This is a genomic window from Telluria sp. ZB4P37 (assembly GCF_059685855.1).
Genome location: NZ_JCASID010000020.1, coordinates 1 through 57671 on the forward strand (window position 1 = coordinate 1; position 57671 = coordinate 57671).

Annotated in this window: 48 protein-coding genes and 1 tRNA gene (1 of these 49 running past the window's edge); 22 read left to right on the forward strand and 27 right to left on the reverse strand. The window is 64.2% G+C overall.

Annotation, left to right across the window (positions count from 1 at the left end; all coding sequences use genetic code 11):
• From AC56K1_RS21335 to tkt, 4 genes are all read right to left on the reverse strand, one after another.
• On the reverse strand, positions 1–502 hold a 502-nt coding region (locus AC56K1_RS21335), incomplete at its 3' end, for a transposase domain-containing protein (RefSeq protein WP_497159790.1).
• Positions 503–602: 100 nt separating this feature from the next.
• The gene (locus AC56K1_RS21340) at positions 603–3500 is read right to left on the reverse strand and encodes a TonB-dependent receptor domain-containing protein (RefSeq protein WP_497159791.1); all 2898 of its coding nucleotides are present in this window, start codon (positions 3498–3500) and stop codon (positions 603–605) included.
• A 300-nt stretch (positions 3501–3800) separates the two neighbouring features.
• On the reverse strand, positions 3801–4811 hold the full coding sequence (gene gap / locus AC56K1_RS21345) for a type I glyceraldehyde-3-phosphate dehydrogenase (protein ID WP_497159792.1): 1011 nt from the start codon (positions 4809–4811) through the stop codon (positions 3801–3803).
• 82 nt (positions 4812–4893) lie between these two features.
• Entirely contained in the window at positions 4894–6891 is a 1998-nt protein-coding gene (tkt, locus tag AC56K1_RS21350) for a transketolase (RefSeq protein ID WP_497159793.1), read from the reverse strand.
• Positions 6892–7017: 126 nt separating this feature from the next.
• Here tkt and AC56K1_RS21355 point away from each other — a divergent pair, with 126 nt between their 5' ends.
• Positions 7018–7749 carry a 16S rRNA (uracil(1498)-N(3))-methyltransferase gene (locus tag AC56K1_RS21355; protein WP_497159794.1) on the forward strand — a complete coding sequence of 244 codons (732 nt, stop codon included), beginning with the start codon at positions 7018–7020 and terminating at the stop codon, positions 7747–7749.
• 215 nt (positions 7750–7964) lie between these two features.
• On the opposite strand, the gene AC56K1_RS21360 is transcribed toward AC56K1_RS21355, so the two are convergent.
• Positions 7965–10850, reverse strand: a complete 2886-nt coding sequence (locus tag AC56K1_RS21360) for a TonB-dependent receptor (protein ID WP_497159795.1) — start codon at positions 10848–10850, stop codon at positions 7965–7967.
• Between the two features lie 752 nt (positions 10851–11602).
• Between AC56K1_RS21360 and AC56K1_RS21365 the strand changes: the two genes are divergently transcribed.
• Positions 11603–13219 (forward strand): NAD(P)/FAD-dependent oxidoreductase, encoded by a 1617-nt coding sequence (locus tag AC56K1_RS21365; protein ID WP_497159796.1) that lies wholly within the window; start codon positions 11603–11605, stop codon positions 13217–13219.
• On the forward strand, positions 13216–14097 hold the full coding sequence (locus AC56K1_RS21370) for an EamA family transporter (protein WP_497159797.1): 882 nt from the start codon (positions 13216–13218) through the stop codon (positions 14095–14097). The genes AC56K1_RS21365 and AC56K1_RS21370 overlap by 4 nt, the downstream gene beginning before the upstream one ends.
• Positions 14098–14138: 41 nt before the next feature.
• Here the strand turns inward: AC56K1_RS21370 and corA are convergent, their stop codons facing one another.
• The 5 genes from corA to glnA form a co-directional block, all read right to left on the reverse strand.
• Entirely contained in the window at positions 14139–15107 is a 969-nt protein-coding gene (gene corA / locus AC56K1_RS21375; protein ID WP_497159798.1) for a magnesium/cobalt transporter CorA, read from the reverse strand.
• A gap of 58 nt (positions 15108–15165) precedes the next feature.
• On the reverse strand, positions 15166–16638 hold the full coding sequence (ntrC, locus tag AC56K1_RS21380) for a nitrogen regulation protein NR(I) (RefSeq protein ID WP_497159799.1): 1473 nt from the start codon (positions 16636–16638) through the stop codon (positions 15166–15168).
• A 70-nt stretch (positions 16639–16708) separates the two neighbouring features.
• Positions 16709–17803 (reverse strand): nitrogen regulation protein NR(II), encoded by a 1095-nt coding sequence (gene glnL / locus AC56K1_RS21385; RefSeq protein WP_497159800.1) that lies wholly within the window; start codon positions 17801–17803, stop codon positions 16709–16711.
• Positions 17800–18294 carry a DUF4124 domain-containing protein gene (locus AC56K1_RS21390; RefSeq protein WP_497159801.1) on the reverse strand — a complete coding sequence of 165 codons (495 nt, stop codon included), beginning with the start codon at positions 18292–18294 and terminating at the stop codon, positions 17800–17802. The genes glnL and AC56K1_RS21390 overlap by 4 nt, the downstream gene beginning before the upstream one ends.
• A gap of 201 nt (positions 18295–18495) precedes the next feature.
• Positions 18496–19911 (reverse strand): type I glutamate--ammonia ligase, encoded by a 1416-nt coding sequence (gene glnA, locus AC56K1_RS21395; RefSeq protein ID WP_497128098.1) that lies wholly within the window; start codon positions 19909–19911, stop codon positions 18496–18498.
• A gap of 291 nt (positions 19912–20202) precedes the next feature.
• On the opposite strand from glnA, the gene AC56K1_RS21400 reads away from it, so the two are divergent.
• Both AC56K1_RS21400 and AC56K1_RS21405 read left to right on the forward strand, forming a co-directional pair.
• Positions 20203–20661: a rhodanese-like domain-containing protein gene (locus AC56K1_RS21400; protein ID WP_497159802.1), complete on the forward strand. Its 459-nt coding sequence runs from the start codon at positions 20203–20205 to the stop codon at positions 20659–20661.
• The gene (locus tag AC56K1_RS21405; protein WP_497159803.1) at positions 20658–21350 is read left to right on the forward strand and encodes a hypothetical protein; all 693 of its coding nucleotides are present in this window, start codon (positions 20658–20660) and stop codon (positions 21348–21350) included. Before AC56K1_RS21400 ends, AC56K1_RS21405 begins: the two co-directional genes overlap by 4 nt.
• A 117-nt stretch (positions 21351–21467) precedes the next feature.
• Here the strand turns inward: AC56K1_RS21405 and AC56K1_RS21410 are convergent, their stop codons facing one another.
• The 5 genes from AC56K1_RS21410 to AC56K1_RS21430 all read right to left on the reverse strand — a co-directional run bounded on the left by AC56K1_RS21410 (position 21468) and on the right by AC56K1_RS21430 (position 29366).
• On the reverse strand, positions 21468–22964 hold the full coding sequence (locus AC56K1_RS21410; protein ID WP_497159804.1) for a CocE/NonD family hydrolase: 1497 nt from the start codon (positions 22962–22964) through the stop codon (positions 21468–21470).
• A complete protein-coding gene (locus AC56K1_RS21415) occupies positions 22918–23427 on the reverse strand; it encodes a CocE/NonD family hydrolase (RefSeq protein WP_497159805.1) in 510 nt (169 codons plus the stop codon). The genes AC56K1_RS21410 and AC56K1_RS21415 overlap by 47 nt, the downstream gene beginning before the upstream one ends.
• Positions 23428–23487: 60 nt before the next feature.
• Positions 23488–24894, reverse strand: a complete 1407-nt coding sequence (locus AC56K1_RS21420; RefSeq protein ID WP_497159806.1) for a TAXI family TRAP transporter solute-binding subunit — start codon at positions 24892–24894, stop codon at positions 23488–23490.
• On the reverse strand, positions 24882–28079 hold the full coding sequence (locus AC56K1_RS21425) for a transglycosylase domain-containing protein (protein ID WP_497159807.1): 3198 nt from the start codon (positions 28077–28079) through the stop codon (positions 24882–24884). Before AC56K1_RS21425 ends, AC56K1_RS21420 begins: the two co-directional genes overlap by 13 nt.
• 402 nt (positions 28080–28481) lie before the next feature.
• Positions 28482–29366: an EI24 domain-containing protein gene (locus AC56K1_RS21430; protein WP_497159808.1), complete on the reverse strand. Its 885-nt coding sequence runs from the start codon at positions 29364–29366 to the stop codon at positions 28482–28484.
• A 110-nt stretch (positions 29367–29476) separates the two neighbouring features.
• Between AC56K1_RS21430 and AC56K1_RS21435 the strand changes: the two genes are divergently transcribed.
• Positions 29477–29833, forward strand: a complete 357-nt coding sequence (locus AC56K1_RS21435; protein ID WP_497159809.1) for an FKBP-type peptidyl-prolyl cis-trans isomerase — start codon at positions 29477–29479, stop codon at positions 29831–29833.
• Positions 29834–30002: 169 nt separating this feature from the next.
• Entirely contained in the window at positions 30003–30257 is a 255-nt protein-coding gene (locus AC56K1_RS21440; RefSeq protein WP_497159810.1) for an acyl-CoA-binding protein, read from the forward strand.
• 42 nt (positions 30258–30299) lie between these two features.
• On the opposite strand, the gene AC56K1_RS21445 is transcribed toward AC56K1_RS21440, so the two are convergent.
• A complete protein-coding gene (locus AC56K1_RS21445) occupies positions 30300–30581 on the reverse strand; it encodes a polyhydroxyalkanoic acid system family protein (protein WP_497159811.1) in 282 nt (93 codons plus the stop codon).
• 176 nt (positions 30582–30757) lie between these two features.
• Here AC56K1_RS21445 and AC56K1_RS21450 point away from each other — a divergent pair, with 176 nt between their 5' ends.
• The 5 genes from AC56K1_RS21450 (at position 30758) to AC56K1_RS21470 (ending at position 35921) form a co-directional block, all read left to right on the forward strand.
• Positions 30758–32269 (forward strand): hypothetical protein, encoded by a 1512-nt coding sequence (locus AC56K1_RS21450; RefSeq protein ID WP_497159812.1) that lies wholly within the window; start codon positions 30758–30760, stop codon positions 32267–32269.
• Positions 32266–32541 (forward strand): protealysin inhibitor emfourin, encoded by a 276-nt coding sequence (locus tag AC56K1_RS21455; RefSeq protein WP_497159813.1) that lies wholly within the window; start codon positions 32266–32268, stop codon positions 32539–32541. The genes AC56K1_RS21450 and AC56K1_RS21455 overlap by 4 nt, the downstream gene beginning before the upstream one ends.
• 301 nt (positions 32542–32842) lie before the next feature.
• Complete coding sequence (gene fdxA / locus AC56K1_RS21460; RefSeq protein ID WP_091871505.1) at positions 32843–33166, forward strand: ferredoxin FdxA; 324 nt, start codon at positions 32843–32845, stop codon at positions 33164–33166.
• Positions 33167–33277: 111 nt separating this feature from the next.
• Positions 33278–34375, forward strand: a complete 1098-nt coding sequence (locus tag AC56K1_RS21465; RefSeq protein WP_497159814.1) for an NAD(P)/FAD-dependent oxidoreductase — start codon at positions 33278–33280, stop codon at positions 34373–34375.
• A gap of 310 nt (positions 34376–34685) precedes the next feature.
• On the forward strand, positions 34686–35921 hold the full coding sequence (locus AC56K1_RS21470; RefSeq protein WP_497159815.1) for a polyhydroxyalkanoate depolymerase: 1236 nt from the start codon (positions 34686–34688) through the stop codon (positions 35919–35921).
• Between the two features lie 220 nt (positions 35922–36141).
• On the opposite strand, the gene AC56K1_RS21475 is transcribed toward AC56K1_RS21470, so the two are convergent.
• Positions 36142–36477: an RcnB family protein gene (locus AC56K1_RS21475; protein WP_497159816.1), complete on the reverse strand. Its 336-nt coding sequence runs from the start codon at positions 36475–36477 to the stop codon at positions 36142–36144.
• Positions 36478–36628: 151 nt separating this feature from the next.
• Between AC56K1_RS21475 and rsxB the strand changes: the two genes are divergently transcribed.
• Positions 36629–37306 (forward strand): electron transport complex subunit RsxB, encoded by a 678-nt coding sequence (gene rsxB, locus AC56K1_RS21480; RefSeq protein ID WP_497159817.1) that lies wholly within the window; start codon positions 36629–36631, stop codon positions 37304–37306.
• 13 nt (positions 37307–37319) lie between these two features.
• Positions 37320–38024 (forward strand): endonuclease III, encoded by a 705-nt coding sequence (gene nth, locus AC56K1_RS21485; RefSeq protein ID WP_497159818.1) that lies wholly within the window; start codon positions 37320–37322, stop codon positions 38022–38024.
• On the opposite strand, the gene AC56K1_RS21490 is transcribed toward nth, so the two are convergent.
• The 7 genes from AC56K1_RS21490 to rplU all read right to left on the reverse strand — a co-directional run bounded on the left by AC56K1_RS21490 (position 38021) and on the right by rplU (position 43639).
• Positions 38021–38383, reverse strand: a complete 363-nt coding sequence (locus AC56K1_RS21490; RefSeq protein WP_497159819.1) for a nuclear transport factor 2 family protein — start codon at positions 38381–38383, stop codon at positions 38021–38023. The two genes, nth and AC56K1_RS21490, sit on opposite strands and share 4 nt — an antisense overlap.
• A gap of 91 nt (positions 38384–38474) precedes the next feature.
• A complete protein-coding gene (locus tag AC56K1_RS21495) occupies positions 38475–40067 on the reverse strand; it encodes a methyl-accepting chemotaxis protein (RefSeq protein ID WP_497159820.1) in 1593 nt (530 codons plus the stop codon).
• Positions 40068–40240: 173 nt separating this feature from the next.
• Complete coding sequence (proB, locus tag AC56K1_RS21500; protein ID WP_497159821.1) at positions 40241–41359, reverse strand: glutamate 5-kinase; 1119 nt, start codon at positions 41357–41359, stop codon at positions 40241–40243.
• The gene (locus tag AC56K1_RS21505) at positions 41356–41802 is read right to left on the reverse strand and encodes a hypothetical protein (RefSeq protein WP_497159822.1); all 447 of its coding nucleotides are present in this window, start codon (positions 41800–41802) and stop codon (positions 41356–41358) included. The genes proB and AC56K1_RS21505 overlap by 4 nt, the downstream gene beginning before the upstream one ends.
• The gene (cgtA, locus tag AC56K1_RS21510) at positions 41792–42904 is read right to left on the reverse strand and encodes an Obg family GTPase CgtA (protein WP_497159823.1); all 1113 of its coding nucleotides are present in this window, start codon (positions 42902–42904) and stop codon (positions 41792–41794) included. Before cgtA ends, AC56K1_RS21505 begins: the two co-directional genes overlap by 11 nt.
• Positions 42905–43012: 108 nt before the next feature.
• Positions 43013–43285, reverse strand: a complete 273-nt coding sequence (rpmA, locus tag AC56K1_RS21515) for a 50S ribosomal protein L27 (RefSeq protein ID WP_497128051.1) — start codon at positions 43283–43285, stop codon at positions 43013–43015.
• Positions 43286–43327: 42 nt separating this feature from the next.
• Positions 43328–43639 (reverse strand): 50S ribosomal protein L21, encoded by a 312-nt coding sequence (gene rplU / locus AC56K1_RS21520; protein WP_171087799.1) that lies wholly within the window; start codon positions 43637–43639, stop codon positions 43328–43330.
• 286 nt (positions 43640–43925) lie between these two features.
• Here rplU and ispB point away from each other — a divergent pair, with 286 nt between their 5' ends.
• Together ispB and AC56K1_RS21530 are read left to right on the forward strand one after the other, a co-directional pair.
• Positions 43926–44912, forward strand: coding sequence for an octaprenyl diphosphate synthase (gene ispB / locus AC56K1_RS21525; RefSeq protein ID WP_497159824.1), 987 nt, complete (start codon positions 43926–43928; stop codon positions 44910–44912).
• A gap of 55 nt (positions 44913–44967) precedes the next feature.
• Positions 44968–45044: transfer RNA gene (locus tag AC56K1_RS21530), tRNA-Pro, on the forward strand.
• A 71-nt stretch (positions 45045–45115) separates the two neighbouring features.
• Here AC56K1_RS21530 and AC56K1_RS21535 read toward each other — a convergent pair.
• The gene (locus tag AC56K1_RS21535; RefSeq protein WP_497159839.1) at positions 45116–45862 is read right to left on the reverse strand and encodes a LytR/AlgR family response regulator transcription factor; all 747 of its coding nucleotides are present in this window, start codon (positions 45860–45862) and stop codon (positions 45116–45118) included.
• Positions 45863–46061: 199 nt separating this feature from the next.
• Here AC56K1_RS21535 and AC56K1_RS21540 point away from each other — a divergent pair, with 199 nt between their 5' ends.
• The 6 genes from AC56K1_RS21540 (at position 46062) to AC56K1_RS21565 (ending at position 54455) form a co-directional block, all read left to right on the forward strand.
• The gene (locus tag AC56K1_RS21540; RefSeq protein ID WP_497159825.1) at positions 46062–47102 is read left to right on the forward strand and encodes a formylglycine-generating enzyme family protein; all 1041 of its coding nucleotides are present in this window, start codon (positions 46062–46064) and stop codon (positions 47100–47102) included.
• On the forward strand, positions 47068–48258 hold the full coding sequence (locus AC56K1_RS21545; protein WP_497159826.1) for a sensor histidine kinase: 1191 nt from the start codon (positions 47068–47070) through the stop codon (positions 48256–48258). The genes AC56K1_RS21540 and AC56K1_RS21545 overlap by 35 nt, the downstream gene beginning before the upstream one ends.
• A gap of 1064 nt (positions 48259–49322) precedes the next feature.
• Complete coding sequence (locus AC56K1_RS21550) at positions 49323–49919, forward strand: DUF4360 domain-containing protein (protein WP_497159827.1); 597 nt, start codon at positions 49323–49325, stop codon at positions 49917–49919.
• Between the two features lie 56 nt (positions 49920–49975).
• Complete coding sequence (locus AC56K1_RS21555; protein ID WP_497159828.1) at positions 49976–50551, forward strand: DUF4360 domain-containing protein; 576 nt, start codon at positions 49976–49978, stop codon at positions 50549–50551.
• A 272-nt stretch (positions 50552–50823) separates the two neighbouring features.
• Entirely contained in the window at positions 50824–53667 is a 2844-nt protein-coding gene (locus tag AC56K1_RS21560) for a M16 family metallopeptidase (protein ID WP_497159829.1), read from the forward strand.
• A gap of 95 nt (positions 53668–53762) precedes the next feature.
• Entirely contained in the window at positions 53763–54455 is a 693-nt protein-coding gene (locus AC56K1_RS21565; RefSeq protein WP_497159830.1) for a dienelactone hydrolase family protein, read from the forward strand.
• Between the two features lie 8 nt (positions 54456–54463).
• Here AC56K1_RS21565 and AC56K1_RS21570 read toward each other — a convergent pair whose 3' ends face one another.
• Positions 54464–57160: a molybdopterin-dependent oxidoreductase gene (locus AC56K1_RS21570; protein WP_497159831.1), complete on the reverse strand. Its 2697-nt coding sequence runs from the start codon at positions 57158–57160 to the stop codon at positions 54464–54466.
• Positions 57160–57671, reverse strand: the end of a protein-coding gene (locus AC56K1_RS21575) for an NAD(P)/FAD-dependent oxidoreductase (RefSeq protein WP_497159832.1). 712 nt of this gene lie beyond the right edge of the window; 512 of the gene's 1224 nt are visible here — the last part of the coding sequence; the start codon falls outside the window, past its right edge; its stop codon occupies positions 57160–57162. Before AC56K1_RS21575 ends, AC56K1_RS21570 begins: the two co-directional genes overlap by 1 nt.

The window sequence follows — 57671 nt, forward strand, 5'->3', positions numbered from 1 at the left end:
GCCAAGCACCGTTGCTCTTCGCGTTCGAGCCTCGCCCAAACTGTTCGCCGTTGGCTGGCGTATCGGGCAACGACCATACGACACCGTCAACGGCATAGCTTCGTAGTCCATGAAATAACCCTTGTTCAGGTATGGCGCCGCTTCCCCAGCAGCTTGCCAACCGTTCGAACAGCCATGCCATCGGCGCTTCACCCAAGCGTTCACGGCCAGCCACTGCGGCACTGGGCACGGGCGTACTGGACATCGGCCCATCGGCCAAATCGAGTTGCCGGACGATGTGCCAGATCGGTTCATTACGAAACAGGGCCAGGCCGATGACCAGCCAGACCATGCGCTCGGCCGGCAGGCGCCGCCGACGCAGCGACACGGTTCCGGTCTGTTGCAGGGCTTCGTCGATCCAGGCCGGATCGATCAGGCTGGCGAAACGCTCGAACTCATGCGGTGCCAGCTCAGCCGCATAGTCCAGGTCAAATTGGAAGGCCATAATAAAAAACGGATTCACGTTGCACGTGAATCCGTTTTAGCTCAAATCGCCGGCTGGTCAATGCCTTAAGTGACTGGCATTAGGCCGAAGCCGGTTTTTTTGTACTGCAGCATGCTGCTTAGAACGAGTACTTCGCCGACAGCGTGAAGTAACGGCCGTACGGGTTGTGCAGCCCTTCGTTGTAGCCGGCCAGTGGCTGGCCCGAGGTCGCGCCGTAGCGTGGATCGTACGGTGCGGCTTCGTCGAACAGGTTCTGGATGTTGAAGGTCAGCGCCAGGCCCTTGATACCGGTGTAGGTGTAGCCCACGCCGACACGGATCCAGTCCTTGACCGAGCAATCCGGGAAGGCTGCCAGGTAGCCAGGCACTGCTGCGCTGGCGCTCGGGAAGTTCGCCGCGGTACCGGCATTCACGCCCGGTGCGTAGTGGCAGAACGACATCGGATAGGTGGTCTGGTTGTCGAACTTGCGGGCCAGGGAAACCGGACCGGTGTAGTTGATGTTACCGCTGAACGCGTGGGCGCCGCGGCTCAGCGAGGCCGAGATCGAGGTCTTCCAGCGTGGCAGGTCCATGCTGCTCGACAGGTTCCAGTCCACCAGGCCGGCGTTGTAGCCTGCCAGGTTGTGCTCGGCGTCGCCCGGTTCCTGCTGCAACGTGTACGAGTGGATATAGGCCGAGGTCAGCTTGGCGGAGAAGTTGCCCAGCGAACCGAGGTTCTTGCGGTAAGCCACGTCCAGGTCGATACCGCGCACTTCGACGGCGCCCTGGTTGATCCACGGCTCGCGAACCATCAGCAGCGGACCGGTGCCTGAGATCGGACGGCCTTGTGCATCGGTGATGAAGTTGGCCGGGTTCTGGTCGCGCACGATCAGGCCAGGGTTGGTGTCTTCGTTACGCAGCGCGTCGAAGGCGCTGCCCAGGGCCACTTCGCCTTCCTTGCGGATCTTGTAGGCGTCGATGCCGAAGTCCCAGCTGGTGTTCGGCGAGAACAGGATGCCGAACGAATAGCTCTTCGAGGTCTCCGGCTTCAGGTCCGGATTGGCGCCGCCGGTGCCCGATGCCGACTTGTTGCAGTCCGCTTCGGTGGCATTTGGCTTCGGGGTGCGCTCGTCGGCTTCGCAACGCTTCGGATCGAACAGGCCCGACAGGAAGAACTGGGCGCCGCCCGGGGTCACCTGCGACAGTGCCGGTGCACGGAAGCCTTCGGCATAGGTGCCGCGGAAAGCCAGGGTATTGGTCGCGGTCCACTTGGCGCCGACCTTCGGCACGAAGTTGGCATCCATGCCTTCATACTTGTCCCAACGGCCCGCGAAGTCCATCTCGAAGTTCTTCAGGAACGGGGTGCGGATCTCGATGAAGCCCGACTTGACGTCGCGCTCGCCATCGATGACGGTGTTGGCCAGGCCATAGATGTTACCGGCAGCCAGTTCGGCATCCGGACGCATCTTGAGGGTTTCGCGGCGCGCTTCGGCGCCGACCGCCACGCCGATCGCACCGCCCGGCAGGCTGCCGAAGCTGGTGTTGGCCTTGACGTCGAACTGCGCGATCGATGCCTTGTCATTCGACTCGGTGCTGCGGAAGATGTTCGGGTCGGCGGCCACCTGGGCCAGCGTCGAGCCGGCATTGAGGCGACGCAGCGCCGGCAGGTAGAGGCGGCCCTTGTAGCTGTCCTGGCGGCGCGCTTCGTTATACAGGAAAGCCGATTCCCAGTCCCAGTTGAAATTGGTGCCCTGCAGGCCGGCCAGCAGGCGGCCGTTTTCGTTGGTGGTCTCGGTGCCGCGCGGTGCGTTCTCGAAACGGTAGGCGACCGAAGCACGCGCATTCGGGAACGGGTTGTTCGGGTGGCCGATCGGCAGCACCGTCTGGTAGCTCGGGGCGATACCGATGGCGGTGAAGTTGGTCACCGGGGTGGTGTTGATCGTGATCGGGGTCGAATCGTAGGCACGCTCGGTGCGGGCGTAGGCGACTTCGGCGAAGGCACGGGTGGTGGCGCCCAGCTTGAGCACGCCACGGCTCATCAGGCTGCCTTCGCGGCCGTCGCTGATGCCTTCCAGGTGCTTGTTCAGGTCGTAGTTGCAGAACTGGCGGTTGATGAACACGCTGGTCGCGGCAAGGCCCATGGCGGTCGAGCCGGTCAGCACGCGCGATGGATCGCAGCCCAGGGTCACGCGCAGGCGGTCGGCGGCATTGGCCTGGGTGGCGCTGAAGACGCCCGAGTTCGGGCTTGACTCGCGGTAAAAGATCGGCGAGTTCGAGATGGTGCTGCCGTACGGGGTCGCGTAGCGCTTCTGCAGGAGCTTGTATTCGTCGAACTTGATGTCCTTGACGTCGGCGCGCAGGACGCGGTCGCGTTCCGACATATCGCCGGTGATGAAGACGTTGTAGCCGTCCGATTCCAGGTCGCCGGTACCAGCAAAGAAGTTCACGCCCTTGCGCTTGAACTTGCCGTTGTCGTTGGCGCTCATGCGCGCCGACACTTCACGGCCCTGGTAGTTCGACTTGGTGATGAAGTTGATCACGCCGCCGATTGCATCGGAGCCGTACACGGCCGAGGCGCCATCCTTCAGGATCTCGACGCGCTCGAGGGCGGCCAGCGGGATCGAGTTCAGGTCGTACAGGGTCGAGTTGCCGTTGTTCGGGTCGGCGTAGGCCGACGGGGTCATGCGGCGGCCGTTGAGCAGCACCAGGGTCGAGGTCGACGACAGGCCGCGCAGCGAGGCGGTCGAGACCCCGCGCGAGAAGCCGCCGTCATTGGTATCGAGGTTCTGGTCGGTGCCCATCGACGGGACCAGGCGCATCAGCTCGGTCACGGTGGCGGCGCCCGATTCGCGGATTTCCTTGGCGGTGATGGTCTGGATCGGCTGGGTGCCTTCCTTGTCGGTGCGCTTCAGGTTCGAACCCGTCACGTACACGGTGGCTGGCGCTTCCGAGCTGGTGGTCTGCGCCTGTGCAAATGGTGCGGCCGCGATGGCCATGGCGACTGCGACTACGCTGTATTTCAATTGTGGTTTGTTCACGTTTTCCGTCCCTACGATTATAGTTATCTCATGCTCGCCGCATACAACCAATGCTTGGCGCATGGTTTTTATGACCTACGCATGACTTTCATGCGCACTGCATGCATCTCATGCATACGGGATAGAGTCTCGCAGACGCTTGCAACAAAGAAAACGATTTTCTTAAGGAAAATTTAGAAAGCTTAAGATCTGTTGTATTTCCTCAACGCAAAATATTATTCTGCATAAAATGAATATCGACATAAAAAAAACGCCCCTTGCGGGGCGTTTCGAAACTTCTGAAACCTTTGTTAAATCGGCTTATTTTGCGTTCATCAGCGCGACAGTGGTGTCGAGCATGCGGTTCGAGAAGCCCCATTCGTTGTCGTACCACGACGAGACCTTCACCAGGCGGCCCGACACTTTCGTCAGGGTAGAATCGAAGTTCGACGAAGCCGGGTTGTGGTTGAAGTCGATCGAGACGAGCGGCTCGGTCTGGTAGGTCAGGATGCCCTTCAGGGCGCCTTCCGAGGCGGTCTTGAGGATGGCGTTGACTTCGTCCACCGTGGTATCGCGCTTGGCGATGAAGGACAGGTCGACCAGCGAGACATTGATGGTCGGCACGCGGATCGCGAAGCCGTCCAGCTTGCCGTTCAGCTCGGGCAGCACCAGGCCGACCGCGGCGGCGGCGCCGGTCTTGGTCGGGATCATGCTCATCGTCGCCGAACGGGCGCGGCGCAGGTCTTCATGCATCACGTCCGACAGCACCTGGTCGTTGGTGTAGGCGTGCACGGTGGTCATCAGGCCGGTTTCCAGGCCGATGGCGTCGTTCAGCGGCTTGACCAGCGGGGCCAGGCAGTTGGTGGTGCACGAGGCGTTCGAGATGACGGTGTCGGTGCTCTTGAGCACGTCCTGGTTTACGCCGTAGACGATGGTCGCGTCGACGTCCTTGCCGCCCGGGGCCGAGATGATGACTTTCTTGGCGCCGCCCTTGAGGTGGGCCGAAGCCTTCTCTTTGGTGGTGAAGAAGCCGGTGCACTCGAGCACCACGTCCACCTGCAACTCGCCCCATGGGATCTCGGCCGGGTTGCGCTGCGCGAACACGCGGATCTTGTCGCCATTGACGATCATGTTGTCGCCCTCGACCGTGACGGTGCCCGGGAACTTGCCGTGGGCGGTGTCGTAGCGGGTCAGGTGGGCGTTCGACTCGGCGTTGCCGAGGTCGTTGATCGCCACGATCTGGATGTCTTGCTGTTTGCCGCCTTCGTAGAAGGCGCGCAGGATGTTGCGGCCGATGCGGCCATAACCGTTGATTGCAACTTTGATCGTCATTGCTTGGCTCCTGATTAGAAAAAAACTTTTTTCATGCTGCAGAATGCGAAACGGGCCACCCGAAGGCAGCCCCTCGACACTCTTATGCCGCGATCACGGCCTTGGCTTTCGCCACGACGTTCTCGACGGTGAAGCCGAAGTGCTTGAACAGCACCGGCGCCGGCGCCGATTCGCCGAAGGTGTCGATGCCGACCACGGCGCCTTCCAGGCCCACGTACTTGTACCAGAAGTCGGTCACGCCGGCTTCGATTGCCACGCGTGGCGTGCCGCGGGTCAGGACTGACGCTTTATAGCTCGCTTCCTGGCGCTCGAACACGTCGGTCGACGGCATCGAGACCACACGGGCGGCAATGCCCTCGCTCCCCAGGGAGTCGGCCGCCTTCATCGCCAGTTCGACTTCCGAACCGGTGGCGATCAGGATGACTTGTGCATTGGCGGCGTCACGCAGCACATAGCCACCCTTGGCGACATTGGCCACGGTCGCGCTGTCGCGCTCCATGAACGGCAGGTTCTGGCGCGAGAAGATCAGGGTCGACGGGCCATCCTTGCGCTGCACTGCCGCGCCCCATGCCACCTGCGATTCGACCGTGTCGCATGGACGCCAGTTGTCCAGGTTCGGGATCAGGCGCAGCGACGAGACGTGTTCGACCGACTGGTGGGTCGGGCCGTCTTCGCCCAGGCCGATCGAGTCGTGGGTGAACACGAACAGCGAGCGGATCTTCATCAGCGCAGCCATGCGCAGGGCGTTGCGGCTGTAGTCCGAGAAGGTCAGGAAGGTCGCACCGAACGGGATGAAGCCGCCGTGCAGGGCGATGCCGTTCTGGATCGCGGCCATGCCGAATTCGCGCACGCCGTAGTTGATGTGGTTGCCGGGGATACCCGAACGCACCGCGCTTGACTCTTTCCAGTTGGTCAGGTTCGAGCCGGTCAGGTCGGCCGAGCCGCCCAGGAATTCCGGCAAGCTTGGTGCCAATGCCTGGATCGCGTTCTGCGAGGCCTTGCGGGTGGCGATGGTTTCTTTCTTCTCGACGCAAGCGGCAATCGCTGCATCCAGCACTTCGTTGAAATTGCCCGGCAGCTCGCCCAGCATGCGGCGTTCGAATTCGGCGGCCAGTTCAGGGTGCTTGCCGCGGTACTCGGCGAACATGGCGGTCCATTCGGCTTCGGCCGCGGCGCCGCGCTCTTTCGCGTCCCAGGCTTCGTACAGCTCGGCCGGGATGTCGAACGGGATCGGGTCCCAGACCAGGTGCTGGCGCACGGCCGCGATTTCCTTGTCGCCCAGCGGGGCGCCGTGGACCTTGTCGCCGCCTTCCAGGTTCGGGGCACCCTTGCCGATGATGGTCTTGCAGCAGATCAGGGTCGGACGGTCCGAGCCTTTCGCCGCTTCGATCGCTGCGGACACCGCTGCGACGTTGTGGCCGTCGACTGCCGGGATCACGTTCCAGCCATAGGCTTCGAAGCGCTTCTGGGTGTCGTCGGTGAACCAGCCTTCGACGCGGCCGTCGATCGAGATGCCGTTGTCGTCGTACAGCCAGATCAGCTTGTTCAGACGCAGGGTGCCGGCCAGCGAAGCGACTTCGTGCGAGATGCCTTCCATCAGGCAGCCGTCGCCCAGGAAGGCGTAGGTGTAGTGGTCCACCACGTCGAAGCCCGGACGGTTGAATTCATAGCCCATCAGCCACTCGGCCAGCGCCATGCCGACCGAATTGGCGATGCCCTGCCCCAGCGGGCCGGTGGTGGTTTCCACGCCAGGGGTGATGAACACTTCCGGGTGGCCCGGGGTCTTCGAGTGGAGCTGGCGGAAATCGCGCAGGTCGTCCATCGAGACGTCGTAGCCTGCCAGGTGCAGCAGCGCGTAGTGCAGCATCGAGCCGTGGCCGTTCGAGAGCAGGAAGCGGTCGCGGTTCATCCAGCCAGGATTGGCCGGGTTGTGGCGGTAGTGCTTGTCCCACAGGGCGACCGCGATCTCGGCCATGCCCATCGGCATGCCCGGGTGGCCGGAGTTCGCTTTCTGGACAGCGTCCATCGCCAGCGCGCGGATCGCGTTGGCCATCAGGGTGGTGGTTTGCGTAGATTTCATGGAAGTACGTAGGGTCTGGATTGGGAAGCGGTGGCGGTACGTCTGGCCGTAACCCGGTATTTTACCAGAGCACCATGCTGCCGAATTAAAATGCAGGTTTGTCGCTCGCTCTCCACCAGGAACCGCATGCCCCGTTTTTATTCGCCACAGCCGCTGACCAGCGGCGCCACCGTCGACCTGCCCGACTCCATTGCCCATCACCTGCATGTTGTAAGAATGCAACCGGGCGAAGCCTTGACCCTGTTCGACGGCCGCGGCGGCCAGTATGCAGCGCTTCTCCTTGATGTCGGCAAGAAGCGCGCAAGCGCCACCGTCGGCGCGCATGAACCGGTCGAGGTCGAGCTGCCCTATGCCGTGACGCTGGCCCAGGGCTTGCCCGAGGGCTCGAAGATGGACTGGATCATCGAGAAGGCGGTGGAACTCGGCGTGGCCGCGGTCCAGCCGCTGGCGGCCCGCCGCAGCGTCGTGCGGCTCTCGGGCGAGCGCGCGGAAAGGCGCCACGCCCACTGGCAGGGCGTGATCGAGGCCGCTTCCGAGCAGTGCGGGCGCAACCGCCTGGCCGCTTTGGCCCCGGTGGCGGACTACGGCCGCTGGCTGGCATCCGCGCCCTCCCCCGCGCAGCCACGCATCCTGCTGAGCCCGCGCGCGACGCAGTCGCTGGCCGGCTGGGCGCAGGCCAACGGGCCACAGGCGCTGGCCCTGATGGTGGGGCCGGAGGGCGGGTTCACCGGCGAAGAAGAAGATGCGGCGCTGGCCGGCGGCGCGCTGGCCCTGTCGATCGGGCCGCGCGTGCTGCGCACGGAGACGGCGGCGCTCGCGGCGCTGGCGATGCTGGGTGGGATCTGGGGTGGGATGTAGAGTACCGCGGACGCAGAATTGAGGCGACTCGCAGGGTGGGCAGATTCTGCCCACGCGTTCAACCAGCACAAGATTTGCCGTACTGGCTGCCTTGCCCTGCCCACCCTACGGGTTCCCGGCTATTCAAATAAAAAGCCCCCGCAGCAGGAACACCTGCTGCGGGGGCTTTGTGCTTTGCAGGCAGCGGCGTTGCCGCCACTGCCATGTTCAGCTAATTAAAACGCGTAGGCCAGGCCGAGGCTGAAGAAGCGGCCGACGGCGCCAGGCTGGTGCAGCGAAGCGTTATACGAAGTACCTGCACCCGAGTTGCCGTAGGTTGCGACGTCGTACGGTGCTTCCTTGTCGAACAGGTTCAGGATCGCGCCACGAACGGTGAGGTTCGGGGTGATCTTGTACGAGATGTTCAGGTTGGTCGAGGTGAACGAGGACACGTTGCAGTAGTTCGCAGGCTGGATCAGGCCCGAGAAGTAGGTACGGCCGCCGACGTGTTCCGCCGTGGTCGCGCAGTCGGTCTCGCCCAGTGCCGGGTCGATGGTCGAGAAGCCGCTCGTGTAGTTCACGGTGGCGGTCACGTCCAGCGGGCCACGGTTGTAGCCGAGGGTGAACTGTGCACGGTCTTTCGGGTTGCCGGTTGCGCCGCCGACCGACGATGGGCCCTGGGTGCCTGCCAGCTGGTAGGACGTATCGCCAATGGCGGTGACGTAGCCGAAGGTGTGCGCCGCGCTCAGGTTGGCCGACACGGTGCCCATGTCGTTGGCCAGGCGCCAGCGGTAACGCACGTCCGCTTCGATGCCGTGGGTCTCGGTGCTACCCGCGTTGATGTACGGCGACAGGCCATACAGGATCGGGCCGACCGCTGGGGTGCCGACCGCGGTACCCGTGCCGACGCCGGTGGCGATGTCGACCGGTGCCGCAGGACCGCGGACCCAGGTCGGGACGAAGCTAGGATCGTTACCAGCCTGGGTGACGACCAGGTTGTTGATGCGGATCTTGTAGTAGTCCAGCGACATGTTCAGGCCGCGCATCGGCTCGACGATGATACCCAGGGTGTAAGACTTCGACTTCTCTGGCTGCAGGTCTGGATTGGTGGTCTGGACGTACGGCGGAGCGAAGCCGCAAGCGGCTGGGACGTTGCCGGCGGTGGTGCGGCTGCCGTTGGCGCACAGCAGCGGATCGTTGATCGCGTTGAAGGTGAAGAACGAACCTGCATTGCCCACTTCGGCCGGGTTCGGCGCGCGGAAGCCGCGTGCGAAGGTGCCGCGCAGGGCGAACTGCTGGATCGGCGCCCACTTGAAGTTGGCGGCCGGGGTGAACGAGTTGCCGTAGGTGTCGTAGTGGTCGTAACGGGCCGAGACGCCGACTTCCAGGTTCTTGATCGGGGTCGCCTGGAGTTCCGCGAACACCGCGGTATTGGTCTCGTCGCCGATGGTGAAGGCCGCGGTGTTGGCGACGGCGCCGATCTGGGTCAGCGACGAAGCCGGTGCGTTCTGTTCACGCTTGTGCCAGTGCGCGCCGACTGCCAGTGCCAGCGGACCTGCGCCCAGTTGCATCAGTTCGCGCGAACCGACCAGGTCGGCGTAGTTCAGGGTCGACTCGATCTTGTTGCCGAACTGTGGAGAGACTGCATTGAGCAGGGTTGGGCTGTTGCCGCCAACCGCGTTCCAGCTGCCGTTGCGCAGTGCGTTGTACAGGTTCACACGGTTGATGTAGCCGCTGTACTCGAGGTCGCTCTTGACCTTGGTGGCGCCAACGCCGCCGCGCACGTCCCAGCCCATGGCTTCGCCAACGATGTCGGCGGCCAGGCGGGTGCTGGTAGCCTTGTTGTTGGTTTGCAGGGTCGGGCCGATGTCCGGGATGTAGCCGTACAGGCGGGCAGGCTGGGCGAACGGATTGGTGACGTTCGCGCCGACCTGTGCGCCCGGGGCGAACAGGGTGCTCGGGATCGCGCCCACGCGGCTGGTCAGCACGCCGTTGTTCAGGGTGGTGAAGCCGTTGAAGCTGGTCGGGTTGTAGGCCGCCGGATTCGCGTTGCGGTTGTTGGTGCTTTCGCGCTGGAAGATCGAGCCCTTCAGGTTCAGTTCCCAGTTGTCGCTCAGCTTCTTCGTCATACCGATCATCAGGTTGACGTTTTCGGTTTCCGGCTGGATGAAGGACGAGGTGTCGTTCACCTGGCAGCCGCCTGCGCGGTACAGGGTGAAGTTACACTTGCTCGGGTCCAGGAACACGTAGTTGGCAGGGTTGTTGACGTTGGTCACGCCAGCCGGGTTGTTCGGGTTCGCCGGGTTGTACAGGAAAGGCGTGTTGGTCGGGGTGATGAAGCTGTTCAGGCTGGTCGGCACACCGAGGTTGATGTTGTTGCCGCCGCGGGCACGCCAGTCGCGGTTCGCGTAGCCGAACTGCTCGCGATCGGCGACGCGGATCGAGCCCTGCTTGCGCGCTTCCAGGGTCACGAAGGCGTTGTAGCCGTCTTCGTCCAGGTTGCCGATGCCGGTGCTGATCGACATGCGCTTGGTCTTGCCGCCGCCGTGCTGGGTGTCGCCGATTTCAGCTGCCAGGCGGGTGCCGTTCAGGTTTTTCTTCAGCTTGATGTTGATCACGCCTGCGATCGCGTCCGAGCCGTACAGCGCCGATGCGCCGGACTTCAGGACTTCGATGGTTTCGATGGCGTCGAACGGGATGGCCGACACGTCGACGAACGAGCGCTGTGCATCGTCCGACAGTGGGTACGGCGCCATGCGGTGGCCGTCGATCAGGACCAGGGTCGCGCCCACGGTCAGGCCGCGCAGCGAAATGCCCGATGCGCCATTGGCGAATGCGCCGGCGAAGCCGGTGCCCAGGGTACCCGCGCCGTTGGCGGCCAGGTCGGTCAGCAGTTCGGCGACCGAGGTCTTGCCGCTCTTCTGGATGTCCGCTGCGGTCAGCACCTGGACCGGTGCCGGCGTTTCGGTGTTGGCGCGGCTGATCAGCGAGCCGGTCACGACCACGCGCTGTGCTGGTGCTGCGGTGTCAGTGGTCTGCGCGAACGCCGGTGCGCCGACCAGGGCGCCACTGGCGACCACGGCGGCAACTGCGAACGGCAGCGACTTCAATTTGAACGTCATGAGTACTTCTCCTTCTGGGCTTTTCTTAGGGTGGTTTTTCTTCTTACCGGCCTCTGGCTGGCATGCCATCCGGGGGCCGGCTGTCTCCATCGAACCCGGGCGCCGACTGCGCGCCCTGCCCGGAATCTCTCCCGGGCGGGATTGGAGGATGTCTGTGAGTACAGCCAAGTCACTACATGTGTATATCCACCGCTTTTCGGCGGTGTCATTCTTTCGTACTCTGACCGCTAGTACGAGCAGTCTCAAATAACTGTAAATTGAATGAAAACGTTATTTGAATTTATACATAAAACCATACCGGTAGTAAAAGTGTCAATTGAGCACCCGGGGCGTTCTGGGCCGAAAACAACATATTGGCTGTAATCTTCATTGACGCTTAACGAACTGATGCATTATCGGGATGCCGGACCCGGCGCAAGGTGCGGCGGGCAAATACGCGCAACAGGCCGCACGATGGCTGCGACTTGCCCGTAGTTAGCGTCGTGATGACGCAGATATCTGTATATGAGCCGATCTGATCAATACAGCAACAAAAATTCGGCGCGCATGAGCCGGGGCCTCCAAATATTTGCACCATGAGCGTTGTAGGCAAACAACGTTATCATTTCATACATATTCGTTTGCCCCGCCGAAAGGGAGAGGCAAGGGAAGCGCCGGCCCTGCCTTCTTTCTCCGTGGTAGCGGGCTTTGGGTAAAATAGCGGTTTGGCCCGTCTTCTTATTGTTGCCTCACTAGCAACCACGCTCCTACCTATGCTCCGAATCAGCGACCTCAAACTCCCCCTCAACCACCCCGATTCCGCCCTGCGCGAGGCCATCCTGGCGCGCCTGGGCATCGCTAGCTGCGAGCTGGTCGACTTCACGGTCTTCAAGCGCAGCTACGATGCGCGCAAGAAGTCGGCGATCGTGCTGATCTATTCGATCGATGTCGAGCTGCGCGACGAAGCGGCCGTGCTGGCGCGCTTTGGCAAGGACCAGCACGTCGGCCCCTCGCCCGACACCGGTTACAAGTTCGTGGCGGCAAGCAAACCGGCCCCCGGCACCCCGCGACCGATCGTGGTCGGCACCGGTCCTTGCGGGCTGTTCGTGGCGCTGATCCTGGCGCAGATGGGCCTGAACCCCCTGGTGCTCGAGCGCGGCAAGGTGGTGCGCGAGCGCACGGTGGATACCTTCGGCTTCTGGCGCAAGCGCAAACTCAATACCGAGTCGAACGTGCAGTTCGGCGAAGGCGGCGCCGGTACCTTCTCGGACGGCAAGCTGTACAGCCAGATCAAGGACCCGAAGCATTACGGCCGCAAGGTGCTGACCGAGTTTGTCAAGTCGGGCGCGCCGGAAGAAATCATGTACGTCAGCAAGCCGCACATCGGTACCTTCCGCCTGGTGAAAATGGTCGAGCAGATGCGCGCCGAGATCATTTCGCTGGGCGGCGAGATCCGGTTTGAAACGCGCCTGGACGACATCTACGTGGCCGAGGAAAACGGCGTGCGCCAGGTCCAGGGCGTACGCCTGGCCAATGGCGAGGAAATCCCGACCCGTCACCTGGTCATGGCCATCGGCCACAGCGCCCGCGACACCTTCGAGATGCTGTACGAGCGCGGCGTCTACGTCGAGGCCAAGCCGTTCTCGATCGGCTTCCGGGTCGAGCACCCGCAGTCGCTGATCGACGTCTGCCGCTTCGGTCCCAACGCCGGCAACAAGATCCTGGGTGCGGCCGACTACAAGATCGTGCACCACGCCTCCAATGGCCGCTCGGTCTACAGCTTCTGCATGTGCCCGGGCGGCACCGTGGTGGCGGCGTCGAGCGAAGAAGGCCGCGTCGTCACCAACGGCATGAGCCAGTATTCGCGCAACGAACGCAATGCCAACAGCGCCATCGTGGTCGGCATCACCCCTAGCGACTATCCGGGCCACCCGCTGGCCGGCATCGCCTTCCAGCGCGAGCTGGAGTCGCGCGCCTTCCTGCTGGGCGGCAGCACCTATGACGCGCCGGGCCAGCTGATGGGCGACTTCGTGCGTGGCGTACCCTCCAGGGAATTCGGCTCGGTGATCCCGTCGTTCCGCCCGGCCGTGCACCTGACCGACCTCGCCCCTTCGCTGCCGGAGTATGCGATCGTGGCGATGCGCGAAGCCTTCGTGGCCTTCGACAAGCAGATCAAGGGTTATTACAAGGAAGACGCGGTGCTGACCGGCGTGGAGACCCGGACCTCCTCGCCGATCCGCATCAAGCGCAACGACGGCGACCTGCAAAGCCTGAACACGCGCGGCCTGTTCCCGGCCGGCGAAGGCGCGGGCTATGCCGGCGGCATCATGTCGGCGGCGGTGGACGGCATCCGCGTGGCCGAAGCCGTGGCGCTGGCGATGGCTGCATGACGGCTGTCGCGGGAACCCCTCCGCGGACGCTCGGCCCTGGCCTGGCGATCCTGGCCTCGATGGTGTCGGTCAATGCCGGCGCCGCCTGGGCCAAGGGCCTGTTCCCGCTGGTCGGCAGCGAAGGCGTCACCGCCGTGCGCGTCGGCCTGGCCGCGGTGCTGATGCTGGCCATCGTGCGGCCCTGGCGCACGATCCCCGCGCGCCGCGACGCATTCAATCTGCTCGTCTACGGCCTGATGCTGGGCTGCATGAACCTGCTGATCTACGGCGCCTTTGCGCGTATCCCGATCGGCGTGGCGGTGGCCATCGAGGTGGTCGGCCCGCTCGCGGTCGTGGTGCTGTCCTCGCGCCGTGCGCGCGATTTCGCGTGGGTCCTGCTGGCTGCCCTCGGCCTGTGGCTGCTGGCGCCTTTCCACGACGGCGTCCCGCCCCTGGACCCGCTAGGTGTCATGTATGCGCTGGGCGCGGCCTTCTGCTGGGCGATGTATATCGTGTTCGGCAAGCGGGTATCGAGCCTCGGCGGGGGACAGGCGGTTGCCTGGGGCATGCTGGTGGCCGCGCTGTTCACGGTGCCGTTCGGCGTGGCGCATGCCGGCGCCGGGCTGCTGGCGCCCGCGGTATTGATGGGCGGCCTGGCGGTCGCGGTGCTGTCGAGTGCCCTGCCCTATTCGCTCGAGATGGCGGCCCTTAGACGCCTGCCGCAGCGGGTGTTCGGAATCCTGGTCAGTGCGGGGCCGGCCTTCGCGGCGCTGGCGGGGTATCTGGTGCTCGGGGAGCGGTTGACCGGCATGCAGTGGCTGGCTATCGTGCTGGTGGTTTTCGCCTGCGGCGGGGCCGCGGCCACGGCCCGTAGGATGGGCGGCTCCGCCGGGAACTGAGATCATCCGAATCCCGATAAGGGGTGGAGCCGCCCACCCTGCTAGATCCAGCCGGATTTCTTGAAGCGCCAGTACAGGTAGCCGCACACGATGGCGATGGTGGCGAGGGCCATCGGATAGCCGTATTTCCACTTCAGTTCGGGCATGAATTCGAAGTTCATTCCCCATACCCCCGCGAACGCAGTAAACACGGCGAAGATCGCCGCATACGCGGCCAACTTCTTGCTGATGTCGTTCTCTTCGATTGCCACCATCGATAGCGTCACCTGGATCGCGGTGTTGATGGTGTCGCGGATTGCATCGAGCCGCGCGGCGATGCGGAACAGGTGGTCATGCACGTCGCGAAAATACTCCTGCGTCTCGACGACCACGCCGGGCACCCGTCCACCATACAGGCGACCGACGGCATCCATTAGCGGAATGACGGCGTGGCGCAGAACTTGGGCCTTGCGCTTGAGCGCATACAGGCGTTCGACGTTGGCGCGCTGCTCGCCTATCTGGCCGAAGATGTGATCCTCGATCGATTCCAGCTCGGAGTCGAGCATGTCGACCACGGGGAAATAGCGGTCCACAACCGCGTCGACCAGCGCGTACAGCACGAAGCCCGCTCCCTTGCGCAGTTGGTGGGGCTCGCGCTCGGCGCGCGCGCGTACGCCAAGAAATCCCTGGTTGGCGTCGCGCCTTACCGACAACACGTAATTGGGACCTGCGAAAACCGACAGTTCGCCCACACTGAGCTCGTCGCCTGCAAGTTCGACCACCTGCACAACGACGAACACGCAGTCGCCATATTCTTCCATCTTGGGACGCTGGTGGCCGCGCTCCGCGTCCTCCACGGCCAGTTCGTGCAGGCCGAACTCCTCCTGCATGGTGCTGATTTCTGCCTTGTCCGGGTCGCGCATGGCAACCCAGACAAAGGTTTCCGGCTGCTTCAAAACTTCGCTGATGTCCTCGACGGGTATGTCCGACAGCTTCTTGCCTTCTTGGTAGGCGACACAATTAATCAACATGAATAGGGATAGGGATAGGGACAGTTAATACACGATGCGCCAGCTTACACCATCCGCCCTACTCTTCCCGTGCGCCGTCGATCCCGAGCTCCACGATCTTGCGGGTGATCGTGTTGCGGCCGATCCCGAGCCGCATCGCGGCATCGTTCTTGCGCCCATGCGTGTGTTTGAGCGCAGTCTTGATCAGGGCCGATTCGAACTGGCGGCCAAGCGTGTCCATGACGTCGGTCTGGCCGGCGCTGAGCATGCCGGCGGCCTGCAGTTCGAGCAGGCCGATCCAGCCTTCCGGCAGCGACTCCGTGGCCGCAGGCGCCGCGCGTGGCGCCGCAGCGGGCGCGCCGGCCAGGCCGTCATCGAGCAGGATGCCATGCGCGGCCTGGCTCTGGGTCAGGTCGCGCGGCAGATCCTTGACCTCGACCGTCTGGCCGGGCGCCATCACGGTGATCCAGTTGCACAGGTTTTCCAGTTGGCGCACGTTGCCCGGCAATTCGAGTCCGGCCAGGTAGCGCATCGCCGGTTCGCTCATGCGCTTGGGTTCGACGCCCAATTGGTGTGCGCTCTGCACCAGGAAGTGGCGCACGAGCACCGGGATGTCCTCGCTGCGTTCGCGCAGGGACGGCAGGCGCAGGCGGATCACGTTCAGGCGGTGATATAAATCTTCGCGAAACAGGCCGTCGCGTACGCGCTGCTCGAGGTTCTGGTGGGTGGCCGCGATCACGCGCACATTGGCCTTCACCGGCTGGTGGCCGCCGACCCGGTAGAAGTGGCCGTCCGAGAGCACCCGCAGAAGACGCGTCTGAAGATCGAATGGCATGTCGCCAATCTCGTCCAGGAACAGGGTGCCGTTCTCGGCCTGTTCGAAGCGGCCGCGCCGCATCGCCTGCGCGCCGGTAAAGGCGCCGCGCTCGTGGCCGAACAGTTCGGACTCCAGCAGGTCTTTCGGGATCGCCGCGGTATTGAGCGCGATGAAAGGCTGCTGGGCGCGCGGGCTGTGCTTGTGCAGGGCGCGCGCGACCAGTTCCTTGCCGGTCCCCGATTCGCCGGTGATCAACACCGTCACGTTCGACTGCGACAGGCGGCCGATGGCGCGGAACACTTCCTGCATCGCCGGCGCGTGGCCGAGGATCTCGGGCGTCTCGGCGGGCGCCGCTTCCACGCTGGCTTCGCGCAGGCTCTCTTCCAGCGCGCGCCGGATCAGGTTCACGGCCTTGTCGATATCGAAGGGCTTGGCCAGGTAATCAAAAGCGCCGCCCTGGAACGAGGCGACCGCCGAATCGAGGTCGGAGAAGGCGGTGATGATGATGACCGGCAGGCCGGGATGGCGCGCCTTGACCGCCCCCAGCAGGTCGATGCCGGATTCGCCCGGCATGCGGATGTCCGACACCAGCACCTGCGGCGTATCGGTCTCAAAAGCGGCCATGGCGTCGCGCGCGTTGGCGAAGCTGCGGGTCTCCAGGCTCTCGCGCGCCAGGGCTTTTTCCAGCACCCAGCGGATCGATGCGTCGTCGTCGACAATCCAGATTGGTTTCATGTAGTCGTGGTTCCCGTCGGTCACGCAGTACGATTCAATGGGGACTCACGGGGCGGATGCTGGCGCCCGCTTATGGCAGGGGCAGCAGTATCCGGAAATCCGTCAGTCCTGGCCGGCTTTCGCACTCGATCACACCCAGGTGCTGCTGCACGAAGGTCTGCGCCAGCGTCAACCCGAGGCCGCTGCCGCCATCCCTGCCCGACACCAGCGGGTAGAAAATACGGTCGCGGATCTCGGGCGCGATGCCCGGTCCATTGTCGATGATATGCAAGTCTAATGCCAGCCCATAACGGACCTTGGCCAGGGTGACCTGGCGCGCCACCCGGGTGCGCAGCACGATCTCGGCATCGCCCGCCGCAATGCGCCCTTTCAGGGCCTGGGCCGCGTTGTGCGCGATGTTCAGCACCACCTGGATCAGCTGCTCCATGTCGCCCCTGAACTCGGGGATCGAGGCGTCGTAATCGCGCCGGATCGTGAGGCCCGACGGGAATTCGGCCAGGATCAGGCTGCGCACGCGCTCGCACACTTCGTGGATGTTGACGTCGCCGACGATATGGGGCTTGCGATGCGGCGCCAGCAGGCGGTCGACCAGGGTCTGGAGGCGGTCGGCCTCCTTGATGATCACCTGGGTGTATTCGGACAGCTGGGACAGGTGCAGCGGCGGCAGCTCGAGCTCGAGCAGCTGCGCCGCGCCGCGGATGCCGCCGAGCGGATTCTTGATCTCGTGGGCCAGGTTGCGGATCAGTTCCTTGTTGGCCTGGCTCTGGTCGAGGATGCGCTCCTCGCGGTCGAGCTTGAGCTGCTGGACGTTCTCACGCAGCTCGATCAGGAGCTCGCCCTCGCCCAGTGCGCTGACGATGCTGTTCACGTGCAGCGGCTCGCGTCCGGTGCGGTGCAGGGTCAGGTCCTGGCGCAGGTCGGCATACTGGTGCGCCAGCGCCTGGGCGCACAGGGCGGCCAGCTCGGGGCCGTTGGCGAACAGCTCCGGCAGGGGGCTGCGCTGCAGCGACTTGAGCGAGAGCTCGAGCAGGTTCTCGGCCGCCGGGTTCGCGTACAGCACTTCCACCTCGGGCCCGACCAGCAGCACGCTGGAGGCCAGCAAGTCCAGGCCCGCGAACCTGGCGCAGGGGCGTGCCGGGACGCCGGGCTCGCTCGCGGGGCTCATCTGATATTGGCGATCTCGCGCCGCAGCGCGGCGATATTGCTTTCGGTACGGCCGATCTCCTGGCGCATGCCGGCCACGCGCTCCTGGTACTTGGCGTAATTGCGCTCGCTGCCCTGGCGTTCGGGCTCGCCGCCATTGAAGTCGCGGCGCAGGTCCGCCAGCTTCTTCTCTTCCAGGCGCAGCTCGTCGTTGAGGATCTCGCGGCGGTCGTCGTCGCGCGCGCGCTGCTGGGCCGTGTCCACGCGCGGGAAGCTGGCCGGGGTCGCGGCCGGGGCGGGCCCGGAGCTGCCGGGGTTCGGTGAGCGTACCGCGGGAATCGGCGCGGACGCGCGCACCGGCGCCGGCGAAGCAACCGGCGAGAGGCTCTCAAGCTGTTTGCAGCCGCGGCGGTTCTGGTCGGTGAATTCGACGCGACCCTGGTCGTCCACGCACTTGTAGACCTGGGCCTGTGCGGCGGGCGCCAGCGCAAGGCCGAGCCCGAGTATTGCCAACGCGCTGGCAAGACGGCGGAATGAAGTAATTGTCGTTCCCATCAGAAATTAATTTGCACAATAAACGTGCAGTCATTGTAGTCCGGCCCGACTATACATCAAGCATGAAAAAACGCGGGGAAAGCCCTCGCTTTCCCCGCGTTTGTTACCGCTGCTTACACCCATTGACGCCTGGGCGCGACAGCCGGCTTGCCTGATCGATTACGCCGAGTAGTACATGTCGAATTCGGCCGGGTGCGGGGTCATGCGCAGGCGCTGGACTTCCTGCATCTTCAGCTCGATGTAGGCATCGATCATGGCATCGGAGAACACGCCGCCACGGGTCAGGAACTCGCGGTCCTTGTCCAGGGCTTCGAGCGCTTCTTCGAGCGAAGCGCAGACGGTCGGGATCAGCTTGTCTTCTTCCGGCGGCAGGTGGTACAGGTCTTTCGTTGCCGCTTCGCCCGGGTGGATCTTGTTCTGGATGCCGTCCAGGCCGGCCATCAGCAGCGCGGCGAAGCACAGGTAGACGTTGGCCAGCGGGTCAGGGAAGCGGGTCTCGATGCGGCGGCCCTTCGGGTTCGCCACGTGCGGGATGCGGATCGAGGCCGAACGGTTGCGGGCCGAATAGGCCAGCTTGACCGGGGCTTCGTAGCCAGGCACCAGGCGCTTGTACGAGTTGGTGCCCGGGTTGGTGATTGCGTTCAGGGCGCGCGCGTGCTTGATGATGCCGCCAATATAGAACAGTGCGGTTTCCGAAAGGCCGGCATAGCCGTCGCCTGCGAACAGGTTCTTGCCGTCTTTCCAGACCGACTGGTGCACGTGCATGCCCGAGCCATTGTCGCCATTGATCGGCTTGGGCATGAAGGTGGCGGTCTTGCCGTAGCTGTGGGCCACGTTCCAGATCACGTATTTCATGTTCTGGGTCCAGTCGGCGCGCTCGACCAGGGTCGAGAACCTGGTGCCGATTTCGTTCTGGCCGGGGCCGGCCACTTCGTGGTGGTGCACTTCGACCGGAATGCCCATCGATTCGAGAATCAGCGACATTTCCGAACGCATGTCCTGGAAACTGTCGACCGGCGGGACCGGGAAATAGCCGCCCTTGACGGTCGGGCGGTGGCCGCTGTTGCCGCCTTCGATTTCCTTGTCGGTCGACCACGAGGCTTCGTCGGAATCGATCTTGACGAAACAACCCGACATGTCGATCTTCCAGCGGATCGAGTCGAAGATGAAGAATTCCGGTTCCGGGCCGAAATAGGCGGTGTCGCCGATGCCCGAGGACTTCAGGTAGGCTTCGGCGCGCTTGGCGATCGAGCGCGGGTCGCGGTCATACCCCTTGCCGTCCGACGGTTCGATCACGTCGCACTGCATGAACAGGGTGGTCTCTTCCATGAACGGATCGATGTTGGCGGTGAGCGGATCCGGGATCAAGAGCATGTCCGAGGCTTCGATACCTTTCCAGCCCGCGATCGACGAACCGTCGAAGGCGTGGCCCGACTCGAATTTGTCTTCGTCGAAATGCGAGACGGGAACGGTCACGTGATGCTCTTTGCCACGCGTATCGGCGAAGCGGAAATCAACGAACTTGACTTCGTTGTCTTTAATCATTTGCACTACGTCTGCAGCCGTCTTTGCCATTCGTATCTCCTGATTGAAAAAGGGGGACCGCGCTCCAAGTCCTCGGTAGCGCGACCACATGATGTACTTTAAAGCATGAACTGTGCCAGGCTGTCGTTATGAGTAAATGCCATAAGCTTCGTTGGATGCCTGTATGTTTGGCCATACAATCATCACCAACCGGTGCCTGTACCCCGGTGCATGCATGCACCGATTTGGTGCAAATTCAGCTACCGTGCACCATCGCAGCGCAGGATACACCGAACCAAGTTGGTGCAACGCTTTTTCTCGTCCAGAACGGATCAACCCATCATGAGCACACCTGAGTCCATTCTTGCCGCCGCCCGCGAACGCGCCGCCGGCCAGCCCTATGCCGGCGCGGTCACGCCCGGAGAAGCGTTCGCCCTGCTACAGCAAGACCCGCGCGTCAAGCTGGTCGACGTCCGCACCAATGCCGAGCGCGACTGGGTCGGCCGCGCCGCCGTGCCCGAGTCCCAGCACGTGGCGGTGCAGTGGGCCACCTATCCCGGCGGCCAGCCGAATCCCGCATTCGGTGCGCAGCTCGAGCAGGTCGCGCGCAAGGACGAGGTACTGCTGTTCCTGTGCCGCTCGGGCGTGCGCTCGCGCCACAGCGCCCGGGTCGCCACCGAGCACGGGTTTGCCGAGTCCTACGACATCCTGGAAGGCTTCGAGGGCGACCGCGACGCCGAAGGCCACCGCAAGACGATCAGCGGCTGGTGCAAGGCCGGGCTACCCTGGATCGGGGCATGACGGTGGATGCACAGGCACGCCTGGACGCCGCCAGCGAACTGGCCGCCGACGGCAGGTACGAGGAAGCCCTGCGCGAGTTCCAGTGGTTCCATGACCACGCGCTCCAAGAGGATCCAACGCTCTACGGCGTGCGCCTGTCGTATGCGCTCTACGCCTGGGTCGACCTGGGCGAGGAGTATCCGCCTGCATTGGAAGCCTTGGTGGCGGTGCGCGAACGCGATATCGCCCTCCTGCTGGCAGGCCAGGGCAAGCGCGGGCTGTTCCATGACGTGGTGGCCATCAATGACGCGCTGGGAAGGAGCCCAGAGACGCATGTCCTGTGCGTGGGGCTCGAACGCGCCGATCCCGCCCTGCTGCTCGCCTGCGCCGATATTGCGCTGCCGGCCATCATCGCCGCCGGCGACTACGCGCTGGCCGAGCGCCTGCTGCCCGCGCCCGAAGAGACCATCCGCGAGCGCAGCTGCTTCCTCATGAAGGCGTTTTCGCGCTGGCGCCGGCAGCATGGACGCACCATGTATATTCCGTCGCAAATCGACATTTATGCGAACGATGTGCGGCAGGTGCTGGCGGTGCTCGAAGAGCGCGGGCGCCACGGCGAGGCGGCGCGCCTGCGCAAGCTGGCGGTGGACTTGATTCCGGCGACTACGGTGCGCCGGGCGGTACGCGCTACGCTCTTCCCACGCAAGTAGCGTAGCCGCACACCGTAGGGTGGGCAAGTTCTTGCCCACGCGTTCACATCACGGTGATAACGACGCACCGTGATTATTCCGTGTTCGTTGAACGCCCGGCCGGCGAAGCCGGCCACCCTACGGCATCACGAGCACCTGCAATCCTGATGCCGCCCCGGGCCCGCGGTAAACGCGCTGCGTCGCCTTTTTAAAATCCTCGGGCCTGGCCGACGGAATATGCGTAAACGTCTGCGGATTCAAATCCACCAGCGGGAACCACGAGCTCTGCACCTGCACCATGATGCGATGGCCGCGCCGGAAGGTATGGTTCACCTGCCCCAGCTCGAAGGAGAGCGCTTCCTGCTTGCCCGGCGTGAACGGCTCGGGCTTTTCGAAGCTGTTGCGGAATTTCCCGCGCAATGGATTGCCGCGCACCAGCTGCTGGAAACCGCCCATGTTGACCGACGGCGGCCCCACGTCGTTGCCCTTGCGCTCCACTCCAGGCGCCGCCGGATAGGCCGCCGGATACACGTCGACCAGCTTGACCACCCAGTCCGCATCGGTGCCCGTGGTCGACACGAACATCTTTGGCACCACCGGCCCGGCGATCGTCACGTCCTCGTCCAGCACCTCGCTCTGGTACACCAGCACGTCCGGACGGGTGGCCGCGAAGCGCTGGTCCGAGACCATGTACTCGCGCGGCACGCCAGTGGCCGCGTAGCCGATATAGGGGACCGGCTTGCGCGGGTCGGCGATGTACTCGTCGTATCCCGCGCCGCCGGCCGCGGGCTGCTGCCAGCCCAGCGTTCCGTTCGGACCGAAGTAGAGCGTGCGCGCCCTGGCGGGCGCCGGCGGCCACGCCGCATACGTGCGCCAGACATTGGTGCCGGTCTCGAACGCGGTCACCGCAGGCAGGGTGCGCGCCGGCTTGGCGCCCTTCAGGTGTTGCTCGAAGAAGGGGAACTGGATCTCGCGCCGGAAGTAGTCGCTGGTCTTGGCATCGAAGGACACGTTGCCGAGACGGGCGCCGTCGCTGCGCGCCCAGCCGCCATGCACCCACGGCCCCATCACCAGGGCGTTGGACGTGCCCGGGTTGTGCTTGCCCACCGCCTTGTAAATGGCGAAGGGGCCGGCCGGGTCTTCGGCATCGAACCAGCCGCCCACCGTCAGCACCGCCGCCTTGACGTTCTTCATGTGCGGCGTGATGTCGCGCGAGCGCCAGAATTCGTCGTAGGTGTCGTGCTCGATGGTCGGCACCAGCAGCTCACGCTGCTCGGCGCTCATGGTGGCAAGAATGTTCGACAGCGTCAGGTGCTTGAGGAAGAAGTCGTAGCCGTCCGCTTCGCCGTAGTCGAAACCGGCGCGGACTTTTGGCGGCAGGGTCGGGTTCTTCATCGGCAGGAAGGAGGCGTAGAAATCGAAGTTCGCCGCCAGCATGAAGGCGCCGCCGTGGTAGGAGTCGTCCCCCATGTACAGGTCGGCGATCGGCGCCTGCGGCGAGGCGGCCTTGATCGCCGGGTGCGAATCGATGATGCTGGCCGCGGCATAGAAGCCCGGGTAGCTGGTGCCCCAGATGCCGACCCGGCCGTTATTGTTCGGGACGTGCTTGAGCAGCCATTCGACGGTGTCGTGCATGTCCGCGCTCTCCTGCCCTTCGCCCGCGGCGCGCTTGGCCTTGAGGTGGGGGGGTCATCTCCTGCCAGGCGCCTTCGGACATGAAGCGCCCGCGCACGTCCTGGGTCACGAAGATGTAGCCGGACTCTTCCAGTTCGGGCGTGGGGCTGAGCGCCGCGGGGAACCAGTCCACGCCATAGCGCTGCTCGCCCTGCGCCGCCACGCCGGCGCTGTAGGGGGTGCGCTGCACCAGGAAGGGATAAGGTTTGGAGGCGTCCTTCGGCACGTAGACCGTGGTGAAGAGTTTGACGCCGTCGCGCATCGGGATGCGGTATTCGTACTTGGTATAGGCCTCGCGCGGACTGCGCTTTTGCAGCGGCGCGTCGGCAGCGGCTGCGCCGCTGGATTGGTTGGCGGCTTGCGCGCCTGCCGCGCAGGCCAGCAGCGCGGCCAGCGCAAGAGCGGGCAAGGGACGACGGATCATGGCTTCCTCGGGGAATCTGGACAAAGTCCGCCAGTGTAATCCGTTTCCGCCTATGCTTTGCTATTTTGCCATTGGCTGGGTGGCCAGCCCATGCTGGTCGATCGTGCCGCGCACCCGCTCGCGCACGAAATTGATGTGGCTGCGCAGGCGGTAGAGTTCTTCCGCATAGGCCAGCGGGATCGAGATGTGGTTGACGCTTTCCTCGATCTCGTCGAGGCGCTGCATGAGGCCTTCGCGTGCAGCCTCCCTCCCCTCCGGCTGCGTGGCCTCGAGGTCCTGCTCGACCTTGCGCAGCTCGCCGTACCAGCGGTAGACGCGCGAGCGCACGCGCCAGACGTAAATCGGCGGCACGATTTTCGACAGCGGAATGAGCAAGGCCGCCAGCGCCACCGCCACCACCCACAGCCGCTCGAACAGATTGGCCAGCCAGAAGCGCATGTAGCGCTGCATGAAGGGCGGGCCGTCGCGGTAGTAGCGCGCCGCCTCGGCCGCCACCGGGATCTCGGTGTATTTCGGCGAGGGGAACTGGCCCTGCTGCTGGAACCAGCCCGCCTTGCCGTGGATCTCGCCGGCCGACTTTACCAGCAGGCCCACCAGCGCCGGATGCAGGTCTTCACGTGCAACCAGGGTCGCGGTCGGCGCGATCAGGTGGTAATCCTGGGCCGGGATGTCGCGCCCGAGGTCGACGATCCCGCGCGGCAGCACCACATGGGTCAGGAAAGGCAGGCGCCGGGTATAGGCGTCGGCCTGGGTGAAGTTGAACAGCCGGATGCCCGGGGTCTGCAGCAGCATCTGGATCAGCGGCGCTTCCGGCGCCGAACTGAAGACCAGGCCATCGATGCGGCCCGCCAGCAGCTCCATCGTGGCCGGCGTGTTCTCCAGCGCGCCGATGCGCAGCTCGGCGGGGGCGATGCCGTTGGCGTCCAGCACCTGGCGGAACAGGCGCGGCACGCCGGTGCCTTCCGGCCCCAGGTTGATGCGCTTGCCTTTTAAATCGATGAGGTGGGTGACGCCCGCGCCTTCGCGCAGGAACAGCCACACCGGTTCGGTGAACAAACTGCCGAGCGAGACCAGCCCGGAGGTGTCGCGGCGCGGCGCGTCCTGGGCGTCTTCGGTCGAGCCGCTCTGGACAAAAGCGATGTCGGCTTGGCCGTCGATCAGGCGCTGCAGGTTGTCGTGGGAGCCGAGCGAGGGCTGGAGCGTCAAGGCGATCTCGTCGCGCGCCAGCAGCGCGCCATACTGGCGGCCGAATTCTTCGTAGGCGCTGTTGAACTGGCCGGTGGCCATGGTGAGCCGGCGCGGCGGAGCCGGATCGACCCACAGGTAGGCAAGCACCGCCACCGTGATGCAAGCTAGCAGCGTCGGCCCCGACGCGACCAGGAGGTCGCGCAGGGATACGATGGAAAACTGGCGCACGCGCGTCACCGCACGCTTGACGGCGATACCGCTTCCCTTCAGCGGACGCACTGTCGCTGGGCGGCGATGCTGCCCGGAGGCGGCTCGATCATCGGCATCAGGCTCGGGGCGAGCGTGACCAGCAGCTGCACCGGCAGTGCGCTGGTGAAGTCGTAGTTGCCCGACTGCGGACCGTGCACATAGGCGGTCATGCTGCCGAAGAAACGCTCGCCGATGTTGAAGACAAACGTCGCCGAGCGGTTCACGTAGCGCGACTCGAGCACGCGGCCACCACGCGCATATACCTCGAAGCGCTGGTCGCCGGTACCGGTCTTGCCGCCCAGGGCAATCACGCTGGCATCTCGCTGCACGAAGGCGGTCTTGACGCGCTTGGCGGTGCCGTCCGAGACCACGCCCTGGATGGCGTCAGCCACCGCGCGCGCCACCTCGGGCGAGAGTACCTGTTCCTTGCCGCCGCCCTTGGCGCGTTTCACCAGGGTTTCGTAAGGGGTGTCCTTGGCGAAGTGCAGCGAATCGATGCGTTCGACCGGCTTGCGCATGCCGCCGTTGACGATGATGCCCATCAGCTCGGCCAGCGCGGCCGGACGGTCGGCCGAGGCGCCCAGCGTGGTCGCGTAGGACGGCACCAGCGAGTCGAACGGATAGCCCATCTTCTTCCACTGCGCGTGGATCTTCAGGAAGGCTTCGACTTCGAGCAGGCCGGCGATGCGGTTGTCCTGGGCATGCTTGCGGTGGGTCTTGAACAGCCAGGAATACACTTCCTGGCGCTCCTTGACGCTGGCATTGGTCACTTCGGTCCAGCCGGCCTTCGGATGGATGCGCAGGTAGCTCACCAGCCACAGCTCGAGCGGGTGGACCGAGGCCACGTAGCCGCGGTCGGCCAGCGACATGTTGCGCGGGTCGTACATCTCGTACATCTTCGGGATGCGGTCAGGATCCATGTCCTTGGCCGTCGGCAGCGACTTGTCGATGAACTCGGCGAACTGCGCCAGCGAGGCATTCGGCGCGATCGTGCGGTGGGCCGCGGCCAGTTTCGAGGCCATCGGACGCACGGTCGAGAACAGCAGCGTCTCGATCTCGGCCGGGGTCTTGCCCTTGTACTTGTTCCAGAACTTGGCCATGAACACCTTGCCTTCGCTGTCGGCGAAGCGCGCCAGGTATTCGGCGCGGCGCGGATCGTCGGCGTCGGCCAGCAGCTGGGCCGAGGAACCCGGCAGCTGGAACATGTAGTAGCGTACGACGTCGCGCATCATGCGCACGAATACGAGGTTGGTCGAATTGCGCAGCGCCTCGGTCACCGTCATGATCCGGCTGTTGTCGAGCTTGCTGAAGTTGCCGAAGGTGTGCAGGCCGCCGCCGGTGAAGAAGGCTTCGCCCGGGTTGGCCGAATACTTGCGCTCCATCGCGGCCGCCAGCATCGGCGCCAGGCCGCGGTCGGCGCGGTCGGGCAGCGTGCGGAAATACTCCAGCGCCCATTGCGACATGCGGTCTTTGGCGTCGACTTCGACGCCCATCAGGCCGATTTTATCCATTGGCTCGAAGCGCTTGTGCAGCTGGTCGACGATGTCGAGATAGGTCACCAGGGTGCGCAGCTTGGCGGTCGAGCCGAGGTCGAGCTTGGCGCCTTCGTTGATGTCGAGCGGCTGGTCGTAGTTATCGGTCTGCACGCGCAGGTAGTTCACATGCTCGCCGCGCTCCATCAGCGTGAAGCTATAGACCACCTGGGCCGGGTCGCCATTGCCGAGCAGGCCCTTGCCCGTCAGGCCGGCCGCCTTCGCATGCTCGGCGTCAGTGAGCTTGCGCAGCGCATCGGTGACGGCCGCCTGCACCTGGGCGTCGAGGGTGGAGACCACCGACAGATCGAGGCGGTCGATGTTGTACAGGCGCGCGTCGCCCACCAGCGAGCCGAGGTGGTTGCGCACCGCATTGGCGGCCTTGCGCGACACGAAGGCATCGGCGCCGGGCGCGGCCACGCCCGAGGCCTGGGACGGGTGCAGCTGGACCTCGAGTGCGGCGTCGCGCAGCTGCGGCGAGATTACGCCCGCCTGCGCCAGCACGCGCAGGTGGCTGTTGGTGAGGGTCTCTAGATCGTTCTCTCCGGCGCCCAGGTAATAGGCCGGGCGGCGTTGCGCGATCATGAGCGACAGCGCCTCTTTGTAGGCGGTGACGGCGTCAGGGGTATTCATCGGCCCCTTCAGCATGCGGCTGACCTGGTCGAAGTCGCGCCCGTACCAGACCCACATGCCGTCGCCGATGCCGTTGACTTCGCCGTAGCCCGGCTTGGCCGACAGCGGCACGGTGTTCAGGTAGTCGAGCACGATCTGGCGCCGCGCGCGGGTGGTGTCTTCGCCATCCTGGTAAGCGCGCAGCGTGGCCGAGGACATCTGGATGATCTTGTCGTGCAGCGAACCGGTGCGGCCTTCCGGCGAATGCCGGTATTTCTCGATCTGGGTGGCCAGCGTGCTGCCGCCGGCCACGCGCCCGGCGCCGCGCAGGCCGACGCTGCTGAGGGTCTTGTCGAACACCGCTTTCGAGAAGCGGTCCCATTCGATGGCCGGGTTGCGGTGCGGGTAGGCCGGGTCGAGCAGCTCGCGGTTCTCGATGAACAGCAGGCTTTGCACCAGCAGCGACGGCGCTTCGTCGAACTTGTGATAGAAGCGCTCGGGGAAGCGCGACGCGAACAGGGGCTGGGTGCGGCAATCGAGGATCTCGAGGCCGACCTTGGTTTTCTCGTGGTAGGTGGCGTACAGCCCGCGGTCGGCCATCTCGGCCATCTTTGGCGAAATGCGCGCCTGCGAATCGATCAGGTAGCCACGCGACTCCAGCTTTTGCAGGTAGGCCGGCAGGCTGGCATAGCCCAGGCGCGTATCGTAGGGACTCGCGCCCGGGAAGCGGATCGATTTGCTCGGCCCCTTCTCCATGCGGAAGTCCAGGTCGGCGGCCATGCCGGCGAAGATCTTGGCCTGGATGCGCGAACTGCGCACCTCGAGCACGGTCCAGGCGGCCAGCAGCGCCAGCAGTACCAGCAAGCTGCCGTACAGCCAGAGCTTGAAGTTGCGCTTGCGCGGCACCGGCTCCGGCGCGCCCTCGGGCGAGTCAGGGCCGTCCGGCGGCTCGGGCGGAGGCAGCGGCTCGCCGCCCGGCGTCTTGCCGGACGCGTCTGCGCCGCCGGCCACGGCCAGATGCGGGAAGGCTTCGTACAAGGGAAGGTCGCTGCCGCCCGCGGATGCGAGCACAGGTGCGCCGCCAGCTGGGGCGGAACGTCCGCGCCACTTGCCGACCGCGCGGAATACATTACTAGGCCGTCCTAAACGGCGGATACTTTCCATGATGGCTCAACCGGTTTGATTCAATATGCTGCGCTCAATCCCCGCCAACCTGCTCGCCATCGTTGCTGCTGGTTTGTTCGAGTGATTGCGTCGTCGTCAGTTCGCAAAAACGGGCGGCGCAAACTCACTCCAGATTGCACCACCACAGGTATCATTCCACCACATCAATACGTTACGCGCGAGACGCGGTTTAACAATTTTGATCCGCGCGATGTATTTTCGCAGAAAAACAACGGCAGAGTTAGCTGAGCGGCATGCAGTCCTACAAAGGCTCCGGCGCTGTCCTGACACGCCGCCCGGGACCTGCGTTCAGGCCTGCGCCGGCACCAGGGCGCTGCCGCGCATCTCTTCCAGCGCCCCCAGGCAGTAGTACTGGAACCAGAGCCCTGCGAACAGGAAAATCATGATGTAGAGCCAAAGCGACAACAGCGCCAGGAAGGGAAACAGCACTACCGACAGCAGCGCCCCGCCCATCCAGGCAATGCCCGGCAGGGCGCCGGCCAGGCCCGAGGCAAAGCCGATCCCCAGCAGCGCGCCGCGGCGCCGGCGCATCAGTTCGTGGCGCTCGTCCACGCTGGCGTGCGCGGCCAGCGCGTCATAGCTCATCACGCGCGAGGTCACCCATGCCCACAGGCAGGCCTGTACCAGCCAGGCCACCGGCGGCACCGCATACAGCGGCAAGGTGAACAGCCACAGCACCGCGAACACCGCCGTGCTCCCGCCGTTGATGGCCACGCTGCCAAGAAAAGAGCCGCCCTGCTTTTTTTCCAGCTTCGGGTAATGGTTGTTGCCGACGTGGCGCTCGATGACGGGCATCGCGATCACGCCCATGAACAGCAGGGCCGAGCCGATGATCAGCGGCAGCAGCAGCGCGATGGCCAGCAGCGGCACCACCATCACTTTCAGCACGCCCAGGCCGAGCATGGCCAGCATGCCGCCGGTGTGCTGGAAGATCTTGTATTCGGCAAAGGCACCGTGCAGCCAGTCGAGCAAGGGCTGCAGACCGGTCCAGAGCAGCGCGCCCCACAGCACCAGCGACAGCGCCAGCGGCGCGCTGGACAGCAGCAGCATGCGGCGCGAGAACTGGGCCCGCAGAGCGCGGCGGTAGGCCAGGCCGACGCCTTTCATTGGACCACCCGGCACGCCGTCTGGAGAGGAAAAGGCATCGCGGCTCCTTGCTTGCTTGGTTTGCATGACTGCCATTCTACGCACATCGCGGGCCGGCGCAGGTGATGGCGCGGCCATTGGCAGGCCTTCCGGCGATGCACTACAATCGCCGTTCAACTTGAACAACAGGGAATACCATGTCCACCAATACCACTGATTCCGGCCTGCAATACGAAGACACCGTCGTCGGCGACGGCGCCGAGGCGAAAGCCGGCCAGCACGTCACCGTCCACTACACCGGCTGGCTGCGCAACGACGACGGCACGGCCGGCGCCAAGTTCGATTCGAGCAAGGACCGCAATGACCCGTTCCAGTTCGCGCTGGGCGCCGGCCACGTGATCCGCGGCTGGGACGAAGGCGTGCAGGGCATGAAGGTCGGCGGCCAGCGCCGCCTGACCATCCCGGCCAGCCTCGGCTATGGCGCACGCGGCGCCGGCGGCGCGATCCCGCCGAACGCGACCCTGATCTTCGACGTGGAACTGCTGGCCGTATAAAACGCGCGGCAACGTGTGATTCGTAGGGTGGTCGGCCGAGCCGACCACCCTACCTCCCCCCCCGAGCATCCCCTCTAAAGTTCGCCCCATTTGGGCGTGAACGCGCTCCTCCTGCGCTAAGATGCCCCGGCATTACCATATTGCCAACGCAACCACCACAGGAGTATTCATGAGCTTGCAAGAACAGTTCGCCCAGGCCCAGGCCGAATCCAAGAATTTGCCGGAACGTCCGGACAACATGACCTTGCTGAAGATTTACGCGCTCTACAAGCAGGGTTCGAGCGGCGACGCCACCGGCGAGCGTCCGGGCATGACCGATTTCGTCAACCGCGCCAAGTTCGACGCCTGGGCTGCCCTGAACGGCACCTCGCAGGAAGACGCGATGCAGCAGTACATCGACCTGATCGAAGAACTGAAAGGCTAAAGCGGGGCCACCCGATGGGCGGCGGGCGCCCCAATTGCCGGCTCAGGCCGGCATGAACACCTTGCGCATCTTCTCCGCCACCTTGGCCTCGATGGCCGAGGCGAAGGCGCTCATGAAAAAGCCCAGTCGGATCTGCATGGCGGCGCGCCCGCCGTCCAGGGTCAGGGCGCCTTCCACCCCGCTGCGCTCGAAGCGCAGGACGTCACCTTCCCACTTGCATTCCAGGCCATATTCCGTCGAGATGCGCTGCGCCACCTGCTGGGCCGCTGCGCGCGCCTGTTCCGGGCTGAGGCTGTGTTCCTGGACGATGCTGATTTCCGACATGCTGGGCTTTCCTTCATTCATTGCGAGACAGTCCGCCATGATGCCAGTTGGAAGCGAACTCGGCCAGTCCGCCACATGGGGCCGCTTCCGTTCCAAATCAATTGATAGTGCTCAATGCCCGCATTACCCAGCGCGCGAACATGGTCGGGCCGCCCGACATTTCGCAAGGAGCCGTCATGAAACCAGGTGCCCTCTTGCCGGAAGCGTTGGCCACGCTTGATCGTGACCAGCCGCCGGCCCGCTTCACCCCCACGCCCAGCGCGCCCTACCAGCGCCAGCACCGCGCCGCCCGGCTGCTCGAGCAGCCGGGCGCGCCGGAGCCTGCGCCGGGCACTGCACCTGATACCCGGGAGGACGAGGTCTCGGCCGAAGCCCCGCCCCTGCCGCATGCCTTCGGCGCGCGCGTGCTGATGTGGAAGCAGGATCCGTCGGTCGGCGAGATCGGCACCCGCCGCGCCTACCTGCCCGGCCCGGTCCTGGCCGGCCCGCGCGACGCCCGCATCGGGCCCGGCAGCCCCGGCATCGACCCGGTCGAGCCGAACGCCTTCGGCGATTTCGTTACCCAGCCCGACACCCCGCAGTTCGACGCGGTGCACACCTTCTCGGTGGTGCGCCAGACCCTGACCATGTACCAGCGCGCCCTGCTCGGCGCCGGCCTCGAGATGCCCCTGCCCTGGCAGTGGAACACCAGCATGGACACGCGCCCGCTGACGGTCTTCCCCTACGGCCTGCCGAACGTGATGAACGCGTTCTACAGCCGCAGCCAGGCCTGCCTGAAGTTCGGCGATTTCATCCCGAATGGAACCACTGGTGAGGAGGCGCGCGTGTACACCTGCCGTTCCTTCGACATCGTGGCCCACGAGACCGCGCATGCGGTGCTCGACGGCCTCAAGCCGCAATGGCTGCTGGCCGACGCCCCGCCCCAGACCGGCGGCCTGCACGAAGCCTTCGGCGACATGACCGCGATCTTCCTGACCCTGTCGCAGCTCGACCACTGCGAAGCCGTGGTCGCCCAGACCAAGGCCCACCTTCACGACAAGACCTATCTCAGCGACATCGCCGAGCAGTTCGGCCTGGCGCTGGGCGGCGCCACCGGCCTGCGCAACGCCGACAACGACCTGACCCTCGGCCAGGCCGGCACCCAGGTGCACGCAATCTCGCAGGTCTTCACCGGCGCCATGTACGACGTGCTGGCCGACATGTTCGCCTACGAGCGCAACCCGCTGTTCGATGACTGCGCCGCCGTGCTGCACCGGGTGGCGGCCTACCTGCGCGGCCTGCTGCTGCGCGCCCTGATCGCCGCGCCCGACCGCGCCGCCACCTATGTGGACGTGGTCAACGAAATGCTGCGCATCGTCGCCGAGGACGGCAAGCCGGCCAGCTACGCCGCCTTCATCCGCAACCAGTTCGGGCGACGTGACGTGGTGGAGCCGCCGCCGGAAGGCTCGGCGGCAGCGATCGGCGGCGAGCGCCTCGCCCCCAAGGTCTGCGACGCGCCCGGCGCGCGCCAGGACCGGCGCGCCTGCTGCGGCACCATGAACCTGCCCGAATATCACAAGGTCGACCAGGTGCTGGACGGCGAAGCCCGGGCACTGGCGCGCTGGTGCGCGGCCAATGGCCGCATGGGCGACTGCCCCGTTCCAGCCGCCGCAGCGTTGCCGGTGTCCGCCATGGCGGACCAATCATGAAGATCAGCGCGCGCGCCTGCGGGGGCTTCGCCGGGCTGGCCGAAGCCTATGACCTCGACACCGCCCACCACCCCATCGGCGGCGAGCTCGAAGGCCTGCTGGGCCGGCTGGACTTCTTCTCGGCCGCGCCGGTCTGCCCGGTCGGGGCCGACATGCCGCGCTGGGAAATCACGGTCGAGGACGGGCCGCGCTGCCATACGGTCTGCGTGCGCGAGGACGGCAGCGGCGGCGACTGGCAGGCCCTGCTGGGGCGCCTGCGCAGCGCCGCCTGAAGCGAAATTGGCCCTGGCGGCGTCCTGTTGTGCGCCGTCACGGCCAACATTTGCTTATATATATTGTGTATAAGGCCAATTTGTCGGAAAGCGGGAATTGCCCTAAAATACAGTGCTTTGCCATGTCCGGCCGCCACCAGGGCGCCTCGACAACCGTCGCGAGCGGCGGCAATGGCGGTCGAGAAGCACAGCTGGACTAGAAGTACAGCGAGCATCGCAGACCGCCAGTGCAACGCGCAGCAGGTTGTCGACGCGCCCCCACGCCCGGCGACGCGACACCTTACCAATAAATAGGACTGTTATGACCCACGTTGTCACCGAATCGTGCATCCGCTGTCGTTATACCGATTGCGTCGATGTATGCCCGGTAGATTGTTTCCGGGAAGGCCCGAATTTCCTCACCATCGACCCTGACGAATGCATCGACTGCGCCGTCTGCGTCGCCGAGTGCCCGGTGAATGCGATCTACGCGGAAGAAGACGTGCCGTCGGACCAGCAGCAATTCATCAAGATTAACGCCGACCTGTCGCGCTTCTGGCCGTCGATCACCAAGACCAAGCCGGCCCTGCCCGACGCGGAAGAGTGGAAAGACGTCAAGGACAAGCTGGACCAGCTGGCCCGCTAAGCTCCGAACAGCCGGGCCCGCCTGGGCCTGGCGTCAGCGCAGGTTCGTCAATCGTGGCACACTAGCGGCCACCGTCACACCCACACCCAAAAAACCACAGGATTTAAGCGCATGACTATCAGTGCCTCCCACGAAGCGGGCAGCATCGCTCCCAACAGCTCGTTCGCCGGTGCGATCGACGCCGACGCCGTGATCATCGGCGCCGGTCCGGTCGGCCTGTTCCAGGTCTTCGAACTCGGCCTCCTCGAAATCAAGGCCCACGTCATTGATTCGCTGCCGGCCGTCGGCGGCCAGTGCGTGGAACTGTATCCGGACAAGCCGATCTACGACATCCCGGCCGTGCCGGTGTGCACCGGCCAGGAACTGACCGACAACCTGCTCAAGCAGATCGAGCCGTTCGAGCCGACCTTCCACCTGAACCAGGAAGTCACGACCGTGCAGCGCCGCGAAGACGGCCGCTTCAACGTCGAGACCTCGATGGGCACCCAGTTCATCACCAAGACCATCTTCATCGCCGCCGGCGTCGGCTCGTTCCAGGCACGCACGATGAAGGTCGACGGCATCGAGAAGTTCGAAGGCAGCCAGCTGCATTACCGCGTCAAGGATCCTTCGATCTTCGAAGGCAAGAACCTGGTCATCTGCGGCGGCGGCGACTCCGCGCTGGACTGGGCGCTGAACTTCGTGGGCAAGGCCGAATCGGTGGTGCTGCTGCACCGCCGCGAAGACTTCCGCGCGGCCCCGGCCTCGGTGGCCAAGATGAAGGCCCTGTGCGACGCATACGAGATGCAGCTGATCACCGGCCAGGTGGTGGGCTTCGATGAAACCGATGGCAAGCTGTCCGAAGTGAAGGTCACCGGCGCCGATGGCGTTACCCGCCGCGTGCCGCTGGACATGCTGATGGTCTTCTTCGGCCTGTCGCCGAAACTCGGTCCGATCGCCGAATGGGGCCTGGACATCGAGCGCAAGCAGCTCAAGGTCGTGGATACCGAAAAATTCGAAACCAACGTGCCGGGCATCTTCGCCGTGGGCGACATCAACACTTACCCGGGCAAGAAGAAGCTGATCCTGTCGGGCTTCCACGAAGCCGCGCTGGCCGCCTTCGGCGCCGCGCCCTATATCTTCCCGGACAAGAAGATCCACATGCAGTACACGACGACCTCGCCGAAGCTGCACAAGATCCTCGGCGTCGAGAGCCCGGTCTTCGACTGATCACGGTTATGCGTTGAACATGCCGCCCGGTGCAAGCCTGGCGGCATTTTTTTACCCTTATCGGGTTGGCATCTAGTAGAAAAATCGCATCGTTCCGTAACGCCGTGGCGACGAAAAAGCGCTCCAGACGTACGCATTTCCGGTTATGTGGGGAGCCTCACCGAACAAGCGTGCACAAATATGCTACAAGGGAGCTGTGAGCGCAGGGAAGTGAAAACGACTGTTTCCACAAGTAAATCATATCCCCTATAATCAACCGCAGTCACGCGCAAACGATTGCGACGCGCTTAGCCTACCGAAGGAACACTTTATGCTTTACCAACTACACGAGATGCAACGCACTTTCCTCACCCCCCTGATGCAGTGGGCTGACGCGTCCTCGAAAATGTTCTCGAACCCGGTGTCGCCGTTCGCGCACACGCCGTTCTCGCAACGTATCGCCGCCGGTTACGAGCTGATGTATCGCCTCGGCAAGGATTATGAAAAGCCGGCCTTCGGCATCAAGACCGTCCCCGTCGATGGCACCGATGTCGGCATCATCGAGCAGACCGTGGTGGACAAGCCATTCTGCAAGCTCCTCCATTTCAAGAAAGACCTGGGCGACCAGGCTTTTTCTGCCCTGAAGCAGCCGACCGTGCTGGTCGTCGCGCCCCTGTCGGGCCACCATGCTACCTTGCTGCGCGACACCGTACGCGCGCTGCTGGCCGAGCACGACGTGTTCATCACCGACTGGACCGATGCGCGCATGGTGCCGCTGTCGGATGGACCGTTCCACCTGGATGACTACATCTTCTACGTGCAGGACTTCATCCGCCACCTCGGCCCTGACGTGCACGTGATCTCGGTCTGCCAGCCGACCGTGCCGGTGCTGGCCGCGATATCGCTGATGGCGACCAACAAGGATCCAAAGCTGCCGAAGACCATGACCATGATGGGCGGCCCGATCGACCCGCGCAAGTCGCCGACCGCGGTCAACGACCTGGCTGTCGAAAAGCCCTTTTCGTGGTTCGAGAACACCGTGATCTATTCGGTGCCGGGCAACTACCCTGGTTTTGGGCGCAAGGTGTATCCGGGCTTCCTGCAGCATGCCGGCTTCATCGCGATGAACCCGGGCCGCCACGCCCAGAGCCACCGCGAGTTCTATTCGCACCTGCTGCAGGGCGACGACGATTCGGCCGAAGCGCACCGCCAGTTCTACGACGAATACAACGCCGTGCTCGACATGCCGGCCGAGTACTACCTCGACACCATCAAGACCGTGTTCCAGGAACACCGCCTGCCGAAGGGCACCTGGGAAGTCGGCGGCCAGCTGGTGCGCCCGCAGGACATCACCACGGTGGCGCTGTTCACCGTCGAGGGCGAGCTGGATGACATCTCGGGCGCCGGCCAGACCCGCGCGGCGCATGACCTGTGCACCGGCATCCCTCCGGAAATGCACCTCGACTTCGAGGCGCCGAAATGCGGCCACTACGGCATCTTCTCGGGCCGCCGCTGGCGCGAGATCATTTGCCCGAAGATTGGCGAGTTCATTCGGGCGCATGCCTGATCGCCTTACGCATGCGTAAGATGTAAAACATGCCGAAGCTTAGCTTCGGCATGTTTGTTTGGGGTGGTGGCTGCATGACAAAATCAGGCTCCCGCCTTCGCGGGAGTGACGAGCATAGGAACGTAGCCAAACGCTGCCCTGGATAGTACTCCCAACTTATAAACCGTCGTTCCCGCGCAGGTGGGAACCCAATTTTGCGTAAGCAGTGTCAGCGCAAGAATCACTTCCCCACCAACACCTCCGTCACCAGCCCCGTCGCAATTGACACCAGCGCATAATCTCTCCCGGCGTGCACCCACTGGTGCCCGCGTGGCGGTTCCGTCAGGCGGCGGGCCTTCCAGTTCTCGACTACGAAATGATGCGTGCGGTAGCGCGGCGGCAGCTGTTCGCCGCGCTTGAGCTGGCCGCTGGCTTCCACGCTGCGGTAGCGCCCCGTCTTTTCTGCCTGCTTGACCTGCTGGGCCCGTGCTTCCTGTTCGCCACGCTGGTGGACCTGGGCCGCGGCGCCACCGGCCAGCACCGCGGCAACCACGGCCGAAACGATGAGTTTGTTCATGTGAGCTCCTGTAAGGGCGTCGATGGCTCCAGTACACCACGCACACGCCGCAAAGTCTGTTCGCTCAAGCACGCTGGTTGCGTGCGCCGGCGAACTTCGCACCGGCCCCGGTTTTGGCGGATAATGTCGGCTTTCCCCGCACCCGCGCGCCGTGACCAAGACCCTCGCCGACCAGATCGAAGACCTGCTGCCGCAGACGCAATGCACGAAATGCGGCTATCCCGCATGCCGGCCGTACGCGGAGGCCATCGCACGCGGCGAAGCGGCGATCAACCAGTGCCCTCCAGGCGGCATCGAGGGCGTGCGGCGCCTGTCCAGCGTGACGGGCCGCCCAGTCATCCCGATCAATCCCGCCAACGGCATCGAGCGCCCGCGCCCGGTCGCCTTCATCGACGAGTCGCTCTGCATCGGCTGCACCCTGTGCATCCAGGCCTGCCCGGTGGACGCCATCCTGGGCGCGGCCAAGCAGATGCACACCATCCTGCCGAGCCTGTGCACCGGCTGCGACCTGTGCGTCGCGCCCTGCCCGGTCGACTGCATCTCGATGCTGCCGGTCACGAACACGACCGGCTGGGATGCCTGGTCGCAGGAAGCCGCCGATGCCGCCCGTGCGCGCCATGACTTCCGCAGCGAACGCCTGCAGCGCGAGAAAGCGGAAAACGATGCGCGGCTGGCCGCCAAGGCATTGGAGAAGATGCGCGCGGTGACGGCGGAGGCCACCAACACGCCGGAAGAACTGGCGGAAAAAGAACGCAAGCGCGCCATCATCGCCGCCGCGATCGAGCGCGCGCGCCAGAAGGCGGCGGGCAATCCGCCCGACCAGAAGTAAGCCCACGCTCACCATGAACGCCGCCAAACGTCTCGAGATCTTCACGCGCTTTCGCGCCGCCAACCCGAAGCCGGCCACCGAGCTCGAATTCACCACGCCCTTCGAGCTCCTGATCGCGGTGCTGCTGTCGGCGCAATCGACCGACGTCGGCGTCAACAAGGCCATGCGCCGCCTCTACCCGGTGGCGAACACGCCCCAGGCCATCCTCGACCTGGGCCTGGACGAACTCAAGTCGTATATCGCGACCATCGGCCTGTACAACACCAAGGCGAAGAACGTGATCGCCACCTGCCAGATCCTGGTGGACCAGTTCGGCGGCGAGGTGCCGCCCGTGCGCGAGGCGCTGGAGTCGCTCCCGGGCGTGGGCCGCAAGACCGCCAACGTGGTGCTCAATACGGCGTTTGGCGAGCCGACCATGGCGGTGGACACCCACATATTCCGGGTGTCGAACCGCACGGGTATCGCGCCGGGCAAGAACGTCGACATCGTCGAGCAGAAGCTGCTCAAGTTCGTGCCCAAGGCTTTTTTACACGACGCCCACCACTGGCTGATCCTGCACGGCCGCTACACCTGCGTGGCGCGCAAACCCAAGTGCTGGAACTGCCTGATCGCCGACCTGTGCGAATTCCGCGACAAGACGCCGGCCCCGGCCGGCGTGCTCGATCCGGCAGCGACGCCCACACTCAATGCGACGGAGCTGGCGCGCGACGACGCCTAGGACATCCGCTTCTCGCCGGTCGCAAACGAGGCGCGCACGATGCGCCCGTCCACCACTTCGTACACGCACAGCATCTCCACCGTCCCCAGTCCTTCCGGGAAGTTGCGGGTGACGATTTCAAGGTCGGTGACGAAGTTGCCTGCTACCTGGCGCGAGAGCAGGCGCGCATGCAAATCCGGTTCGGCAAAGCGTTCCTGGTAGCGCGGGCGGATGGCATCGATGCCTTGCGCGAGCATGCCACCATGCAGCGCGAACTGCTGCGCATCCGGCGCGTAGGTGCGCATCAGCGCGTCGAGGTCCTTGGCGTTGTAGGCATCGAGCTGCGCCTGGACGACAGCGGAGGGAGAAGTCGGGTTCATGGGTTATGTGGGTAGATGAAGAAGACGCGCCGCGGTCGATGCAACCGGGGCACGCCTGTCATCTTACCCGAGGACGGACGCCCTCGCCGGCCTAGGCCACACCGAGGCGCGCTCTTGCGCGGTGCACGACTGCCTTGCCGGCAACGCGCGCCTCGCGCGCGTCTTCGAGCTTGAAGACGGAGACGACCTGGGTCAACGCCAGCGTCTGCTCGCGCAGCGACTGCGCCGCCGCTGCGGCTTCCTCCACCAGCGCGGCGTTCTGCTGCGTGGCGTCGTCCATCTCGCTCATGGCCATGTTGACCTGGGCAATGCCCGCGCCCTGCTCCGCGCTGGCCGTGCTGATCTCGCCGATGATGTCCATCACGCGGCGCACACTGGTGACGATCTCGCCCATCGTGACCCCGGCCTCGCCGACCAGGCGGTTGCCGGCTTCAACGCGCTGCACCGAGTCGCCGATCAGGGCCTTGATCTCCCTGGCGGCGGTCGCCGAGCGCTGCGCCAGATTGCGCACTTCGCTCGCCACGACGGCAAAGCCGCGGCCCTGCTCGCCGGCGCGCGCGGCTTCGACCGCGGCATTGAGCGCCAGGATGTTGGTCTGGAAGGCGATGCCGTCGATGACGCTGATGATGTCGACGATTTTGCGCGAGGACTCGCTGATCGAAGCCATGGTGCCCACCACCTGCTCGACCATGTGGCCGCCCTTGGCGGCCACATCGCAGGCCGAAATGGCGAGCTGGTTGGCCTGGCGCGCGTTGTCGGCGGTCTGCTGGACGGTCGATGTGATCTCTTCCAGCGACGAGGCGGTTTCCTCGAGCGCGCCAGCCTGCTGTTCGGTGCGCGACGACAGGTTGAGGTTGCCGCTGGCGATCTCGCTCGAGGCCACGGCAATGGTCTCGGCCCCGCCGCGCACCTGCGCCACGATGTGCTGCAGGCTGCCGGTCATGTCCTTCAGGGCCTGCAGCAGCTGGCCGGTTTCGTCGTTGCTGCGCACCTCGATCTTGGTGCGCAGGTCGCCCGCGGCCACGCTTTGCGCGGCGTCGACGGCTTCTTCCAGCGGACGGGTAATCGAGCGCGACACCACGACGCCGGCGATCACGGCCACGATCGACCCGAGCAGCATCAGCGCGTAGCTGAGCAGCGTGGCGCGCTTGCCGACTGCTTCGGCTTCGAGCACGGAACCGGCGGTCTGCTTTGACATCGCCTCATGCGCCTTGACCAGCAATTCGGCCGGGGCCCGGTCCATGCCCTTGACTGCGCGGTCGCCGGCGGCGGAATCGAATTCGGCAGCCGTGAAGTCGGCGTAGCCGCGGCGGTAACCCTCGCCCATCTTCAGGTGCGCCTGCCCGAACCGGGTCAAGAGCTCGCGCACTTCGCCGGCCGGCATGGCCGCGGCCAAGTCCTTGACGTTCTTGGCAATCTCGTCCTCGTTTTTTTGAAAGGCGTTCCAGTACTTGACGCGCTGCGCTTCATCCTTGCCGCGCAACAGGGTGTTCTTCCACTCCTGCGTCTGCAGGCGGAACTGCGACAACAGGCCTTCCACGCGCTGGGCATAGGTGGACTGCACCACCGCGGCGTTATAGGTTTTGACAGCGTGGTTCATCTGGCTCATGCCAAAAAAGCCGGCTGAGGCAACCACCAGGGTAACGGCGGCAAATACGATGGGTAGTTTACGGCTGAGTTTCATGACAGGTCTCGTAAGTCGGGCAAGGACGCATGAGGGAATGCTCGAAATCATGCGAGGCGCATGGCCAGTCTACGGGATTTGTGTCCACACGGCAAAATTAACGTACTTACGGAACCCTGTTGCCTACTCTTTGTCGCCCTGCAGCAACGCACGCACCACGCTGGTGCGTACTCCTAAAGCAGCACCAGGTTGTCCCGGTGCACCAGCTCCGGCCCTTCGACATAGCCAAGGATGCGCTCAATCTCCGCCGACGAATGGCGCATGATGCGCCGCACTTCGCTGCTGGTGTAGTTGGTCAGCCCGCGCGCCAGCGGCAGGCCGGCTTCGTCGATGCAGGTGATCACCTGCCCGCGCCCGAACTCGCCGCGTACGGCGACCACGCCGATCGGCAGCAGCGACTTGCCTTCGCGCGTGAGCTTCTGCGCGGCGCCCGCGTCGATCACGACTTCGCCGGTGGTGTGCAGGTGGTCGATCATCCACTGGCGGCGCGCGGTCAGCCGGCCGGTGGGCGCAGTGAGCTGGGTGCCGATCGCCTCGCCGCTGGCCAGGCGGGTGAGCACCTCGTCTTCGCGGCCCCAGGCGATGATGGTGTGGGCGCCAGAGCGCGCGGCGCGGCGCGCCGCCAGCACCTTGGTCAGCATGCCGCCGCGGCCCAGGCTGGAGCCGGCGCCGCCGGCCATCGCTTCCAATGCCGGGTCGCCCGCCTGCCCTTCGGCGATCAGCTGCGCGGTCGGGTCCTTGCGCGGGTCGCTCGAAAACAAGCCGCGCTGGTCGGTCAGGATCACCAGCACGTCGGCCTCGATCAGGTTGGCCACCAGGGCGCCGAGGGTGTCGTTGTCGCCGAACTTGATCTCGTCGGTGACCACCGTGTCGTTCTCGTTGATGATCGGGACCACGCCCAGGCGCAGCAGAGTGGTGAGCGTCGAGCGCGCGTTCAGGTAGCGTTCACGGTCGGCCAGGTCGGCATGGGTCAGCAGCACCTGGGCGGTCTTGACGCCATGCGCGCGGAAACTGTGCTCGTAGATTTGCGCCAGGCCCATCTGGCCGACGGCGGCGCAGGCCTGCAGTTCATGGATATCGGTCGGGCGCTTGCCGAAGCCGAGGCGCAGCATGCCCTCGGCGATGGCGCCCGAGGACACCAGCACGACTTCCTTGCCGAGGCCGCGCAGCGCGGCGATCTGGGAGGCCCAGCGGGCGATGGCGGAGTGGTCCAGGCCCCTGCCCTCGTCCGTGACGAGCGAGGAACCGACCTTGACAATGATGCGCGAGGCTTGCTGGAGGGCTGGATTCATGGCGACAGTATTTTTCCTCGCGGGCGCAAGGCCAGCAGGGAAAGTCCCGCCAACAACTCGACCGCGCTGACTGCTAATAATACCCCCTTCGGCAGCCCGATCGCGAAAGCTGCGACAAGGCGCCCGGCCGGCTGGGCCAGGAGGAACAATGCGGTGAGGTCGCCAAGGATGGGCTGGTCGCCCCGCCTGGCTGCCAAAAGTGCCAGCAGTGCGATAGCGAGCCGGACTCCGACGTAGATGGCGTAGAACTGGCTATAGCCGTTCACGCCGACGAGAAATACGCCCATCGCCGACGCAATGCGGTCGGGATCGAGCAATGCCGCCAGTGCCGCCAGCGAGCTGGCGGTGGCGACGAGTTGCAGCACCCGGGCGCGCAGCCAGCCGCGGCTGATGCCGGGGCTGGTACGCTTGCCGGGTGCTGCGCCGGCCAGCTTAGTCTTCAAGGATCTTGAAGCGTGGGTCTTCCGGATCGATCGACGAGATGCCGCGCGCTTCCTCGGTCATCGAGGTTTCTTCGGCGCGCTGCGCGCTGTGGCGCTTCTCTTCCAGGTGCAGGTAGATCGCATTGATCAGCTCCTGGCAGCCTTCGCGGTTCAGTGCCGAGATCTCGAACACCGGGCCTTTCCAGGCCATGCGCTTGACGAAGTCTTTCACCCGCTTCTTGCGCTCGGCCTCGTCCAGCACGTCGAGCTTGTTCAGCACGATCCAGCGCGGCTTGTTCAACAGCTCTTCGTCGTACTTTTCAAGCTCCTTGACCAGTGCCATGGCTTCCTTGACCGGATCGACATTCGTCTCGAACGAGGACAGGTCGACGATGTGCAGCAGCAGGCCGGTACGCGCCAGGTGGCGCAGGAACTGGTGGCCCAGGCCCAGGCCTTCGGACGCACCTTCGATCAGGCCCGGGATATCGGCGATCACGAAGCTCCGCTCGTGCGACACGCGCACCACGCCCAGGTTCGGGTGCAGCGTCGTGAACGGGTAGTCGGCGATCTTCGGCTTGGCGTTCGACACGGCGGTAATGAAGGTGGACTTGCCGGCGTTCGGCATGCCCAGCAGGCCGACGTCGGCCAGCACTTTCAGCTCCAGGCGCAGGGTGCGGCGCTCGCCTTCCTTGCCCTCGGTCTTCTGGCGCGGCGCGCGGTTGGTCGAGGTCTTGAAGTGGATGTTGCCCCAGCCGCCCTCGCCGCCCTTGGCCAGCAGTTCGCTCTGACCATGCTCGGTCAGGTCGGCAACGATTTCGCCGTTGACGTCGTCGATGATCAGGGTGCCCACCGGCATGCGCAGGTAGACGTCTTCAGCGCCCTTGCCGTAGCAATCGGAGCCACGGCCTGGTTCGCCGTCCTTGCCGTGGTGGGTCTTCGAATAGCGGAAGTCCACCAGGGTGTTGATGTTGCGGTCGGCCACCACGTAGATCGAGCCGCCCTTGCCGCCGTCACCGCCGTCCGGGCCGCCGAACGGGCGGAACTTCTCGCGGAGAAACGAGGCGCACCCGTTGCCGCCGTCGCCGGCGATGACTTCAATTCTTGCTTCGTCGATAAACTTCATGATGGTAACCGCTTAAAAACTAAAAAGGCCCTACCTTGGGCAGAGCCTTTCGATGGAAGGCTTGCGCCTTACAAAGAGCGCCGCTTGCGCGGCGCATGCATGCGTAAATTACGCTGCGACTGCTTCGCTAGCAATGACGGTCACGAACTGCTTCGAGCCCACGCCTTGCTTGACGAACTTGACATGACCATCGACCAGCGCGAACAGGGTGTGATCCTTGCCGGTGCCGACGTTGGTGCCGGCGCGCACTGGGGTGCCGCGCTGACGGATGATGATGCCGCCGGCGTTGATCGCCTGGCCGCCGTAGACTTTCACGCCGAGGCGCTTGCTTTCTGAGTCACGGCCGTTGCGGGTAGTACCGCCGCCTTTTTTGTGTGCCATTTACTTACTCCTTGATGACTGAACTGATGGACCGGTCGGCGATTAGCCGTTGATCGAAACCACTTGGATTTCGGTGTAGTTCTGGCGGTGGCCCTGACGCTTTTGGTAGTGCTTACGACGACGCATCTTGAAGATACGCACCTTGTCGTGGCGACCTTGGGAAATCACCTTCACCAGAACCGTTGCACCTTCGACCAGCGGAGCCCCAAACTTAAGGCTGTCGCCCGCGCCAATGGCGAGGACCTGATCGATCGTGAGTTCGGAACCAATGTCAGCCGGTATCTGTTCTATTTTAAGTTTTTCGCCAGCGACAACTTTATACTGCTTGCCACCGGTTTTTATGACCGCGTACATGATTAGAAACCTCATCAAATGTTAAAAGAATCTCGCCGGCGTCAGAGACGCTGAACTGTTCGGATGCCGGGGAACAGAGGATTATACATAACTCGCTGCAGCGCGTCAAAACGGCGCCACTATTTCGGATGAGCCGGCCGGCCACCGTAGCGCGGTGGCAACGCCCGCGCCCGGCACCGGCCGCGAGCCCCCTTGGCTACCCGGTAGTCATCAGTGGGACGCCCTTCCCTTGCATGTCGTATAATCCGCACTTAACCAAATACTCACTGTTTATTGCAGGTTCGCCTTGTCAGCCGCTACCCAACACGCCCAGAACACCATCGCACAATCGATCGCCACTGACATGGATGCCGTCAATGCGGTGATCCGGCAGCGCCTGCACTCGGAAGTGAGCCTGGTCAACCAGATCGCCGAGTACATCATCAGTGCCGGCGGCAAGCGCATCCGGCCGGTGCTGGTGCTGCTGCTGGCAAATGCCTACGGCTACCGCGGGAGCGCCCACCATGAGCTGGCGGCGGTCGTCGAGTTCATCCACACCGCTACCCTGCTGCACGATGACGTCGTCGATGAATCCTCAATGCGGCGCGGCCGTCAGACCGCCAACGCCCTGTTCGGCAATGCCGCCTCGGTGCTGGTCGGCGACTTCCTGTATTCGCGCTCGTTCCAGATGATGGTCGCTCTCGACAACATGCAGATCATGCGCATCCTGTCCGACGCTACCAACGTGATCGCCGAAGGCGAAGTGCTGCAGCTGCTGAACATGCATGACCCGGACGTGACGCACGAGAGCTACCTCAAGGTGATCCGTTCCAAGACCGCCAAGCTGTTCGAAGCCGCCGCCGAACTGGGCGCCTTGATTGCCGGCGCCAATGACGAGCAGGTCGAAGCGGCCGGCGAATACGGCCGCTCGCTGGGCACTGCCTTCCAGCTGATCGACGACGTGCTCGACTACGCCGGCGACGCCGCCGAGATCGGCAAGAACCTGGGCGACGACCTGCGCGAGGGTAAACCCACCCTGCCGCTGATCTGGCTGATGGACCACGGCACCCCGGAACAACGCGAGCTGGTGCGCAACTGCATCGAGCACGGCGACGAAGCCCAGTTCGAAGCGGTGCTGGCAGCCGTCACCTCGAGCGGCGCGCTGGACTATACCCGCCAGCAGGCGGAACAGGCCGGCAAGCGCGCAGCGGAAGCAATCTCCGGTTTGCCCGACAGCGTGTACAAATCAAGCCTGCTGCAACTGTGCAGCTTCACTGTTGACAGAAACCATTAAGCAAAATTATAGTAATACTTCCCGAGGCAGAATGTTTCAGGCGCCTCGAACCAGTCGGGGTGTAGCTTAGCCCGGTAGAGCGCTACGTTCGGGACGTAGAGGCCGGAGGTTCGAATCCTCTCACCCCGACCAGGATTTCTCGATAAACAGCGAGCCATGGGCTCGCTGTTCCGTTTGGAAGAGATACACGGCGCAGCGCCAGGTCACATGGCCTTGAAACGGTGGACGTAGGCGCGACTGACAGGCAGCTCGGCCGCATGCCCGCGCATCCGCACGAACAGGCGGCTCATTTCGTCCCGCCGCGTGCTTTCCAGGTAGTCCAGGTTGATCAGCGTAGAGCGATGCACCTGCCAGAACTGGTCGGGGTCAAGCTGGGATGTCAGCTCGACGATGGAGGTGCGGATCAGCCGCTCTCCGACCGCGGTTCGCACCACCGTGTACTTATCATCGGCGTGGAAGAACAGTACCTCGTCCACCGCTACCTGGAAGGTCAGCTCGCCCTGGCCGGCGCGGATATAGCGCAGGCGCGCCTGAGGGGCTGGTGCCATCAGCCGCGCAAGCGCATCGGCAAGCCTGGCGTCGGCCACGCTTGGGGCGCAAGCGGTTTTCAGCCGTGCCAGCATGCGCTCAAGCCGCTCGCTGCCGACCGGCTTGAGCAGATAGTCGAGCGCTGCGTGTTCGAACGCCTGCAGCGCATACTGGTCATAGGCCGTTACAAAGACTACCCGGGTCGGGCCCTCGATCCCCTGGGCCACCGACAGTCCGCTCATGCCCGGCATCTGGATATCGAGGAAAGCCAGGTCGGGATTCAGATCGGCGATGCACCGGGCCGCCTCGATGCCGTCTTCCGCCACGTGCACAATTTCCAGTTCCGGCCACAGCAGCCCAAGCTGCTCGCGCAGGAAATCGGCGAGGTGTGGCTCGTCGTCGGCGATTATCGCGCGCGGCATGGCAGCGGACCGGTCGGTGTTGTCGTGTTGAGCATCATGGCCGGTATTGTAGCGCCGCCTCCGCTCCATGGGCAGGCCGAAGCGGTCACATTGGCGCCGCATGCAACTCGTCGGCCCGGCTGTCGATTCGTCGCCTTTTCCCCTGCCGCTCCGGCGAGCCTGCAATCCTTGGCACATCCCAACCACCATGAAGAGGAAGATGATGTCAAACAAGCTGATCTCACTATCGTGCCTGCTCACCCTGACGGCTGCACTGGCTGCCGGCGGTACCCGCGCCGCCGACCCGGTCGTGCCTATCGAACCACCGATGGTAGACATCCCGGGTGGACAGTTCCTGATGGGGCACGTACGCAAGCCCAACTCGCAGCCGGTGCATACCGTGACGATCAAGCCGTTCAGGATGGGGAAATATGAAGTGACGGCCGAAGAGTTCCAGCGCTTTGTTATGGCCACCCGTTACCCCGCGCCACGCATGTGCATGCAAATCGCCTCGAAGCGCTGGATGGCACTGGTACCGAATGAGTATGTCGCCGGCACCACCTTGCAATCGACCAGCAACTTCGAGCCGGCCACCTGCATCGGATGGAATGGTGCCGACGCCTACGTCAAGTGGCTGGCCAAGGAGACAGGCAAGCACTACCGCTTGCCGACCGAAGCCGAATGGGAATACGCGCACCGCGCCGGCAGCACGCAGCGCTACTTCTTCGGTAACGATGAAACGATGGCCTGCCGCTATGCCAACCTGGCCGACCGTTCAGCGGAAGCGGCCGTGCGGCGCGACTTCGGCATGGAATCGAAGAACCACGTGGGCGTTATCCCCTGCGACGACAAGGCCGACTACGCGAGCATCGTCGGGATGTACGAACCGAATGCCTACGGCCTGCACGACACGCTCGGTAATATTGCGGAGTTTGTACAGGACTGCTGGCGCGACACCTATGCAGCCGCGGCGCCCGACGGCAGCGCGTCCGCAGCGACCGACTGCACCGAGCGCGCGGTACGCGGGGGCGCGTGGCACTGGCGCGGCGTCCATGCGAGCAAGCGCGCGCCGGCACCAGTAAGCTGGATCGGAGGCACCGAGGGCTTCCGGATCGCCCAGGACATCACGCCTCTTGCCAAGGCCGCCCCTGTCTCCGTGGCGGCCAGGCCAGGCGCATTCGAACTGGCGCTGGCCGCCGCGCAGAAGGCAGAACGTACCCGCCGCGATGCGCTGGCCGAGATCCCGGCGGCGCCGAACTGACAACGATGCCCTGAATCGCTACACTGCCGCCATGACCGCTAAACATGCCCTGCATTCAACATTGCGCTCTTTCCTGGTTTTCAGGAAAGAGCGCCCGGAACCACTGTGGGCGCGGCTGGTCGTGGGCGTGGCCTTGGTACTGGGAATTGCGATGGTGCTGATGACCGTGTCCATATTCCTTATGGCCGTTCCGCACGCCGTCTGGTGGAGCAGCTCCCTGGGCAACAACCTGCTGTTGGGTGCGGTCATCGGCAGCACCATGCTGCTGATGCTGCGCGCCACCGAATGGTTGCTCCCGGTGCGGGCCATCGATGCGCTGGCGCGTATGCGCGACGGGCGCCAGGCGGCGCTGGTGAGCCTGGTGCTGATGGCCGGCCTGGCACTAGGTACCCGGCTGGCCTATGTGACGCTGAGCTACGTGTACGATTTCGACATGTGGCGCAAGCTGTCCGGTGTACCGATGGTGCAGCTGAAGTTCTTCATTTTCGCCCTGGCCGTCGGGGCAGCCAATTGGGCCTGGTGGATGTTACAGGCCAAGGAAAAGGCGCTGGCGCGGCAAACGGCCGAGTCGCAGCTGCGCATGCTGCAAGCCCAGATCGAACCGCACTTCCTGTTCAATACGCTGGCCAATGTCCAGAGCCTGATCCGCACCGATGCGCCGCGTGCGCAACTGATGCTCGAGTCATTCACCGACTACCTGAGGGCGAGCCTGGTGCAGATGCGCAATAGCGACGTCACGCTGGAGCTCGAACTGGAAACCGCACGCAGCTACCTGCAGCTAATGCAGATCCGGATGGGCCGCCGGCTCACGTTCTCGATCGAGGCATCCGACCTGGCGCGGCGGGCGATGCTGCCCCCCTTCCTGCTGCAACCGCTAGTGGAAAATGCGGTGCATCATGGGCTGGAGGGCAAGATGGGCGGGGGCAGCGTACACGTGTCCGCCAGCGTCAGCCAGGGCTGGCTGCAGGTCACTATCGATGACAACGGCGTCGGGCTTACAGAGGCGCGTTGCGCCGCGCGTGCGGGTCAAGGCATGGCGCTATCCAACATCCGCGCGCGCCTGCAGACCCGTTACACAGGGACAGCCTCATTGCTGGTCACGCCGCTCGACAAGGGGACGCGCGCCACATTGGCATTGCCGTGGTTCGGGGGCTAGCGGCTTCGCTCTGCTTTTTCGTTGAAAGTCGACTTCCAGAAGTTCACCCTACCCAACGGCATGGATGTCATCTTCCACATCGATTGTTCCGATCGAACGTGACGGCATAAGGGTAAAGATCCCACACGGCTGCGCTTCGCGGGAAGGTAGTATGGCCGTGTTGTTCAGATACAACCGGGGGCGCCATCACGGCAGGGACGGGACGGTAAGGTCGTCGCTATATTACGCGGCCCGACTTCCGGGGAAGGCAGTGATGGGCGCGTCGCATGCGTGCCGAAGGGAGCAACATCGCGCGAAGGCCGGGATGGTCGAGTCGTGCCAATCCCACGGGGCCGCCGCAGTGCAGACCGGGCCAGAGGGTCGTATTCGATTAATTAAAGATAGCCCGAGCTGGCGGTTTACTGAGCATCCGAGGCAGTTGGCCGGTGTCGGTTGAAGCGACACTTCGACATAAAGTTAGAATTTTTGCAACAGTATTGATTGGCATTTTTCGGCACTGCTGTTCTGTGCTTCTCGCCTTCTCAGCAGTGTAGTACTGACTGTAGTACTACTAAGGAGAACACGACAAGAGCCGCATGTTGAGCGGCTCTGCAAATTCGCAATCTTTATTCGGGACGTAGAGGCCGGAGGTTCGAATCCTCTCACTCCGACGATGTACGGACAGTTTTCTGCCTATTGCATAAATCGGCTTTCGCACGTGCTGCAGACTCCGGCGACACCACTTCCCGGTGTGACGGGCCGATTTCAAGTTCAGCAACAATTCAACGCCCCTCCACATACGGGATTCAACTCCCTTATCCCGCGCCATACAGGGAATCGCGGCGCCCATGGACAGCTTGCATAGGCCAACGGGCGCACATTCGCTCTGTGCACGCCCTGCGCGTCACCACGCATACCCCCGCCCCGGCGCTGCTCGCTTACCGATGCTTACAGCTGAAACATGCTAAATACACCTGAGAAACTTCTCAGCATTTATTGTCAGTACATGCGTGCTCGCCGACATTTAGCTTGCCGGTTCAATCGTCAAATCCGGCGCAGCACATTTATTCGACAAGGAGATTCTCATGAAATCAGCCGCACTTTTATTTTCTGCTCTCGTTTTCTCCGCCCCGGCATTCGCCGCCGATGATATTTCTCTTGGAACGCCAGGTTATGGCGGCACTGGTTGTCCTGCCGGATCGGTTTCCGCTACGCTGAGTCCCGACGCCAAATCCCTGAGCTTGCTGTTTGATCAATATCAGATTGCAGTGGGTGGCAGTACCGGCAAAAGCTTTGACCGCAAGAGCTGCAACATTGCAATTCCAGTACACGTACCGCAGGGAATGAGCGTCGCAGTCATGAAGATCGACTACCGCGGTTTTAATCGCCTGCCTGCAAGGGCTTCTTCACAGTTCAATGTGGAGTACTTCTTCGCTGGAACAAGAGGCCCCGCATTCCAGCGCAGTTTCCGCGGCGTACTCGACGAGGACTACCTGATCAACAATGAATTGGTTGCCGAGTCGATGGTATGGTCCGGATGCGGTGCGGACGTCAACCTGCGGACCAATTCGAGCATGAAAGTAAACACCGTTGGCAATGCCGAAGCGATTGCATCGATCGACTCGCAAGACGTCAATGCCGGCATCATTTATCAACTGCAATGGCGCAAGTGCGGTAGTTAATCATCATGGCGGTCTGGCGGCCCCCCGCCAGACCTAGGACATCAGGGAGTAGCGGCATGGGGATTAAAACAATCGTTCTGTTGGCAGGAATCGCTGCTGTCGGACTTCCGGCACATGCCGCGCAAGACGGCTGTCCAGCAGGAAGTTACTCAGTAGTAGTGTCGCCCGATCGCACAACGCTGAGTATTTTGTTTGACAAGTTCAATATCGATGCCAACGCAAGTCCCGGGGCCGGATCGGTGCAATCCAAGGTGTGTAATATTTCACATCCATTGGATCTGCCGGCGAATATGTCACTAGGCGTGTACAAAGTCGACTACAGGGGTTTCGCAAAACTCGAGCCGACGCAGCAAGCACATCTTGAGGTCAAGTATGCGCTCGGCCCACACGGCAGCGAGCATGGCCGCGTTTTCAGGCGAAAGATCAAGGGCGCCTACGAGGCCGACTATTTTTTCACCGAGAATATAGGCGCTGGGCAGATGAAACGCGTCGGATGCGGCATGGACGCCAGGCTCAATGTCAGCCTGTCACTCACGTTGAGCGGTAACGGTGACGCCATGGCTTCGCTCGATACCACTGATGGAAAGAGCGCCGCAATGACCTACCATCTAGATCTAAAAAAATGCAAATAATATTTACATTCGACATTGCGGCATAAACTGCGGGGCAGGTGACGATGCTGTCCGATGCCAGCGCTCGCGGCTCAGCAGGGAGGACTGGCACTCGGCGATGGAGGGCTCGACCCGCACTACCCCGACCAGTCAATTCAAGAGCCAGAACCTGCGTGCCGCCGGTCTGGCTTTTTCGTTTCCGGCATTCTGCTTTTTCGTTGTGGCAATCAAAAAATTGCAATAGCATCCAGAGCATTCCGTGTTCGTTCCCCTATTGCCAGGATTTAATACCCATGCTGCTTCGCCCCCTCCCCCTCTTGCTGGTGGCACTGTTCGCCTCAAGCACGATCTCCATCGTACATGCCGCGACACCGGCCAAGGCAGCCGCAGCGCCAAGCGCCGTCCTGAAAGTCGACTACCGGAAGTTCACCCTGCCCAATGGCATGGACGTCATCTTCCACATCGACCGCTCCGACCCCGTCGTGGCCGTAAACCTGACTGCGCACGTCGGTTCCTCGCGTGAAAAGGTCGGCCGTACCGGCTTTGCCCACCTGTTCGAGCACCTGCTGTTCCTGGAATCGGAAAACCTCGGCAAGGGCGGCCTGGACAAGATGACGGCGCGCATCGGCGGCTCGGGCGCCAACGGGTCGACCTCGCAGGACCGCACCAACTACCTGCAGACGGTTCCCAAGGACGCGCTGGAAAAAATGATCTGGGCCGAAGCGGACAAGCTCGGCTGGTTCATCAACACGGTCACCGATCCGGTGCTGGCAAAGGAAAAGCAGGTCGTCAAGAACGAGAAGCGCCAGGGCGTGGACAACGCGCCCTACGGCCATACCCGCTACGTCATCAACAAGGCCCTGTACCCGGCGGACCACCCATACAACTGGCAGGTCATCGGTTCGCTGGAAGACCTGCAGAATGCCCAACTGGACGACGTCAAGGAATTCTTCCGCCTCTGGTATGTGCCGAACAACGTGACCCTGGTGCTGGCGGGCGACTTCGATCCGGTGCAGGCGCGCAAATGGGTGGAGAAGTATTTTTCCGAGATCAAGCGCGGCGACGCGATCAAGCCGATGGCCAAGCGTCCCGGCATGGTGGCGCAGACCGTGAAGCTGGCCCACGAAGACAATTTCGCGAAACTGCCCGAACTGACCATGGCCTGGCCGACCGTCGAGGACCTGCACGCGGATTCCTACGCACTCGAAGTGCTGGCCGAATACCTGTCCCAGACCAAGCGCGCCCCCTTCTATAAAGTACTGGTGGAAGACAGCAAGCTGGCGCCAAGCGTCCAGATCGGCAACCAGACATCGGAGCTGGCGGGCCAGTTCATGCTGAGGATTCGCGCCTTCGAAGGCAAGCCCCTCGATAACGTCGCCACCGCGGTCGACCAGGCCTTCGCCAAGTTCGAGCAGGAAGGCATTTCCGAGAAAGACCTGGCCCGCATCAAGGCCGGCATCGAAACCCGTTTCTATAACTCGGTGTCCAGCGTGCTCGGCAAATCGGCGCTGCTGGCTGAATACAACTATTTGACCGGGAATCCGGGCTATGTCGCGGAAGGCATCAAGAAGACGCTGGCGGTCACGCGTGCCGATGTGCGGCGCGTGTACGACACCTATATCAAGGGCAAGCCGTATGTCGCCACCAGTTTCGTCCCTAAAGGCAAGCTGTCGCTGGCCTTGAGCGGCTCGGTCAAAGCCGAAGTCGTCGAAGAAAAAGTCGTGCAGGGTGCGGAGAAGGCGGTCGATCCGAGCGCGAATGCCGACTATGCCAGGACGGCATCCACCTTTGACCGCAGCAAGGAGCCGGCATACGGCCCGACGCCTGCGCTCAAGGTGCCGCAGGTATGGGACACGAAACTGGCCAACGGCATGCGCGCAATGGGCATCGAAAACCGCGAAGTGCCGCTGGTGCAGTTCGATATCGCGATCGACGGCGGGCTGCTGCTCGACAGGCTCGACCGGGTGGGCGTGGCCAACCTGATGGCGCGCATGATGACGCAGGGCACCGCCAAACGCACCCCGCAGGAGCTGGAAGAAGCGATCCAGCAGCTGGGGGCGACGATCAATGTGTCGGCGCGAACGGAAGACGTGCGCATCAGCGTGACCACCCTGGCGCGCAATTACCCAGCGACCCTGGCCCTGGTCGAAGAGATCCTGCTGGAGCCGCGCTGGGACGAGAAGGAATTTGCCCTCATCAAGCAGAGCGTGCTGAGCCAGATCCGCCAGCAGGAAGCCGATCCGAACGCGCTGGCCAGCAGCAATTTCAACAAGCTGATCTACGTGAAAGACGACCTGCGCTCGCACAACATCCTCGGCACGTTTGATACGGTGAATGCGATCGGCATCGACGACCTGAAAGCCTGGTACGCCGCCAACCTGTCGCCATCGGTGGCCCGCATGCACGTGGTCGGCGCCTTGCCGAAAGCCGTCATGACGCGTTCGCTGGCCGGGCTGGGCAGCAGGTGGAAGGCCAAGGCAGTCACCCTGCCGGCGGCAACGCGAGCGGCAAGCCTGGCGCCGGCCAAGGTATATTTCGTCGACGTGCCGGATGCGAAGCAATCGGTGCTGCACGTTGGCTACCGCGCGCTCGCCGCAACCGATGCGGACTTCTACCCCGCCGCGGTGGCGAACTACATCCTGGGCGGCGGCGGCTTCGCGTCCCGGCTGACCCAGCAATTGCGTGAAGGTAAAGGCTATACCTATGGGATCAATTCGAACTTCTCCGGCAGCAAGAGCGCGGGGGCCTTCACCATCGCCAGCGGCGTGCGCAGCAATGTCACGCTCGAGTCTACCCAGCTGGTGAAACAGATCCTGCAAGACTATCCCGCGACCTATTCCGCCGCCGACATGGAAACCACCCGCAACTTCCTCGTCAAGAGCAATGCGCGTGCCTTCGAGACGGCCGCGGCCAAGCTGGGCATGCTGGATAACATCAGCAAGTACGGCTGGCGCGCCGACTACGTCAAGGACCGCGAGCGCATCGTCAAGTCCATGACCCTGCCGCAGGTCCAGGCCTTGTCGACGAACTACCTGGATCCGTCGAAAATGGTCTGGCTGGTGGTGGGCGATGCCAAGACCCAGCTCTCGCGGATGAAGGAACTGGGCTTCGGCGAGCCGGTCCTGATCGCCAAGTGATCCACGCCTAATCGAAGCGGGAGGCGGTTCCGATATGATGGGCGGGCAGAGTTTCCCCGCCCGCAGACGGCGCCACCCGCTTCGAAAGGATCTCCATGACTGAACAACTGAAGGTACAGACGCCAGAGGGCAGCTTCGACTGCCACGTCGCCCGCCCCGCCACGCCGGGCCCGCATCCTGTCGTGATCGTATTGCAGGAAATCTTCGGCGTGAACGCCGGCATCCGCAGCATCGCGGCGGACTATGCGGCCAAGGGCTATATCGCCGTCTGCCCCGACCTCTTCTGGCGCAGCGAGCCGGGCATCTTCCTGTCGGAAGCCCGGGAAGGCGACTGGGACAAGGCCTTCGCGCTGTACAAGGCCTATGACGTGAACAAGGGCGTCGACGACATCGCCCTGGCCATCAAGCAGGCGCGCGGCCTGCAGGACGCCAATGGCAAGGTCGGCGTGACCGGCTACTGTCTGGGCGGCTTGATGACTTTCCTGAGCGCGGCGCGCACCGATGGCGACGCCTTTGCCGCCTACTACGGCGGCGGCACCGACCAGCACGCGGACGAAGCCGCGAACATCAAGGCTCCCCTGCTCTACCACCTGGCTGAAGAAGACGAGTACATCAGCAAGGATGCGCAGGCGAAGATCCGCGCCGCGCTCGCTGGCAAGGCCGAGCTGTACCGCTATCCCGGCTGCAACCACGCCTTCGCACGCCCGGGCGGCAATCATTACGATGAGGCGGCGGCGACCCTCGCCGCCTCCCGCACCGAAGCCTTTTTCGCGCGCACCCTGCGCTGAGCCTGCGCTTAGTGAGTCACCGGCTCCGTCAGCGCTGCCGCCAGCAGCTGGTGGATCTCCGGCAGGCAGGAGCCGCAATTGCCGCCTGCGCGCAAGCAGGCGGTAACGCCTGCAGCATCCATCAAGCCCTGCTCGGCGATCGCCTTGCAGATCGTATTGCGGCCGACGCCGAAGCAGGCGCACACCGTGGGGCCGGGATCCAGCCCTTGCGCCGGCGCCTGCCCCGCGAGCAGGGTCGCACGGTCTTGCGGCGACAATTCCTCATGCACGAACAAACCGCCCAGCCAGGCCCTCGACGGCAGGTCGGGGCGGCGCGAGATGAAGACGCAGGCCTGCAATCGCCCCTCGAACAGCAAGGCGCAGCGCAACAGGCCGCCCGTCGTGTCCTCGTATTCGATCCAGTCTGCATCCTCGTTCGCACCGAGCAAGGCACGTGCCCAGTCGGTTGAAACCGGCTCGCGCCCGCCGAGCTCATAGCGCACGAAGCCTGCCCCGCGCACCCGGCTCCAGTTGGCCACGCTGGCGAGATCGAGGTCGTCCCGGCTCAGCACGAAACCATGCCAGGCCACGCTGAACGGCTCGATGCGCACCGGCGTGTGCTTGAATTCGGGCTCGCCCGATACGGGGTCGACGTCCGGGTTGACCACGGCGCCCACTCGGGCATCGGACGCGGTCTGGCCGTTCCAGTGGATCGGCACGAAGGCAGCGCCGCGCGCGATGCCGCCGCTGTGCGTCACGCGCGCCACCATCGCGCCCCAGCGGCTCTCGACGCGCGCCAGCTCGCCCTCGCGCACGCCACTCAGCAAGGCGTCATGCGGATGCAGGTCGACAAAGGGTTCCGGCGTATGCCCGGCCAGCCGCGGCGATTTTCCCGTGCGCGTCATGGTGTGCCACTGGTCGCGCAGGCGGCCGGTGTTCAGCGCCAACGGGAATTCGCGGTTCGTTGCGTGCACTGGCGGGCGCGGTGCGGTGGCGATGAAGCGCGCCTTTCCATCCGCGTGGGCAAAGCGGCCGTCGCCGAACAGGCGCGGCGTACCCGCCCGATCACGCTGCACCGGCCATTGCAGGGGTTCGAGCGCGTCGTAGGCAGCGCGGTCCATGCCGGTCAAGGCATCGAGGCGGAAGGCGCGCCCCAGTTCTGCATCGCTGTTGCGCCAAACCGAGAGCCGCGCATGCTCGTCGAAGACCTGGTGCACGCTGTCGTAGTCGAATCCATCAAAGCCCATGCGTTGGGCCACCTGGCAGATGGCCTGCCAGTCGGCGCGCGCCTGGCCCGGCGCCGGCAGGAAGGCGCGCTGGCGCGAGATGCAGCGCTCGGAATTGGTGACGGTGCCATCTTTCTCGCCCCAGCCAAGGGCCGGCAGCAGCACGTGGCCAAAGGCGGCCGTGTCGGTCGTGCCCACCACGTCCGACACCACCACCAGCTCGCAGCGCTGCAAGGCGCGTTTCACCTGGTCGGCGTCCGGCATGCTCACCACCGGATTGGTCGCCATGATCCACACGGCCTTGACGCTGCCCGCTTCAATGGCGCGGAACAGGTCGACCGCTTTCAGGCCAGCCTTGGCAGCGATACGGGGCGCTTCCCAGAAGCTGCGAACGGCGTCGCGGTGGGCCCGATGGTCGAGCTCGAGGTGGGCAGCAAGCATGTTGGCCAGGCCGCCCACTTCGCGCCCGCCCATGGCATTGGGCTGGCCGGTCAGCGAGAACGGCCCCATGCCGGGCCTGCCGATGCGGCCGGTGAGCAGGTGGCAGTTGATGATGCTGTTGACCTTGTCGGTGCCGCTGGATGACTGGTTCACGCCCTGCGAGAAAGCGGTGACGACCTTGCTGGTCGCGGCAAACGCTTCGTAGAACTCCATCACCAGGCGCGGGTCGACGCCGCAGGTGTGCGCCACGAAGGCGATGTCGGCGCAGCCGTCGGCCTCCAGCAGGGCTGCATCGAGCCCGGACGTGTGGGCGGCCACGAAGGCATCGTCGGCCGCCCCGCTGCGCGCCAGGTAGCTGAGCAGGCCGTTGAACAGCCAGACGTCGGTGCCCGCCTTGACCCCCAGGTGCAGATCGGCGAGATCGCAGGTAGCGGTGCGGCGCGGGTCGATGGCGACGATGCGCAGCGATGGACGTGCCTCCTTTTCCTTCAGCATGCGCTGGAACAGGGTCGGATGGCACCAGGCAGTGTTGGAGCCGACCAGCACGATCATGTCGGCGAGCTCGAAGTCTTCGTAGCAGCCGGGCACCAGGTCTTCGCCAAAGGCGCGCTTGTGCCCGGCCACGGCGGAGGACATGCACAGGCGCGAGTTGGTGTCGATGTTGGCGCTGCCAACATAGCCCTTCATGAATTTGTTGGCGACGTAGTAGTCCTCGGTCAGCAGCTGGCCCGAGACGTAGAGCGCGACCGCGTCCGGGCCGTGCTCGGCGATGATGGAAGCGAAGCGTGAGGCGACCGTGTCCAGGGCCTCGTCCCAGCTGGCCTCGCGCAGCGTGCCGCCTTCGCGGATGGCGGGAGCCAGCAGCCGGCCGTCCAGGCAAAGTGTTTCCCCCAGCGCCGAGCCCTTGACGCACAGGCGCCCACGGCTCGCCATGTGTTCGGGGTCGCCCTCGATCAGGGCGCCGTCCGAAGTCAAAGTGGCTTTGACTCCGCATCCGACGCCGCAATACGGGCAGGTGGTGCGGACCGCGGATGCAATCGGGATGATGGGCACACCCATCAGGCAGCCTCGCACAGGGCCGGGCCGAACAGCAGGCGGTCGCGGAAGCTTGAAACGTCGGTGCGGTGCTGGATCAGGTCGAAATACCAGGGACCGTCCGCCACGTCGCCATACAGCACGGCGCCGGTGATGCGGTTCCCGGCCAGCACCAGGCGCTTGTACACGCCGGCGTGGCGGTCGCGCAGCACCAGGTCTTCGCTGCCGGGCAGCCCATTGATGTCACCCGCCGAGTACAAGTCGATCCCGGTGACCTTCAGCTTGGTGGCGGTGGCTTGCTGCACGTAGCGACGGTGGCCCAGCCCCGCCAGGTGGGCCGCGCAGACGCGCGCCTGGTCCCAGATCGGCGCGACGAGCCCGAAGGTGGCCTTGCGGTGCTGGACGCATTCGCCGACCGCATACACGCGCGGGTCGTAGGTTTGCAGGGTGTCGTCGACCACGATGGCGCGCTCGCAGTACAAACCCGCGTCAACCGCCAGCGCCACGTTCGGACGCACCCCGGCGGCCATCACCA

Bases quoted from the DNA above. Each gene is read 5' to 3' on its own strand.
- gap (WP_497159792.1), bottom strand. From the start codon at position 4,811: ATGACGATCAAAGTTGCAATCAACGGTTATGGCCGCATCGGCCGCAAC.
- tkt (WP_497159793.1), bottom strand. From the start codon at position 6,891: ATGAAATCTACGCAAACCACCACCCTGATGGCCAACGCGATCCGCGCG.
- AC56K1_RS21355 (WP_497159794.1), top strand. From the start codon at position 7,018: ATGCCCCGTTTTTATTCGCCACAGCCGCTGACCAGCGGCGCCACCGTC.
- AC56K1_RS21360 (WP_497159795.1), bottom strand. From the start codon at position 10,850: ATGACGTTCAAATTGAAGTCGCTGCCGTTCGCAGTTGCCGCCGTGGTC.
- AC56K1_RS21365 (WP_497159796.1), top strand. From the start codon at position 11,603: ATGCTCCGAATCAGCGACCTCAAACTCCCCCTCAACCACCCCGATTCC.
- AC56K1_RS21370 (WP_497159797.1), top strand. From the start codon at position 13,216: ATGACGGCTGTCGCGGGAACCCCTCCGCGGACGCTCGGCCCTGGCCTG.
- corA (WP_497159798.1), bottom strand. From the start codon at position 15,107: ATGTTGATTAATTGTGTCGCCTACCAAGAAGGCAAGAAGCTGTCGGAC.
- ntrC (WP_497159799.1), bottom strand. From the start codon at position 16,638: ATGAAACCAATCTGGATTGTCGACGACGACGCATCGATCCGCTGGGTG.
- glnL (WP_497159800.1), bottom strand. From the start codon at position 17,803: ATGAGCCCCGCGAGCGAGCCCGGCGTCCCGGCACGCCCCTGCGCCAGG.
- glnA (WP_497128098.1), bottom strand. From the start codon at position 19,911: ATGGCAAAGACGGCTGCAGACGTAGTGCAAATGATTAAAGACAACGAA.
- AC56K1_RS21400 (WP_497159802.1), top strand. From the start codon at position 20,203: ATGAGCACACCTGAGTCCATTCTTGCCGCCGCCCGCGAACGCGCCGCC.
- AC56K1_RS21405 (WP_497159803.1), top strand. From the start codon at position 20,658: ATGACGGTGGATGCACAGGCACGCCTGGACGCCGCCAGCGAACTGGCC.
- AC56K1_RS21410 (WP_497159804.1), bottom strand. From the start codon at position 22,964: ATGCACGACACCGTCGAATGGCTGCTCAAGCACGTCCCGAACAATAAC.
- AC56K1_RS21415 (WP_497159805.1), bottom strand. From the start codon at position 23,427: ATGATCCGTCGTCCCTTGCCCGCTCTTGCGCTGGCCGCGCTGCTGGCC.
- AC56K1_RS21430 (WP_497159808.1), bottom strand. From the start codon at position 29,366: ATGCAAACCAAGCAAGCAAGGAGCCGCGATGCCTTTTCCTCTCCAGAC.
- AC56K1_RS21435 (WP_497159809.1), top strand. From the start codon at position 29,477: ATGTCCACCAATACCACTGATTCCGGCCTGCAATACGAAGACACCGTC.
- AC56K1_RS21440 (WP_497159810.1), top strand. From the start codon at position 30,003: ATGAGCTTGCAAGAACAGTTCGCCCAGGCCCAGGCCGAATCCAAGAAT.
- AC56K1_RS21445 (WP_497159811.1), bottom strand. From the start codon at position 30,581: ATGTCGGAAATCAGCATCGTCCAGGAACACAGCCTCAGCCCGGAACAG.
- AC56K1_RS21450 (WP_497159812.1), top strand. From the start codon at position 30,758: ATGAAACCAGGTGCCCTCTTGCCGGAAGCGTTGGCCACGCTTGATCGT.
- AC56K1_RS21455 (WP_497159813.1), top strand. From the start codon at position 32,266: ATGAAGATCAGCGCGCGCGCCTGCGGGGGCTTCGCCGGGCTGGCCGAA.
- fdxA (WP_091871505.1), top strand. From the start codon at position 32,843: ATGACCCACGTTGTCACCGAATCGTGCATCCGCTGTCGTTATACCGAT.
- AC56K1_RS21465 (WP_497159814.1), top strand. From the start codon at position 33,278: ATGACTATCAGTGCCTCCCACGAAGCGGGCAGCATCGCTCCCAACAGC.
- AC56K1_RS21470 (WP_497159815.1), top strand. From the start codon at position 34,686: ATGCTTTACCAACTACACGAGATGCAACGCACTTTCCTCACCCCCCTG.
- AC56K1_RS21475 (WP_497159816.1), bottom strand. From the start codon at position 36,477: ATGAACAAACTCATCGTTTCGGCCGTGGTTGCCGCGGTGCTGGCCGGT.
- nth (WP_497159818.1), top strand. From the start codon at position 37,320: ATGAACGCCGCCAAACGTCTCGAGATCTTCACGCGCTTTCGCGCCGCC.
- AC56K1_RS21490 (WP_497159819.1), bottom strand. From the start codon at position 38,383: ATGAACCCGACTTCTCCCTCCGCTGTCGTCCAGGCGCAGCTCGATGCC.
- AC56K1_RS21495 (WP_497159820.1), bottom strand. From the start codon at position 40,067: ATGAAACTCAGCCGTAAACTACCCATCGTATTTGCCGCCGTTACCCTG.
- proB (WP_497159821.1), bottom strand. From the start codon at position 41,359: ATGAATCCAGCCCTCCAGCAAGCCTCGCGCATCATTGTCAAGGTCGGT.
- cgtA (WP_497159823.1), bottom strand. From the start codon at position 42,904: ATGAAGTTTATCGACGAAGCAAGAATTGAAGTCATCGCCGGCGACGGC.
- rpmA (WP_497128051.1), bottom strand. From the start codon at position 43,285: ATGGCACACAAAAAAGGCGGCGGTACTACCCGCAACGGCCGTGACTCA.
- rplU (WP_171087799.1), bottom strand. From the start codon at position 43,639: ATGTACGCGGTCATAAAAACCGGTGGCAAGCAGTATAAAGTTGTCGCT.
- AC56K1_RS21535 (WP_497159839.1), bottom strand. From the start codon at position 45,862: ATGCCGCGCGCGATAATCGCCGACGACGAGCCACACCTCGCCGATTTC.
- AC56K1_RS21540 (WP_497159825.1), top strand. From the start codon at position 46,062: ATGATGTCAAACAAGCTGATCTCACTATCGTGCCTGCTCACCCTGACG.
- AC56K1_RS21545 (WP_497159826.1), top strand. From the start codon at position 47,068: ATGCGCTGGCCGAGATCCCGGCGGCGCCGAACTGACAACGATGCCCTG.
- AC56K1_RS21550 (WP_497159827.1), top strand. From the start codon at position 49,323: ATGAAATCAGCCGCACTTTTATTTTCTGCTCTCGTTTTCTCCGCCCCG.
- AC56K1_RS21555 (WP_497159828.1), top strand. From the start codon at position 49,976: ATGGGGATTAAAACAATCGTTCTGTTGGCAGGAATCGCTGCTGTCGGA.
- AC56K1_RS21560 (WP_497159829.1), top strand. From the start codon at position 50,824: ATGCTGCTTCGCCCCCTCCCCCTCTTGCTGGTGGCACTGTTCGCCTCA.
- AC56K1_RS21565 (WP_497159830.1), top strand. From the start codon at position 53,763: ATGACTGAACAACTGAAGGTACAGACGCCAGAGGGCAGCTTCGACTGC.
- AC56K1_RS21570 (WP_497159831.1), bottom strand. From the start codon at position 57,160: ATGGGTGTGCCCATCATCCCGATTGCATCCGCGGTCCGCACCACCTGC.